This window comes from Microbacterium galbinum, assembly GCF_023101185.1.
GTDB lineage: Bacteria > Actinomycetota > Actinomycetes > Actinomycetales > Microbacteriaceae > Microbacterium > Microbacterium galbinum.
Genome location: NZ_CP078077.1, coordinates 55,525 through 110,228 on the forward strand (window position 1 = coordinate 55,525; position 54,704 = coordinate 110,228).

General features: G+C 67.1%; 63 protein-coding genes, 1 tRNA gene and 3 rRNA genes (2 of these 67 only partly in view). 12 read left to right on the forward strand and 55 right to left on the reverse strand.

The window, feature by feature from the left end; genetic code table 11:
• The 4 genes from KV396_RS00300 to KV396_RS00315 form a co-directional block, all read right to left on the reverse strand.
• Positions 1-1,102, reverse strand: partial view of a hypothetical protein gene (locus KV396_RS00300; RefSeq protein ID WP_247956465.1) — the 5' portion only. It extends 491 nt beyond the left edge of the window; only the first 1,102 of its 1,593 coding nucleotides appear in the window; the start codon lies at positions 1,100-1,102; its stop codon lies beyond the left edge, outside the window.
• Positions 1,032-1,457, reverse strand: a complete 426-nt coding sequence (locus KV396_RS00305) for a hypothetical protein (RefSeq protein WP_247956466.1) — start codon at positions 1,455-1,457, stop codon at positions 1,032-1,034. The genes KV396_RS00300 and KV396_RS00305 overlap by 71 nt, the downstream gene beginning before the upstream one ends.
• Positions 1,458-1,716: 259 nt before the next feature.
• Positions 1,717-2,085, reverse strand: a complete 369-nt coding sequence (locus KV396_RS00310) for a hypothetical protein (protein WP_247956467.1) — start codon at positions 2,083-2,085, stop codon at positions 1,717-1,719.
• 14 nt (positions 2,086-2,099) lie between these two features.
• Positions 2,100-2,405 (reverse strand): HNH endonuclease, encoded by a 306-nt coding sequence (locus tag KV396_RS00315; RefSeq protein ID WP_247956468.1) that lies wholly within the window; start codon positions 2,403-2,405, stop codon positions 2,100-2,102.
• Between the two features lie 219 nt (positions 2,406-2,624).
• Between KV396_RS00315 and KV396_RS00320 the strand changes: the two genes are divergently transcribed.
• The gene (locus tag KV396_RS00320) at positions 2,625-3,014 is read left to right on the forward strand and encodes a hypothetical protein (protein WP_247956469.1); all 390 of its coding nucleotides are present in this window, start codon (positions 2,625-2,627) and stop codon (positions 3,012-3,014) included.
• A 91-nt stretch (positions 3,015-3,105) separates the two neighbouring features.
• Here the strand turns inward: KV396_RS00320 and KV396_RS00325 are convergent, their stop codons facing one another.
• The 9 genes from KV396_RS00325 to KV396_RS00365 form a co-directional block, all read right to left on the reverse strand.
• Positions 3,106-3,537 carry a hypothetical protein gene (locus KV396_RS00325; RefSeq protein ID WP_247956470.1) on the reverse strand — a complete coding sequence of 144 codons (432 nt, stop codon included), beginning with the start codon at positions 3,535-3,537 and terminating at the stop codon, positions 3,106-3,108.
• Between the two features lie 13 nt (positions 3,538-3,550).
• Complete coding sequence (locus tag KV396_RS00330; RefSeq protein ID WP_247956471.1) at positions 3,551-3,715, reverse strand: hypothetical protein; 165 nt, start codon at positions 3,713-3,715, stop codon at positions 3,551-3,553.
• Between the two features lie 32 nt (positions 3,716-3,747).
• Positions 3,748-4,689, reverse strand: a complete 942-nt coding sequence (locus tag KV396_RS00335) for a hypothetical protein (RefSeq protein WP_247956472.1) — start codon at positions 4,687-4,689, stop codon at positions 3,748-3,750.
• Positions 4,682-5,074: a hypothetical protein gene (locus KV396_RS00340; RefSeq protein ID WP_247956473.1), complete on the reverse strand. Its 393-nt coding sequence runs from the start codon at positions 5,072-5,074 to the stop codon at positions 4,682-4,684. The genes KV396_RS00335 and KV396_RS00340 overlap by 8 nt, the downstream gene beginning before the upstream one ends.
• A gap of 29 nt (positions 5,075-5,103) precedes the next feature.
• Positions 5,104-5,499 carry a hypothetical protein gene (locus tag KV396_RS00345; RefSeq protein WP_247956474.1) on the reverse strand — a complete coding sequence of 132 codons (396 nt, stop codon included), beginning with the start codon at positions 5,497-5,499 and terminating at the stop codon, positions 5,104-5,106.
• Positions 5,496-5,933 carry a hypothetical protein gene (locus KV396_RS00350; protein ID WP_247956475.1) on the reverse strand — a complete coding sequence of 146 codons (438 nt, stop codon included), beginning with the start codon at positions 5,931-5,933 and terminating at the stop codon, positions 5,496-5,498. Before KV396_RS00350 ends, KV396_RS00345 begins: the two co-directional genes overlap by 4 nt.
• Entirely contained in the window at positions 5,911-6,384 is a 474-nt protein-coding gene (locus tag KV396_RS00355) for a single-stranded DNA-binding protein (protein WP_247956476.1), read from the reverse strand. Before KV396_RS00355 ends, KV396_RS00350 begins: the two co-directional genes overlap by 23 nt.
• Positions 6,384-7,022 carry a hypothetical protein gene (locus KV396_RS00360; protein ID WP_247956477.1) on the reverse strand — a complete coding sequence of 213 codons (639 nt, stop codon included), beginning with the start codon at positions 7,020-7,022 and terminating at the stop codon, positions 6,384-6,386. Before KV396_RS00360 ends, KV396_RS00355 begins: the two co-directional genes overlap by 1 nt.
• Positions 7,023-7,148: 126 nt before the next feature.
• The gene (locus KV396_RS00365) at positions 7,149-7,775 is read right to left on the reverse strand and encodes a hypothetical protein (protein WP_247956478.1); all 627 of its coding nucleotides are present in this window, start codon (positions 7,773-7,775) and stop codon (positions 7,149-7,151) included.
• A gap of 95 nt (positions 7,776-7,870) precedes the next feature.
• On the opposite strand from KV396_RS00365, the gene KV396_RS00370 reads away from it, so the two are divergent.
• On the forward strand, positions 7,871-8,074 hold the full coding sequence (locus KV396_RS00370; RefSeq protein ID WP_247956479.1) for a hypothetical protein: 204 nt from the start codon (positions 7,871-7,873) through the stop codon (positions 8,072-8,074).
• 22 nt (positions 8,075-8,096) lie between these two features.
• On the opposite strand, the gene KV396_RS00375 is transcribed toward KV396_RS00370, so the two are convergent.
• Genes KV396_RS00375 through KV396_RS00395 form a run of 5 tightly spaced genes read right to left on the reverse strand, consistent with a single transcriptional unit; the run spans position 8,097 to position 10,398 of the window.
• The gene (locus KV396_RS00375; RefSeq protein WP_247956480.1) at positions 8,097-8,357 is read right to left on the reverse strand and encodes a hypothetical protein; all 261 of its coding nucleotides are present in this window, start codon (positions 8,355-8,357) and stop codon (positions 8,097-8,099) included.
• Positions 8,354-8,593, reverse strand: a complete 240-nt coding sequence (locus KV396_RS00380) for a hypothetical protein (protein ID WP_247956481.1) — start codon at positions 8,591-8,593, stop codon at positions 8,354-8,356. The genes KV396_RS00375 and KV396_RS00380 overlap by 4 nt, the downstream gene beginning before the upstream one ends.
• Complete coding sequence (locus KV396_RS00385) at positions 8,590-8,892, reverse strand: hypothetical protein (protein WP_247956482.1); 303 nt, start codon at positions 8,890-8,892, stop codon at positions 8,590-8,592. The genes KV396_RS00380 and KV396_RS00385 overlap by 4 nt, the downstream gene beginning before the upstream one ends.
• The gene (locus KV396_RS00390) at positions 8,876-10,003 is read right to left on the reverse strand and encodes a DNA cytosine methyltransferase (RefSeq protein WP_247956483.1); all 1,128 of its coding nucleotides are present in this window, start codon (positions 10,001-10,003) and stop codon (positions 8,876-8,878) included. The genes KV396_RS00385 and KV396_RS00390 overlap by 17 nt, the downstream gene beginning before the upstream one ends.
• Entirely contained in the window at positions 10,000-10,398 is a 399-nt protein-coding gene (locus KV396_RS00395) for a hypothetical protein (protein WP_247956484.1), read from the reverse strand. The genes KV396_RS00390 and KV396_RS00395 overlap by 4 nt, the downstream gene beginning before the upstream one ends.
• 26 nt (positions 10,399-10,424) lie before the next feature.
• On the opposite strand from KV396_RS00395, the gene KV396_RS00400 reads away from it, so the two are divergent.
• Positions 10,425-10,712, forward strand: coding sequence for a hypothetical protein (locus KV396_RS00400; protein ID WP_247956485.1), 288 nt, complete (start codon positions 10,425-10,427; stop codon positions 10,710-10,712).
• A 5-nt stretch (positions 10,713-10,717) separates the two neighbouring features.
• Here the strand turns inward: KV396_RS00400 and KV396_RS00405 are convergent, their stop codons facing one another.
• The 5 genes from KV396_RS00405 to KV396_RS00425 all read right to left on the reverse strand — a co-directional run bounded on the left by KV396_RS00405 (position 10,718) and on the right by KV396_RS00425 (position 13,966).
• Positions 10,718-11,152, reverse strand: a complete 435-nt coding sequence (locus tag KV396_RS00405; RefSeq protein WP_247956486.1) for an MUN domain-containing protein — start codon at positions 11,150-11,152, stop codon at positions 10,718-10,720.
• The gene (locus KV396_RS00410; protein ID WP_247956487.1) at positions 11,152-11,898 is read right to left on the reverse strand and encodes a hypothetical protein; all 747 of its coding nucleotides are present in this window, start codon (positions 11,896-11,898) and stop codon (positions 11,152-11,154) included. The genes KV396_RS00405 and KV396_RS00410 overlap by 1 nt, the downstream gene beginning before the upstream one ends.
• Positions 11,891-12,865, reverse strand: a complete 975-nt coding sequence (locus tag KV396_RS00415; RefSeq protein ID WP_247956488.1) for a PDDEXK family nuclease — start codon at positions 12,863-12,865, stop codon at positions 11,891-11,893. Before KV396_RS00415 ends, KV396_RS00410 begins: the two co-directional genes overlap by 8 nt.
• Positions 12,866-12,867: 2 nt before the next feature.
• On the reverse strand, positions 12,868-13,155 hold the full coding sequence (locus KV396_RS00420; protein ID WP_247956489.1) for a hypothetical protein: 288 nt from the start codon (positions 13,153-13,155) through the stop codon (positions 12,868-12,870).
• Positions 13,156-13,219: 64 nt separating this feature from the next.
• On the reverse strand, positions 13,220-13,966 hold the full coding sequence (locus KV396_RS00425; protein WP_247956490.1) for a phage antirepressor KilAC domain-containing protein: 747 nt from the start codon (positions 13,964-13,966) through the stop codon (positions 13,220-13,222).
• A 24-nt stretch (positions 13,967-13,990) separates the two neighbouring features.
• Here KV396_RS00425 and KV396_RS00430 point away from each other — a divergent pair, with 24 nt between their 5' ends.
• The gene (locus tag KV396_RS00430) at positions 13,991-14,551 is read left to right on the forward strand and encodes a hypothetical protein (RefSeq protein ID WP_247956491.1); all 561 of its coding nucleotides are present in this window, start codon (positions 13,991-13,993) and stop codon (positions 14,549-14,551) included.
• A gap of 57 nt (positions 14,552-14,608) precedes the next feature.
• Here KV396_RS00430 and KV396_RS00435 read toward each other — a convergent pair whose 3' ends face one another.
• Both KV396_RS00435 and KV396_RS00440 read right to left on the reverse strand, forming a co-directional pair.
• Complete coding sequence (locus KV396_RS00435) at positions 14,609-14,884, reverse strand: helix-turn-helix domain-containing protein (protein ID WP_247956492.1); 276 nt, start codon at positions 14,882-14,884, stop codon at positions 14,609-14,611.
• Positions 14,881-15,162 (reverse strand): hypothetical protein, encoded by a 282-nt coding sequence (locus KV396_RS00440; RefSeq protein ID WP_247956493.1) that lies wholly within the window; start codon positions 15,160-15,162, stop codon positions 14,881-14,883. Before KV396_RS00440 ends, KV396_RS00435 begins: the two co-directional genes overlap by 4 nt.
• A gap of 68 nt (positions 15,163-15,230) precedes the next feature.
• On the opposite strand from KV396_RS00440, the gene KV396_RS00445 reads away from it, so the two are divergent.
• The 3 genes from KV396_RS00445 to KV396_RS00455 all read left to right on the forward strand — a co-directional run bounded on the left by KV396_RS00445 (position 15,231) and on the right by KV396_RS00455 (position 17,369).
• A complete protein-coding gene (locus KV396_RS00445) occupies positions 15,231-15,554 on the forward strand; it encodes a hypothetical protein (RefSeq protein ID WP_247956494.1) in 324 nt (107 codons plus the stop codon).
• A 178-nt stretch (positions 15,555-15,732) separates the two neighbouring features.
• Complete coding sequence (locus tag KV396_RS00450) at positions 15,733-16,059, forward strand: ImmA/IrrE family metallo-endopeptidase (RefSeq protein ID WP_247956495.1); 327 nt, start codon at positions 15,733-15,735, stop codon at positions 16,057-16,059.
• A gap of 29 nt (positions 16,060-16,088) precedes the next feature.
• Positions 16,089-17,369 carry a tyrosine-type recombinase/integrase gene (locus KV396_RS00455; protein ID WP_247956496.1) on the forward strand — a complete coding sequence of 427 codons (1,281 nt, stop codon included), beginning with the start codon at positions 16,089-16,091 and terminating at the stop codon, positions 17,367-17,369.
• Between the two features lie 114 nt (positions 17,370-17,483).
• Here the strand turns inward: KV396_RS00455 and KV396_RS00460 are convergent.
• Positions 17,484-17,560: transfer RNA gene (locus KV396_RS00460), tRNA-Pro, on the reverse strand.
• A 107-nt stretch (positions 17,561-17,667) separates the two neighbouring features.
• Here KV396_RS00460 and KV396_RS00465 point away from each other — a divergent pair.
• The 4 genes from KV396_RS00465 (at position 17,668) to KV396_RS00480 (ending at position 19,867) form a co-directional block, all read left to right on the forward strand.
• Positions 17,668-18,252: a GNAT family N-acetyltransferase gene (locus KV396_RS00465; RefSeq protein ID WP_247956497.1), complete on the forward strand. Its 585-nt coding sequence runs from the start codon at positions 17,668-17,670 to the stop codon at positions 18,250-18,252.
• Between the two features lie 37 nt (positions 18,253-18,289).
• A complete protein-coding gene (locus KV396_RS00470) occupies positions 18,290-18,745 on the forward strand; it encodes a hypothetical protein (protein WP_247956498.1) in 456 nt (151 codons plus the stop codon).
• Positions 18,746-18,812: 67 nt separating this feature from the next.
• The gene (locus KV396_RS00475; RefSeq protein ID WP_247956499.1) at positions 18,813-19,484 is read left to right on the forward strand and encodes a lysoplasmalogenase; all 672 of its coding nucleotides are present in this window, start codon (positions 18,813-18,815) and stop codon (positions 19,482-19,484) included.
• Positions 19,481-19,867 carry an RNA-binding S4 domain-containing protein gene (locus KV396_RS00480; RefSeq protein ID WP_247622045.1) on the forward strand — a complete coding sequence of 129 codons (387 nt, stop codon included), beginning with the start codon at positions 19,481-19,483 and terminating at the stop codon, positions 19,865-19,867. Before KV396_RS00475 ends, KV396_RS00480 begins: the two co-directional genes overlap by 4 nt.
• 35 nt (positions 19,868-19,902) lie before the next feature.
• Here the strand turns inward: KV396_RS00480 and KV396_RS00485 are convergent, their stop codons facing one another.
• The 29 genes from KV396_RS00485 to KV396_RS00625 all read right to left on the reverse strand — a co-directional run bounded on the left by KV396_RS00485 (position 19,903) and on the right by KV396_RS00625 (position 53,398).
• Positions 19,903-20,796, reverse strand: coding sequence for an NUDIX domain-containing protein (locus KV396_RS00485; protein WP_247631918.1), 894 nt, complete (start codon positions 20,794-20,796; stop codon positions 19,903-19,905).
• Positions 20,797-20,947: 151 nt separating this feature from the next.
• Complete coding sequence (der, locus tag KV396_RS00490) at positions 20,948-22,420, reverse strand: ribosome biogenesis GTPase Der (RefSeq protein WP_247624674.1); 1,473 nt, start codon at positions 22,418-22,420, stop codon at positions 20,948-20,950.
• A gap of 40 nt (positions 22,421-22,460) precedes the next feature.
• Positions 22,461-23,177, reverse strand: a complete 717-nt coding sequence (cmk, locus tag KV396_RS00495; protein ID WP_247956500.1) for a (d)CMP kinase — start codon at positions 23,175-23,177, stop codon at positions 22,461-22,463.
• Positions 23,170-24,315: a prephenate dehydrogenase gene (locus KV396_RS00500; protein ID WP_372491576.1), complete on the reverse strand. Its 1,146-nt coding sequence runs from the start codon at positions 24,313-24,315 to the stop codon at positions 23,170-23,172. Before KV396_RS00500 ends, cmk begins: the two co-directional genes overlap by 8 nt.
• A 23-nt stretch (positions 24,316-24,338) precedes the next feature.
• Positions 24,339-25,127, reverse strand: a complete 789-nt coding sequence (locus KV396_RS00505; protein ID WP_247956501.1) for a pseudouridine synthase — start codon at positions 25,125-25,127, stop codon at positions 24,339-24,341.
• Complete coding sequence (gene scpB / locus KV396_RS00510) at positions 25,124-25,741, reverse strand: SMC-Scp complex subunit ScpB (protein ID WP_247956502.1); 618 nt, start codon at positions 25,739-25,741, stop codon at positions 25,124-25,126. The genes KV396_RS00505 and scpB overlap by 4 nt, the downstream gene beginning before the upstream one ends.
• Positions 25,731-26,639, reverse strand: a complete 909-nt coding sequence (locus KV396_RS00515; RefSeq protein ID WP_404596154.1) for a segregation and condensation protein A — start codon at positions 26,637-26,639, stop codon at positions 25,731-25,733. The genes scpB and KV396_RS00515 overlap by 11 nt, the downstream gene beginning before the upstream one ends.
• On the reverse strand, positions 26,623-27,456 hold the full coding sequence (locus KV396_RS00520; RefSeq protein ID WP_247957615.1) for a ParA family protein: 834 nt from the start codon (positions 27,454-27,456) through the stop codon (positions 26,623-26,625). Before KV396_RS00520 ends, KV396_RS00515 begins: the two co-directional genes overlap by 17 nt.
• A gap of 108 nt (positions 27,457-27,564) precedes the next feature.
• The gene (locus KV396_RS00525; RefSeq protein ID WP_407665551.1) at positions 27,565-28,941 is read right to left on the reverse strand and encodes an ABC transporter permease; all 1,377 of its coding nucleotides are present in this window, start codon (positions 28,939-28,941) and stop codon (positions 27,565-27,567) included.
• Positions 28,938-29,618 (reverse strand): ABC transporter ATP-binding protein, encoded by a 681-nt coding sequence (locus KV396_RS00530; RefSeq protein ID WP_247622039.1) that lies wholly within the window; start codon positions 29,616-29,618, stop codon positions 28,938-28,940. The genes KV396_RS00525 and KV396_RS00530 overlap by 4 nt, the downstream gene beginning before the upstream one ends.
• Positions 29,615-31,270 carry an efflux RND transporter periplasmic adaptor subunit gene (locus KV396_RS00535; protein ID WP_247956504.1) on the reverse strand — a complete coding sequence of 552 codons (1,656 nt, stop codon included), beginning with the start codon at positions 31,268-31,270 and terminating at the stop codon, positions 29,615-29,617. The genes KV396_RS00530 and KV396_RS00535 overlap by 4 nt, the downstream gene beginning before the upstream one ends.
• Entirely contained in the window at positions 31,270-32,286 is a 1,017-nt protein-coding gene (locus tag KV396_RS00540) for a hypothetical protein (protein ID WP_247631913.1), read from the reverse strand. The genes KV396_RS00535 and KV396_RS00540 overlap by 1 nt, the downstream gene beginning before the upstream one ends.
• 113 nt (positions 32,287-32,399) lie before the next feature.
• The gene (locus KV396_RS00545; RefSeq protein WP_247956505.1) at positions 32,400-33,728 is read right to left on the reverse strand and encodes an ABC transporter permease; all 1,329 of its coding nucleotides are present in this window, start codon (positions 33,726-33,728) and stop codon (positions 32,400-32,402) included.
• A 50-nt stretch (positions 33,729-33,778) separates the two neighbouring features.
• Positions 33,779-34,453: an ABC transporter ATP-binding protein gene (locus tag KV396_RS00550; protein WP_247956506.1), complete on the reverse strand. Its 675-nt coding sequence runs from the start codon at positions 34,451-34,453 to the stop codon at positions 33,779-33,781.
• Positions 34,450-36,165 (reverse strand): efflux RND transporter periplasmic adaptor subunit, encoded by a 1,716-nt coding sequence (locus KV396_RS00555; protein ID WP_247956507.1) that lies wholly within the window; start codon positions 36,163-36,165, stop codon positions 34,450-34,452. The genes KV396_RS00550 and KV396_RS00555 overlap by 4 nt, the downstream gene beginning before the upstream one ends.
• 2 nt (positions 36,166-36,167) lie before the next feature.
• Entirely contained in the window at positions 36,168-37,172 is a 1,005-nt protein-coding gene (locus KV396_RS00560; protein ID WP_247956508.1) for a hypothetical protein, read from the reverse strand.
• A 32-nt stretch (positions 37,173-37,204) separates the two neighbouring features.
• Positions 37,205-38,116 (reverse strand): hypothetical protein, encoded by a 912-nt coding sequence (locus KV396_RS00565; protein ID WP_247956509.1) that lies wholly within the window; start codon positions 38,114-38,116, stop codon positions 37,205-37,207.
• A 309-nt stretch (positions 38,117-38,425) separates the two neighbouring features.
• On the reverse strand, positions 38,426-39,328 hold the full coding sequence (xerD, locus tag KV396_RS00570) for a site-specific tyrosine recombinase XerD (RefSeq protein ID WP_247956510.1): 903 nt from the start codon (positions 39,326-39,328) through the stop codon (positions 38,426-38,428).
• 2 nt (positions 39,329-39,330) lie between these two features.
• Positions 39,331-39,921, reverse strand: a complete 591-nt coding sequence (locus KV396_RS00575; protein WP_247956511.1) for an NUDIX domain-containing protein — start codon at positions 39,919-39,921, stop codon at positions 39,331-39,333.
• Positions 39,914-41,614, reverse strand: a complete 1,701-nt coding sequence (locus KV396_RS00580; protein WP_247956512.1) for a CTP synthase — start codon at positions 41,612-41,614, stop codon at positions 39,914-39,916. The genes KV396_RS00575 and KV396_RS00580 overlap by 8 nt, the downstream gene beginning before the upstream one ends.
• A 26-nt stretch (positions 41,615-41,640) precedes the next feature.
• Positions 41,641-43,323: a DNA repair protein RecN gene (gene recN, locus KV396_RS00585; protein WP_247956513.1), complete on the reverse strand. Its 1,683-nt coding sequence runs from the start codon at positions 43,321-43,323 to the stop codon at positions 41,641-41,643.
• Complete coding sequence (locus KV396_RS00590) at positions 43,320-44,234, reverse strand: NAD kinase (RefSeq protein WP_247956514.1); 915 nt, start codon at positions 44,232-44,234, stop codon at positions 43,320-43,322. Before KV396_RS00590 ends, recN begins: the two co-directional genes overlap by 4 nt.
• Positions 44,231-45,028, reverse strand: a complete 798-nt coding sequence (locus KV396_RS00595; protein WP_247956515.1) for a TlyA family RNA methyltransferase — start codon at positions 45,026-45,028, stop codon at positions 44,231-44,233. The genes KV396_RS00590 and KV396_RS00595 overlap by 4 nt, the downstream gene beginning before the upstream one ends.
• Complete coding sequence (locus KV396_RS00600) at positions 45,025-45,198, reverse strand: hypothetical protein (protein WP_247622030.1); 174 nt, start codon at positions 45,196-45,198, stop codon at positions 45,025-45,027. Before KV396_RS00600 ends, KV396_RS00595 begins: the two co-directional genes overlap by 4 nt.
• Positions 45,199-45,273: 75 nt before the next feature.
• Entirely contained in the window at positions 45,274-46,311 is a 1,038-nt protein-coding gene (locus KV396_RS00605; protein WP_247956516.1) for an HAD-IIA family hydrolase, read from the reverse strand.
• On the reverse strand, positions 46,312-47,208 hold the full coding sequence (locus KV396_RS00610; RefSeq protein ID WP_247956517.1) for a hypothetical protein: 897 nt from the start codon (positions 47,206-47,208) through the stop codon (positions 46,312-46,314).
• A 928-nt stretch (positions 47,209-48,136) separates the two neighbouring features.
• A 5S ribosomal RNA gene (gene rrf, locus KV396_RS00615) occupies positions 48,137-48,253 on the reverse strand.
• Positions 48,254-48,361: 108 nt separating this feature from the next.
• Positions 48,362-51,465 (reverse strand): 23S ribosomal RNA (locus KV396_RS00620).
• Positions 51,466-51,876: 411 nt separating this feature from the next.
• Positions 51,877-53,398 (reverse strand): 16S ribosomal RNA (locus KV396_RS00625).
• The 16S, 23S and 5S rRNA genes sit together here, the layout of an rRNA operon.
• 593 nt (positions 53,399-53,991) lie before the next feature.
• On the opposite strand from KV396_RS00625, the gene KV396_RS00630 reads away from it, so the two are divergent.
• Positions 53,992-54,704 carry the 5' portion of a CoA transferase gene (locus KV396_RS00630; protein ID WP_247956518.1) on the forward strand. It continues 592 nt past the right edge of the window, so only the first 713 of its 1,305 coding nucleotides appear in the window; it begins with the start codon at positions 53,992-53,994; its stop codon lies off the right edge, out of view.

Genomic DNA, 54,704 nt, shown 5'->3' on the forward strand with positions numbered 1-54,704 from the left:
TGTCGCTGTCGGCGCGGACGGCCGCGCCGATGGTGCCGAAACCACCACCGCGCCCGAGCGCGAGGGACAGCACTACGCCGTCACCGGCGACCGCTGCCTCTTCGTCCTCGTGCCGCTTCCACACTTCGAGGTCGAGAGCCGAGAGCTTCTCGGCGACGACGACGCGGCGTGCGGGCCAGATCGACAGGCGCTGGCGTGCGAACGCGTCAGGGCTGGTCTGCCCCATGCGATCCCAGTCGTCTTGGATCGTCTTCCACGCGAGGCGTATGCCCAGGCCCGGGTTGGCCTCGCGCCACGCGTCCGCGCTACCGAGGTCGATGTTCTTCATCGCGTCCGGGTGGTCGGAGCCGACCGGCGTGTGCTCGATCCAGCCGGTGCGCTCGAGGCCACCCTTGCGGCCGCGGTCGCGCAGGCCCTCGAAATATTCGCCATCCTGGTCCTCTTTCGGGACCGTGCCGGTGAACAGCACCTGCTTGTTCGGGCTGGCATCCGTCGCGGGCAGGAGCGCTTCGAGGATCGTCAGCGGCGTGTGCTGCGCCTCATCGACGATGAGCACGTCGTAGGAGACACCGACACCGGCAGCACCCGTGCGGGTGAAGTAGACGATGCGGTTGCCGTTCTTCAGCTCGATTGCCATGTTGCCGTTGCCGGTCGAGATCCCGGTCACGCCCTGCGCGGTCTGCTTGCCACCGCCGACGAGCTCGGCACGCAGGATCGGCGACGCGAGAATGATGCGGCGAGCGCGGCGGAACGCCTCACGGGCGGTGGGGCCCTCGTGCGCGGTGTGGCCGATGAGCTTCGGGGCGCCGTCCTCGCGAGGCCAGAGGAACAGGTGGGCGAGCTCGTAGGGCAGGAGGATGTTGCCCTTGCCCTGCTGGCGGGAGACGAGGATCCCGAACTCGGTCGCCGCCCACTGGCCTTCCATGTCGATGGAGGCGACGGCTTCGAGCGCGCCCTCCTGCCACGGGTCGCAGCGGATATTGGCGAGGTCGCAGATGTCGAGAATGTCGTCGAGGAGCGTGTCGACCCGGCTAGCCGGTAGCGCCCGAACCCGCGGCTCTTGCAGCCCGAGCAGCACGGGCTTGGGCGAGTTGGTCGGCAAGGCTGAGCTCCTTCGGCGCATCCGCGGGACCGCGTACGGCCTCGACGGCGGCGCGGAACTCACGGGAGATCGGAGCGAGCCGGGTCGGATCTGATTCGGCGATCGTCGTGAACGCGGTGCGCAGCGTGTCGACGATGAGCTTCATGTCGTCCGGCTGCTCGGCGTCGTCGCTCGGGTGCGGATCAGCGGGCGGCGCGAACGTGGGCGTGCGCGGTGCGCGCGGCTTCGAACGCTTCGACGGCTTCCGGCCGGCGTCCGCGTGAGCACGGCGGCAGGCATCGTCGACCTCGACGCCCTCGCGGAGGTGTCGGCGGTACGCGGCATCCGTGCCGCAGGGGGCCTTGGGGCGTCCCATCGCTCTCCCCCTCCTCCGAATTCCCCCATGCGCCGTTTTTACCTGCGGAGAGAGCCGCCAGGACCGCGCGGGAGGCTGGCAGCCCCGGGCCGACCCTGGATTTTTTGACGATCCGCGGGTCGACCCGGGTGGGGTGATTGGTCAGGGGGTCAGAGCAGCCGCGCGAGCCTGATCGGTGCCCAGGCGAACGCGACACCGAACCCGAGGATGACGAGCGACGCAGCGGCAGCCAGCGCCCAGACGATGAGGTCCCACGGGGTCATGACGCAACCTCGGGCGAGGTGGCGAGCGACGGCGCCACGGCGAGCGTGAGCGACTCGCTCTCCTCGACGGTCAGCCCGTCGGCCACCACCACCTCGTCGGCCTCGACTCCGCGTGCGCCGTCCGGTGTGCGCGGGGTGACGACGGCGACGGGCTCGATGCCCAGGCGCTCCGCCTCGATGAGCCCGCGCTTCTTCGTCGGCGCGAGCACGATGATGCGACGGGACGGGTCAGGGGCGATGTCGGCGCCGTCGATGAACGTGAGCCCGAGATCCACGACACTCTGCAGGGTGGGGGTGGTCGCGTGCTCGCCACCGGCGGGCTGTGCCTCGGCGAGCACGACGTCAACGCGGCTACTCGTGTTCATGGTGACCTCCTGGTCTACGTGGCCGCCCAGATCTCTGTGGCGGCGTGGTTCGACTTCCGGCTATTGCAACTGCGGTGCATCGGAACGAGCACCTGGCCGACAAGTGAGCCGCCGTTGTCGATCGCCTCGTCGTGGTCAGCGGTGAACGACATGCGGTGAGTGTCGGGCAGGTCGGTGTCGATGTGCTTCCCGCATCCCCACCCCGAAGGTGAGCCGTAACCGCAGGGCAGGTCCTCGACGCGCGTGCGGCGCTTCAGCGCGGCCTGCTTGCGTCGGTAGGCCCTGTGGCCCTTGCCGTTGCGGATCGACGCGTTGCCCATCGTCAGCCTCCCGCAGTGAAGGTGCCCGGCTCGCTCAGCCTGCGCGCGTGAACGATGTGCGCCACAGCGAAGGCGAGCCGGAAGACGGTCGGACGTGGGCGGCGGCTTACTCGTGCCAGGGGCGTCTCTGCGGGCACTGGGGATGCCGCACGCCCGGGCCTTTCCAGACCCCGCCGCCCACGCCCAGATTGTGGGGTCGCTCTTGGATACGCTCAACCTGTGCTGTCATTCTTCGCCGCTGCCGTACCGATCCTCGGCGCCCTGTACGTCGCGTTCTCCATGCTGATCGAGTACGGCCGTGCGGCGCATATCGCACGTGCATACGACCGTGTCGACGACTGGTACACACCGCAAGTCGATTCGCTGGACATCGCGACACTGGGCGGAGTCGAGTACGACCGTCGGAGGGAAGCTCTCAACGATCAGCGGGCGCGACTCCTTGAGGCCAACGGGCTCGATCCCTCGCTCGGTACCGCAGGAGCGTTCAATCGTTCACAACGACCTCAGCACCCGCGACGCGTGGACTCGCGACGGCAATGGGTGCTCTTGTGGTCGTCGGCTGCAGGCATCGTGCTCGTCGCCGTAGACCTCGGCCTCCGGAGCCTGTAACGCCGAAAGCCCCGCCGGTATCGGCAGGGCTTCGGTCATAGTTCAGGTGCAAGCACAGCTTAACATAGCGGCCGGAAACATTTGAAGAGTTTCACTCCAAGAACTGCACGGTACCGATTCCGGCGCTGTCGACCTCTTCCATCGGCAGATACCCATCGCAGTAGTAGTGCGCCGTCGGCGGCGAGTATCGCCACCCGTCGTGCACCTGACAGGTCAGACCGGAATCGAACGTCACTCGAATGTCGGGATCTCGATAGGGCCGCCCCACACCGTTGAGCGTGATTACGAGCTTGGTGGTCTCGTACCGCGCGTCGATGTCGAGCACCGCGGAGCTGATCTGCCATTCCTCGGTCTGCAGGGTTCCCCCGAGTTGCACTGGCGCGCTACCCGATCGGGCCTCCCAGTCGGCGCGCTGATTGTTGGACCAGACGACACCTCCGATCACTAACGCGATCAGGAGCACGACGACTGCGGTCAGCGTACTGCACCCCGTGGACTTGGCGGGCACTCGCTTTGTCGTCATGCTCCCGATCATGTCACCGATCCCGGGGCTTCCGGTTCTTGCGCGGCCGGCCGATACGCCGACGCATGGCCCGCTCGGCGGCGAGCACGGCATCCCGGTCGAAGCGGCCAGGCACAGGACTCTTGAGCACGCCAGCATCGACCCAGTTGCGGATCGTGCGCTCAGTGCGTCCCGCCACTTCAGCAGCCTCTGCGAGCGTGAGCCATATTTTCATGCCGCCTCTCCCCTCTTCCGGGCCGCAGTGGCGAGCACGTCAGCCTCGCGGTACCGGCCGAGATGCACCTCGAGGTCTCCGGCCTTCACCCAGCCGCGCACGGTGCCAGGCTCGCGGTGCACGAGGCGCGCGGCAGCGACAAGGGTGAGCAGGCTCGGATCGTGCGGGCGGACCTCCGGCGGGGCGGGCTCAGCGAACACGGCCGCCCAGAGTCCGCCGTCGTCCTGCGAGTTCGCTTCCCAGTCGCACTCCGAGGTCGTGCACCGGTAGCGCGAGGGGCGACCGCTGCGGCCCGGCTGGACGCGCACGGCCATCAGGTCGCACTCCGGGCACGCGGCCTGCGCCCACCGGGGCGAGTCCTCGAGCGGCCAACGCACCGCGGCATCCGCGACCGTCCACACGTCCGGCGCAGCCCCGTTGACGACCATCACGCCCTCACAGAGTGCCTCGATCTGATGCGAGTCGTTCGCCAGGTGATCGAGGTCGTCGAGGATGACATCGGCGGCGAGACGGACGACGTCGTGCGCGGCATCCGCCATCGCACCGGCGGCGAGGCCAGCGCCGGGGCGGTCCTCCCCCGCGACGTGGTTCGCCCACATGTTCATCGTCGTCGTGATGTCGTTCGACGCATCGATCAGGTCGGCGGCGACAGGAGCCGGGATCTCGATCGACGACGACTGCACCCGGATACGGTCGTACGCTGCGGCCTTCGTCGGGTCAGCGATCGAACGCAGATGCCCGACGACGTCGGCGGCGTCCTCGAGGTGGCGTCGAAGTGTGCGGTAGCAGCGCTCGCACAGCAGCACGCCCTCGCGGGCGTCGACCGGCGCGCACCCTCGGCAAGGGTTCGGACCGTCGTAGTCGTTCCCGCTGCGCTCGCACGCCGCGAGGTGAGAGTCCCTGGCCGTGCACCCACGGATGCAGTAGCGGTCAGACATCGGTCTCCTCCTCAGGCTGCGGCTCCGGTTCGATCGACGCGCACGCGCCCGTGCACGTCGTGAGCGGGAGCGCATCGGCGGTCCAGTTGCTCGGGTAGTAGAGCGGGCACGGCCAGGTGTGGCCGGTCTCGCTGTGCGGCTCGTCGGGTGTGTCGTGCTCGGTGGGCTGGTCACAGTTGCCGAAGTCCGCGGGGCATTCGTGCGTGTGGACAGGCGCGGCACAGTCGGCGGTGTCGGTGCAGTCGCCGAGCACCGGCTCCGGTTCCGCCGGCGGGAGCACGCGCACGTCGAGCTCGGTGAACTCGAGCACCTCGTCCTCGGGGTAGAAGATCGCCCCGTTTTGCCAACCGCCGCGCACCTGCTCGGCGAGCGGGTACTCGGTCATGTCGCCTCGCTGGACGGTCAGCCGAGCAATCATGATCCCGCTCCGTTCAGGTCCACCTGAACCCACGGCCCAGCCTTCTGACGACGGATCAACTCGGGGCGCAGACGGGGCATGCCTGCTTCCTCGTGGAACTCGTTCTCCTCGGCCGCGCGCATCTTTCCCCGCGCGGCGGGCTCCTCCGGGTTGTCGTACGCGAAGCCCGTCTTGTAGACATTCCCGTCGTCTCCGACGAGGCGATACCCCCACTCCCATTCCGGTTCCCCGACGACGACGCTCGCGCGCACCTCGGCATCGCGAGCAGCCAGCCAGCGATCGAATGCCTCGACAGCATCGGGTGCGTCCGCGGAGAACATGTGCGCGGTGACTCGGTCCGCTGCACGGATGTAGTCCCGGATCTCTTCCGTGGTCGGCGCGTGAGTGCTCATCGCACACCCCCAGCAGCACGCAAGTCGTGACGGATGCTCTCGATCGCGTGCCCGTCGAGGTAGTAGGCCAGCGCGCCGCGGAACTTCTCCCAGGCGGCCTCGGCGTCGGACGGTTCGCCCTGCGGCTCCGCGGCATCAGCAAGCGCCTCGGCGACTGTTTCAACCTCGGAACGACGGAAGCCAGCAGCGAGGATGCGGTCGGCAAGGGCGAGCGTCCCGCGCACCGGTTCACCAAGGATGGTTGCCAGCGCTTCCCGCTCGTCGTCGGTCGGGGTGTGCACCTCGGTGACGACGGCCGCAGCGGTCGTCGCGAGCGTGCGCACGAGCTTCGCGAACTGCTCCTCGCTCAGCGCGCCGTTCCCGCCGTCGTACGCCTCGTCGGTGAGCGCCTTCTCGAGCTGCTCGACCAGATCAGAACGGTGTGTCGTCGCCATAGGTCCATCCCCCATCTGCGGGCGGCTCCGAGGTCGCCCACTGCTGTTCCTGTTCGGCCGGGGCGGATGCCGCCGGTCGCTGTCCATCGGTGCGCGCGGCGCGGGTGACCTGCGCCGTCGCGTAGCGGAGGCTCGGGCCGATCTCGTCGACCTCGAGCTCGATCGCCGTGCGCTGGTTGCCCTCACGGTCCTGGTACGAGCGCTGCCGGAGACGACCCTGCGCGATCACGCGCATGCCCTTCGCCAGGGTGCCGGCGACGTGCTCGGCGAACTCGCGCCAGACGCTCGCGCGTAGGAACAGCGGGTCGCCGTCCTTCCACTCGCCGTCCTTCATCGAACGGGGCGTGCTCGCGATGGTGAAGTTCGCCACCGGGAGGCCGTTCTGCGTGTAGCGCAGCTCGGGGTCGGCCGTCAGATTGCCGACGACGGTGATCACGGTCTCGCCGGCCATCAGCGCACCTCCTCGTAGCGCACGCGCTCGGCCCGCGCCCATGTGTAGTTCCGGTAACGGTGCGTGTCGTGCTTGCCCCGGACCTCGCAATGCCAGTGGGAGTACCCTCCGCTACCCATCGGGGGCACCGCGTTGCACGCGAATGGCCTCTTCAGATAGACCGCGGCGTGCAGGCCCTTGAAGTAGAGCCACCGGCGCAGACCGAACCACTCACCCCGCGCCCGGCACTCCCAGAGGTCCCAGCGACGGAACAGCGCGAGCTCGCGACGACTCAGGCCGTAGTGCGTAATGCGCTCGCCCCAGAAACCGAGCTTGACGGTGCCGCCCTCGTCCTGCACGTCGAAGATGCGCCACGACACGTCCTGCCCGTCAGTCGCGCGGACGTCAGCGTAGTCGTGCGTGGTGATGATCTGACCGTGCGCCTCGTTCTCGTCGGCGAAGCGATACCAGAGGTCTCGGCCGCGGGGCGCGTCGAAGCTGCCGGTCCGGTGCTCGCCGACGAGGATCATCAGGCGGTGGCCCCAGTCGTACCAGGGGTGGCGATCGCCGATGATGGTCAGCGCTCGATAGGCGATGCCGCCCTCGCGAGTCTTCCGCCGGAGACGCATCGCCTTGGTGCGGGTCTTCTCGATGTTCATGCTGCGGTTCTCCTCGCTGCTCGTGTGGTCTTCGGTTTGTCCAGCTCTCGGCGGAGCTTTGCTCGGTAGGACGGCTCTTTCGCGTACCGTCCGCAGCACAGGTCCAGGAACTCGGCGAGAGCCATCTCAGAACGGTTCTTCATCCCAGGCCCCCTCCCCCTGGCGCATCTCCCAGCGGCGAATGTCGAGGAAGTGCTTGTTGCGTAGGCGGGCGTTCTGGCAGGCGATGCAGGGTTCCAGCACTCCGCCGGGATGGTCCTCGCAGAACGGGTTCGGTGGGAGCACTTCTCGCGACATGCGGGCTGACGGAGTCTCGCCCGCGCCCGCACTCGCGCTCTCGCTCGCTCCCCCGCTCTCGCGCTCCCGCTCGCCCTCTCTCTCCCCCGCCAGGCGTGACTCGCGAGGCTCTCGCGAGCGCCTCGCGAATGGTGGCGGCTCCGGGAGTTCCGAGCGGGTCGGCCGGTCGATGCGCCCCCAGTGCGTGAACGCGTACAGCGAGACACCCCGCTCCTCGTACAGCACCAGGACGTCCGCCTCGGCGAGCTCGAGCAGGTGATCCACCAGCACGGACTCCGTCACGTCGGACTGCTCCGGATACACGTCGGCGAGGATCTGCCTCAACTCGACGCGGCCGCGGCCGTGGTCGTCGGCATGCATCCGCAACCCCTCGGCCGTCGCTCTCAGCGCCGGCGGAAGACGACGAATCTGCCGGAACGCCGCGACCGTGATCGTGCGTGGTCTGCTCAGCGTCATGGCGGATCGTGCCCCTCAGGATTGCGTCTACTGCTGCCGGGAGTTCGCCCTGCGGAACCCGGTAGCACTCGGTGTACCCGCGCCCTCGGCGCAGGATGATCTCGGAGTCGTCGGCGGAGGCGAACGCGCGGCGCCAGGTCTTCGCGAGCTCGCGGAGCGCGTACGGTTCCCACCCGGCGGGGCTGTCGCGCATCATCATGAGCACCTCGCCGCCGGTGGCGACCATGTGCCGGATGCGGGAGTCGCGCCACATGATGCCGACCTTCAGCACCTGCTCGGCGGGCCAGTACACGGCGTAGACCGTGCCGATCGTCGGGCGCTTCATTGCTTGCCCTCCGCCCGCTCGCGCTCACAGTGCAGGACCGACAGCGCGTGACGGTGCATGGCGTGCGCGATGCAGGACTGCGCCGACCACACCGCGACTCCGAGGTCGGACACGACGTCCATGCCGTCCTGCGCGAGCGGTTCGCCGGTGAACGACTTCTCGAGCTTCGTCGCCGCCTCGCGCAGGCGCAGGGCGGCATGGTGAGCGAGCTGGCGCGCCTCGCGTTGGAACTGCTCGGACATCTTCTCGGCGCTCATCGCGTCCTCGCTTTCTTGCTGGGCACGACGTCGCCGCGCCACTCTCGATGTGTGGGCGAGACCTTCGAGCACAGGCCGAACCGGTCGAGTCCGTTCGTGATCTGCCCGCAGAGCCGGCAGGCCGGCTTGCTCTCGTGGACCATGTCGACGATGCGGAGCTGCTCGAGCGTGATCTCACGGTTCGCCTTCCACTCCGGTGCCTCGACGGGCTCGGCCGCGGCCGCCGGGGCGCTCACGCCGCGTCCTCGAGGCGCTCGGCGTCGCGCTGCGCCTGCCACTGCCGTTCAAACTTCGCGAATGTGATCCGCGGATGCTCAGCCCAGTGCTCGACGAGCTCCTCAGACGCGTACGCGAGAGCACGGGTCTCGTTCCCCATGAACAGGGAGAACGGGTCGATGCCCTTCTCGCGGCCGCGGGCGTTCAGCATCGCGCCGTTCGTCGCCGCCTCGGCGGCCTCGTACTGCGTGTAGAGGGTCTCGTCGTACTCGGCGCGACACTCGCGCCACGCGGAGAACGCCTCACTGATGATGCTCATCGTGCACCTCCTCGAGCTGGGGAGCCGTCAGTCGCGAGATGATCGCGGCGGCGAGCAGCGGCGGGACCGCGTTGCCGATCTGCAGGAATTGCTTTCCCTTGCCGCCCTGGAAGGGGAACCCAATCGGGTAGGACTGCAGCGCGGCAGCCTCCTCGGGGACGAGGCGGCGCGTGTCTCCCTCCCAAGACGGCAGGCTCGTGTATCGAGCGAGCTTCGCGATCGGCTCGGCTCCTCCGGTGTCGGTCCCGCCGCCGGTGATCGTCGGCGACGGTCGATCGGTGAGTCCGCGGCGACGGAATCGGAATCCGCCCGGCTCCATGCCCCCTGCTGAGGCACGGATCGTGAATGCGGGGTCTTCGGCCGCTCGGCCGGGCCGATCACCATGCCGGGCGACCATGCCGCGCCCCATTGCCTTCTCTGCCGCGAACCCTTCCCACCCGAGAGCGTCGGCCATCGACACCCACTTCTGTACGTCGGTGTCGAGCCGCTGCGGATCGTGAGAGTGATAGCGCGAGTGCGTCGGCGTCGGCGGCGCAACGTCACCGCTGAGAGACGCCATGAGGATCGCGCGCTTGCGCGTCTGGGGTACGCCGTACTGCTCAGCCTGCAGGTTGCCTACCCAGACCGAATAGCCGAGCTCGCGCAGCACCCGAGACATCGCCTCCCACACCGGCAAGACGGTCGGCACCTGCTCGAGCGCGATGAGGCGAGGACGGTGCACCCAGATGTGCGCGAGCGGAGTGAGCACGAGCGAGGTTCGGTCGTCGCCGAGGCTGCTCCCTGCGGCACGCAGGGCCGCCGCGTCCTTCCAGACGGCGTGCTCGATGAGCTCGCGCACCTGGTCGAGGGCGAGCCGCCCGGTCCCGCGCCCGGCGACCGAGAACGTCTGACACGGAGGCGACGCGATGAAGAGATCGTGCTCGGGCACGATGCGGCGATCGGCCAAGCCGTCCCAGACATCTCGATAGACCGTGTCGAACCCCGCAGCTTCGCGGGTCGCCACAGCCTCATCCATGAGCTCGACGCCGTGCTCGCGGATGCCGAGCGAACGAAGCGCCACGCCCCATCCGGTGCCCGCGAAGTGGTCGAGTGCGACGATCTGCCCGGTCATGCGATCGCCTCGTGCCAGTAGAGCCACTCGGCGCCGTATACGCTGCAGCCCATCTCCATCGCGACCGAGTGCGAGATCCGGACGCGGGCGGTGCCCTCGAGGCGGAACCACGACATCTCGAGCGGGTAGAACACGGGGACGCGCTCGGGGTGCGTCACCCAGCGGCGGACCTTCCAGCCGTAGCGGAGCGCCTGCGCCTGCATCGCGCCCTCGCAGCCCGCGTTGCAGGTGCCGCAGAGCGACAGGCCGTCGACCGGCGAGGGGACGTTCTTCGATCCGCCCATGCCGACCGCGCGACGGTGCTGGAACGTGAGCACCATGACGCCGCAGGCGGCGCAGCGTCGAGCATCGCGACGATATACCGCGTCTCGTGTTGCTGCGGTGGGTGCACTCATCGTGTCACCCCCGATAGGGTGCTCGCATGGCAGCAGAGATCATCCAAGACTTCGGCCCTGAGCATGCACTCCAAGAAGTCGACCGACTCATCGACGACGTGGAGTCCAGCATCGGAGTGCTGAACACCTCCCAGGGACCGGTTCCGCGAGACCAGAACCTCGCCAAGATCCTTCGAGCGCTCCGCATCCTGCGGCAACAGGTCGGCAAAGCTCTCGAGACTCCCCAGCAGGATTCCGAAGAGGTCGACTTCAGCATCTACGGTGGGGACGCTGGCGAGGGGCCGTTCGTCGACAACGAGGGTCGCGAGCTCTAGAGCCATCATCGGTGCGCTCCGAACTGCGCAGCGATGGCGCGGTTGATGTTCAGCATCGAGTTGACCTTCGTGCGCAGCGCGCGCTCCGTGCCCTCGGCGTAGTGGTACTCGGCCTTGACGTTGTGCCACGCCTCGAGTTCGGGCTGCGCATCGACGTCGGCCATCGCACGGGCGAAGGTCGCGGGCACGTTGTTGCGGCCGTAGTGCGCGAGCTGGGTCTGCTTCTTGGCGATGTAGGCGCGCTCGGCGTCGTAGCGGCGGCTGTTGATCTCGAGCAGCACGTCGGGCAGCTTCTCCATCAGGCCGACCGTCTCGCGGATGAAGTACTCCATCTCGGTCGGGTTCGTGGGGTGGTAGTCGAGGAGCTGCGCGCCGGCCTTGATCGCGAACGTCGCGCCCTCTGCGGTCATCACCTCGCCGGTATTGGGGTTGGTGAACATCAGCGGCGTCCCTTCTTGCGGCGTGCGGCGCGGCGGTCGGCACGGTTCTGCGGCGGGAGGTAGTCGCGCGGCGCGGGCCGCTCGACCGGCTTCTCGCGCTCGGACGCGGGCGCGGGCTCCGGTGCGCTGGCGTGGTCGAGAGCCCAGGCGGCCTCGACGAGGGCTTTGCGCTGGTTGCGGGCGGCGCGGTGCAGGGCGGTCCCGGCGGCGTTCGGGGTGAAGATCCGGGCAGCGCGGGCCTCGGTCTCGAGGGCGTCGATCTCCTCGATCGTCTTCGTGCCGAGGAACGCCGCCTCCCAGTCCCGCTCGGGAGCGGGCGGCGGCGCGGCGGCTGGGTCGGTCATGCCGTGCGCGCGGTCGTCTGCTTCGTCCTCGATGACGATGTTGCCGAGGATCTCGCGGAAGGTCTGCCGGTAGCCGACCATGCGGGCCGTGCGGCCGAAGTGCCGCATCGGCGAGCGGAGCCACTTGCCCGACCACTCCTCTGACGCCTGCGGGAACTGCTCGACCCAACGGATCGTCACCGTCGTCGGGATGCGCACCTCCTTGCGGTAGACCGAGACGCGCGCGAACTGCGGGTGCGCGCCGTCGGTGTCCGGAGTCCAGGCGGCGGACCAGTGCTTGCCGTCGTCGGAGAACTCGACCTCGCCAGTGCCGTCCCAGAGGCCGGAGCCGTGGACGATGCGTTCGACCTCGGCGATCGTCTTGACCTCGACGAACGTGGTTGCTTCGGGCTGCTCAGACACTCTCGACCTCCTGGAATCGCAGCGTCGGCGACTTGCGCGTGACGCGGCGGAAGTACTTGAGCGCGGACGCCTCGAGGGTTGCGAGCTCGACGCGCAGCGCCTCGACGTGCGCGTGCACCTCGGGTGCCGCGGCCCTCCATGCGGCCTCGTCGATCGCGATGGATTCGGACACGCTGACCTGGAATCCGCCGTGCTCGGTCATGCCGACGGAGCCGAAGCGGTCCGCGCCTGGCAGCTTCGCGGTCGCGGCCTTGACCTTCGCGTTCGCGACCTTCTCGGCTGCGGCGGCCTTGTCGAGCGCTCGCTTCAGCGGAGCCCATCCGGCGACCGCGTCGTTGACGGCCTCGGGGAGCTCGTCGAAGTCGGGGCATCCGGCGTCGCGCCAGGCGATGAAGTTGTCGGCGCGGTCGATGAGCCACGCGATCATCTCGTCGTCGCGCGGGACCGTGATCCAGGTCGCGCCGTCGATCGGCGGCATGTCGTCCTCGTCGCGGACCTCGAAGCCGTAGAGCGCATACTCCGCGCCGAGCACGTGGATCTGCCACTGCATCTGCGCAAGGTGCTCGACGGGGATCTCGTCGGACTTCCAGCCGTTCTCGTGCGACTTCACCTCGACGACGACGAGCGCGCCGTCCGTATCGATGCCGATCGCGTCGGGCGTCGCGCGGTGCAGGTCGTTCTCGACGGACGCCCAGAGGGCGCCGTTCGGGGTGAGGCTGGCGAGGCGCTCGGCGGCCTCGTCGAGCAGTGCGGCCTCGCGCGCCTGGCCTGCCTTCGTGGCCTTGTTGCCGCGGAAGGTCGAGCCGTTCATCTTCTGCTCGACGATCGTGCGGCGGGCCTTGATGCCGGCGCGCGCGATCCGCCAGGCGTCCGACGCGGTGACGCCCTCGCCGCGCTCGAGCATCCACACGGTGCGGGGTGCGTCGTCGGCGACGACGATGCGCGCCTCGGTGATCTGCGGGGTCATGGTCAGTCCCTCCCGGGGGTGAATGCGGCGACGAAGACGCCGAGGCTGATGAAGACGAGGAGATCCGCGGCGTTCACCGCGGGGTCGGCGGCGGGCGGGCCGCATGTGGCCGCGAGGAAGATCGCGACGGCGAGGAGCACCCAGCGCCACGGGGCGAGCGGCCAGATGCCGCGGCGCGCAGGAACGACAGAGTCGGTGCGGACGAGGCCGCTGACGTGCATGTCCGCGGTGATGGGATCGAAGCCGCTCACCGAAGCGGGCGTCTCGTCGGTATCCTGTGTCTGAGGCATGTGCTTGCCTTTCGTTTTTGGTGGGGCGTCCGGTGCAACGGGCGCCCCGCTTTCGTGTCTGGGGTCAGTGGGTGAGCACGCCGGCGCCGAGCCGGATGCGGAGGCGTTCGATGCCCTTCGGGGTGACGCGCACCTGAGGGGCGGACGGGACGAGGTCGCCGGTGTCGCGGTCGCGACGCGGCGGCATCGCGCGGACCGTGAGGAGTCCGGCGTCGACCGCCCGCGCGTACGGGGTCCAGCGGTGCTTCTCGCCGCGGTAGATCCAGCCGAGTTCGGCGAGCTTGTCGAACAGGCGCTGCGGTCCGGTCTCGATTCCGGCGCGGTTCAGCATCGGGGCGACGTCGCGCACCGCGTAGTCGGTGCCAGCGTCCGCGATCTCGTCCCACGCCTCAGCGCGGGGCTCGAGTTCGGCGATCTGCTGGTCGCGGGTCGCGATGATCTCCTGCGCCTGCAGCACCGCGCGCGCCATGAGCTGCTCGGGCGTCTCGACCGAATATGTGCCGGTGCGGCGGATCGCGGGGATCACCTCGTGCGTGACCCACCAGCGGAACTGCTTCGCCTCGGGCTTGTCAGACCGGATGACGACCTCGTACATGCCGGACTCGGAGACGATCGAGACAGTGCGTCGCTGGCCGCCGGAGCTGATGTCCGTCTGACGGATATCAGCCTCATCGAGACGAGCGGCGACGTTGCCCGCGTTCAAGATCCCAAGCACGCCGCAGACGTCGGCGAGCACGAACCACACTTCGCCGCCGACCGAGACTGTGCGGATCTGACGGTCGGCGTACTGGAAGACCTCGAGCGCGCTCATCGGGCGCCTCCTAGAGTGATGGGCATGGACTGGTTCACAGTGATCGGCGTAGTCGCCTCCGTGCTCGCCGCAATCGGGGTCGGCGTGCAGCTCGCCTGGTCCTGGCGAACGCGACCCACCGTGGAGTTACAGGCGCAGCCCGCGCGGCAAGCACTCGGGCGCGAGATGTTGTACGCGCGAAACGTCGGTTCCTCCCCTGCCCGGGGCGTGGTGGCGAAAGGCTTCAACTGTGAGGTCGGGTCTGTGACCCCTGCCACCGGGCACCTGGACAGTGGCGAGATGATGTCGCTTGTCATCGAGGACGCGACCGACGACGCCTGGGTGCTTTTCATCTGGCACCATCCGAACGGTCACTCGACCGAGCAGACGTGGTTCCCTGTTCGCGCCGGAACAGCGATGGAGGAAGAGCACCGCGTACAGACGATGCTCTCGTGGTGGAAACGCCGAGCAATGCGACGATCACGGCGAATGATTGCCGCTCCCGGTGCATCCCTGCGAGCCTCGCTGCCACGATCGCCGCGGAAGCTAGAGCGATTGAACCGCCGAGCATCCCGCCAAGCTGAACGGCTCCAATCCCGTTCGTGACACTGACGAGAACGATCGTCAGGTAGTCGCCTGCGGTTGAACGGCGAATATAGAACTTCACGATGCCGCCTCCGATTCACGGCATGCGGCGAACCACTCGATGACGTCTGCGCGCGAGTAGCGAATCAGGCTCGAGCCCGGGAGCTTGTGCCAGACCGGGCCGACTTCGTCGCCCCGCGACCGAGCATCGCGCCAACGCTCTAGCGTCTTCGTGCTCACCTCGAGGATCTCGGCCAGAGCCTTCGGCGACATGATCATCGGCATCTGCTCGAAGCCTTCTGGCGCCTCTAGCGGGGCATCGGCCGTCGCGACCGGAAAAGCGATCGTGCTCACGACGCCACCGCCTCAGCGGACTCAATCGCGCGCTCGGCCCGGGCAATGATGCTCGACGCGGACGTGCCGAGCTCCGCGGCTACCGCTGCGAGAAGCGACGGGGTGAACGGCGCGTGCCCGTTGACGCGAGACGACAGTGTCGCGCGACGGATGCCGAGGTTCTCGGCGATCCCCTTCACCGAAGCCGTCCGGCTCCGGGCGATCTCTGACCGCACCTCGGCGGCAACACCGGCATCAAGACCGGTGAACCCAATTCGGTTCATCTCCATGCCGTCCACTGTGAACCGAACTCGGTTCAAAGTCAAGTTGCTTGCAACAAGTGAACCGAAATGGGTACACTCGGGGCGTGGCCAAGAACCTGCTCCCTATGGATGCCCTCATTGCCGGATACCTTCACGAGGCGGTCCAGGACGCAGGTATCACGTACCGCAAGCTCGCCGCAGTCACGGGAATGTCCATCAATCGGATCGGCATCATCCTTCGACAGGAGTCGCCGCCCGCGACGCTAGGCGAGATCGGCATGATCGGCTCCGCAGTCGGCCTCACAGCATCGGAACTCGTTGAGCGTGCCGAGAATGTCGCACGCACCAGACAGGATTACGACCTGGTCGCTAACGACTCGATCAACGAGTTCCCCGAAGGCAACGACGCGGATTACGACCACGCGTGACGGGACGCCCGCAGGCTGCGCCCCGCTGTTCGAGAAGCACCACCATGCCCGATCGAGGGGGTTACGCATGGATATCTGGAATCTAGCTGCTGACATGGGGCTGACCGTCCGGGAGCGGCGAGGCGCGCATCGAAGCGGCTACGCTCCCGACGCGAACCACATCGATTTGACTCCTGGAATGCGTGGGCGCGTTCTCCGCGGCGTCATGTGCCACGAGATCGCGCATCACGTTCTCGGGCACCGCCCGACCGATTTCGGTCTCATGCGCAAGCGCCAGGAAGCCGCCGCGAACGCATGGGCGGCGCAGACACTCATCACGCCGACGGCATACGCGGAGGCCGAGCAGCACCACGGTGGACACGTGACATCGATGGCGATCGCGCTCAACGTACCCGACGAGCTCGTGGTCGTCTTCCGAAGCCTGCTACTCCGGACGGACGATGCCGTGTACGTCGATCCGCGCATGGGCGCCGGACAGTTCGCACACCGCATCGAGGTCGGATAGTGGCGAAGGCCTGGATCTCGGATCGCTGGGTGAAGGACGCGACGGTCACGATGCCCGACGGCACCGCCACGAAGATCAGCCCCACGAGCGCGCAGATGAAGTCGCTCAAGACGCTCCCCGAGCACTTCCGCACTGCAAAGTTCGGAAAGGGCTCGCGCTGGGAGGCCGGCTGGTATGACCCCGACGGCGTCCAGAAGAAGCGCCTGTTCGCGCGACGCACGGATGCTGAGTCCTTCATCGCGGGCATCGAGGACGACATACGCTCCGACCGATACATCGACCCCTCCGCGCGCGAGCGTACCTTCGCCGCTGCCGCCGAGGCGTGGCTCTCATCGAAGAACCGGATCAAAGACTCGAGCTGGCGCCGCTATCGCCGCGAGCTCGACAACTACGTTCTTCCCCGCTGGGGAACGCGCGCCGTCGGTAGCATCACTCGACCGCAGATCGACGAATGGATCTCGCAACTGCGAACCGGGACAGCCGTCTTCGAGTTCGACAAGAACAACCATCTCACCGACGTCGGCCGGAAGCCTGTCGCGATGAGCGCTGCGTACCTCCGCCACGTGGTCGGGTCAACGTTCGGCGGCGCGCTGCGCTACGCCGTCGCCGAGCAGTGGATCGGACGCAACCCGCTCGCCAAAGTCGAGTTCCCACGGGACGAGGGCGATATCGAGAACGACCTGCCGTCGCTGTCGTACATGCAGCTCGATGTCCTCTCGGCGGCCGTAGCCTCCATCTCAGGGCGCGCGAGCGACGGCGTGCTCTTCGACATACTCGCCCACAGCGGCCCGCGCATCGGAGAAGCGACAGCCCTCAAGATCAAAGATCTCGATCTCGAGCACAAGCGCGCACGCATTCACCGGACGTGGACGACCGATCGCGCCGGCCTCCGGAAACTCGGCCCCGTGAAGACCTGGGAGAAGCGCTGGCTCCCTCTCGCCGACTTCGTCGTCGACGGACTTCGGGAGATCGTCGCCGGTCGCGACCCCGAAGACTTCGTCTTCGTCACCGTTCGCGGAGCGGCGGTCGACGGCAAGAACTGGTACAACCGCGTCTGGCTCAAGGCGCGTCGAGCGGTGCAGGCCGCCATCGGCTACTCCGTGCACGACCTGCGCCACGTGGCGGCGACGAACGCGATCGCCGCCGGCGCGGACGTGAAGCTTGTGCAGCTCATGCTCGGACACAAGGACGCTACCGAGACCCTGAACACCTACTCGCACCTCTGGCCGAACCGCGTCGACGAGGTGATCGGGGCTGTCGAGCGTCGCCGCGCCGCGGCTCTCGGCCTTGGCCAGCTCCGCGCCGTCTAGCCGCCTCGCGGTTTCCCATGTGAGACGCATGTGAGACGGGCTGTCACCAGTCGTCCGGCGGGCATGAAAAAAGCCCCGGAGTTCCGCGTTTTTCCGCGGTTCTCCGGGGCTTATTGGTCGGGCTGACAGGATTTGAACCTGCGACCCCTTGACCCCCAGTCAAGTGCGCTACCAAGCTGCGCCACAGCCCGTTGTTCTGCACTCTCGCGCAGGCAACTCATCCATCTTAGCCTGACGCCGGGGCCTCCGCGAACCACAGGCGTTGCGAGTGTCGGATGCCCGGCGTAGCGTGCCGCCCATGACCACGATCACGACCGAGCTGGCCACGAGCACCCGGTGGGACGACGTGCAGCACGCGCTGACCGGAGGCGGTGACGGCGCCAGCTGTCAGTGCATCTGGCCGATGCTGCGAAACAAGGACTGGAACGAGACGACGACGCCCGAGCGCACGACGATGCTCCGCGAAGAGATCGACGCGGGGCCGCCACCGGGACTGATCGCCTACGTCGACGGCGAGGCCGCCGGATGGATCCGCATCGGCCCGCGAACGGTGCAGCGCCGCCTGGAGCACACCCGCGCGATCGCCGCCGCCACCGAAGAGCCGTTCGACGACGACTCGGTCTGGGCCGTGACCTGCTTCGTCGTGCGACGCGAGCACCGGGGACAGGGCCTCAACGGCGCCCTGCTGCGCGCGGCCGTCGACTATGCCCGTACGGCGGGCGCCCGCCTGATCGAGGGGTACCCGGTCGACACCGGCGGCACGAAGCAGCAGGCGAACGAGCTGTTCCACGGCATGCTCACGACCTTCCTCGCCGAGGGGTTCCGCCCGCGCGGCGAGCTGAAGACCGGGCGTTCACTCGTGACACTCGACCTCTCGAAATGAACCCCGACGTACCTGCGTCGACCGATAGCGTGGAGCCATGAGCGACGAGCATCCGATCATCGACGACGCCGAGCTCGGCACCTTCACCCGCGCGACGACCGAACTCACCGACGGCACGGTGCTCACGCACGACTGGTACGGCGGTTCGCTCGTCCGCGACGACTCCTCAATCGAGCTCATGCTCGAGGGGACGTCGGCCGAGGAATCCCGCGCACGACTCCCCCGCCTCCGCGCCGTCGTCGCCGACCTCGACTCGATTCAGCGCCGCGCATCCGATGCGGTGGTCACGGCCTTCAGCCAGGGCGACCCCGAACCGTTCGAACTCGACGAAGCGGCATCCGACCTGGCGCTCGAAGCGATCGAGGCGTCGGCCGACGGCACGATCGTGCTCCACCTCACCGACACCTGCGGCACGCACTTCCCCGAGGGCTACTGGCCTGCCGCCCATCTCGGCGATGACGACACCATCACGCACGTCACCGTCGAGTCCTGACCCGTCGAGTCCTGACCCGTCGAGTCCTGACCCGACCATCGACCCGCCGCGACTCTACGATGGGGGGATGCACCGACGCGTCCTCTCCCCCGCGCTGGTCTGGGCCTTCACGCCCTACGCCATCGTCTCGGTCGTGCACGTCATCCTTCTGGCCATCGACAGCCCGGCGGCGGGACCGACGAAGATCCTGCTGATGCCGCTGCTGGCCGTCCCGGTGGTCGTCTTCGCGCGGCGGATCGGATCCCCGCAGGCCACGTGCCTCCTGGCCGCGGCGCTCGTCTTCTCGTGGCTGGGCGACAGCGCGGGCGCCTTCTTTCCCGCGCTTCCCGAACTGCCGCTGATGCTCGGCTTCTTCGGTCTTGCTCACCTGGCCTACATCGCCCTCTTCGTCGGTTTCCTGACCCGGAGAAGGATGCCGTGGTGGACGCTGGTCTACGCCCTCTGGTGGATCGCGATGCTGGTGATCCTCGGACCGCACACCGATGGGCTCCTCCTCGCCCTGGCGATCTACGGGCTCGTCCTCGCGGGGACAGCGGCCAGTTCGGCACGCAGCACCTCGATCATTGCGATCGGCGGCGCATTCTTCCTCGCGAGCGACACGATCCTCGCCTTCCACCTCTTCCTCCCCGAGGTCGTCTCCCCCTGGGGCAGCCCCGTCGTGATGCTGACCTACACGCTCGGCCAGGGCCTTCTCATCGCCGGCGCGATCGCCGCTCTCACCCTCAGGAGCACTCCATGAGCACCACCGCACGTGTCGACAGCTGGCTCTGGGCGGTACGCGTCTACAAGACCCGCTCCGCTGCGACCACGGCATGCCGCGCGGGGCATGTGCGCGTCAACGGCGACAAGGTCAAGGCGGCGCAGGCTCTCAAGATCGGCGATGAAGTGCGCATCCGCATCGCCGGATTCGACCGCATCCTCTTCGTGCGGCAACTCCTCGTCAAGCGCGTCGGAGCACCCCTCGCCGCCGTCGCCTACGACGACCGAACCCCCGAGCGCGAGCCCCAGGCGGCGCTCGGCCTCCGCGACCGCGGGGCCGGACGCCCCACCAAACGCGAACGCCGGGAGATCGATCGCCTGCACGCGCGGTCCGAGCGCGGATCGGACGATTTCCTCCGCTGACGTCCGCTCCGGGAACACCGCAGCGGCGGACTCGTTCAGAGCCGCTCGAGCAGCCATCCCGCCGAGCGCACCTGCGCCGGCTCGGTCCGCCGGATGCGGTCGGCGAGCTCGCGGTCGCTCGTGACCCCGAAGACGTTCGCTCCGGAACCGACGCGCTTCTCGACCTCGGCGACGATGGCGTCGTCACCGGCGGCATCCGCGCGCACGATCGAGACTCCGTGCGGATGCGCGTCGAGCGCCCGCGCCTGGCCCTCGACCACGAGCGACACCTCCGGGAACCACTCGGTTCCGCCGATGCCCAGCTCGGGCGCTGCGATTGCGACGCCGTCCAGCCGCCCGGCAAGTCGCTCGGCGGCGCCGGCACGATCCTTCCACCAACCGTCGGGAACCGACCCGACCACGTTGGCCGCATCGACGACGAGGGCCACGCGCTCTTCGAGAAGGCGGCGCAGCTCCGGCCAGGCGCGGGCGAAGCCGGGATGCAGCGGCCGGGACTCCACGTCGTCGATGGCCACCCACTCGAGCGCGACGCTCTCCGGGTCGCTGATCACAGGCTCGAAGGGTGTCTGCACATCGGCGACGACGGTCGTGTACGACCAGATCTCGAGATCGAGCACGCTGGTGAATCGCGGGCGGACGGCGCCATCGGGCACTCCCGCTTCTTCCCGTGCCTCGCGCAACGCGCCGACGATCGAGCTCTCGCCCTCGTGCAGCGCGCCGCCCGGCAGGCCCCAGGTGCCGCCGAAATGGCTCCAGGCGACGCGGTGCTGCAGCAGCACCCCGCGTTCGGCATCCACGGCCAACAGCCCGGCAGCGCCGAAACGCCCCCAGTACCGCTCCCCCGAGTCGGCAACGACCCAGGCATCCCCGGGGTCGCGCGGCCCCTCCGGGCGGCGCGGCTCATCGAAAGCGGGGGGAACGATCGTCACCCCTCCACCCTGTCACAGCCGCCGCGTCCGGGCATCGAATCGGTCACAGAGAGAAAACAGCGCTCACCCGATGGAGCTGCTGCAGAAGCCCCTGACATGCGAAAGCGGGCGCACCCAGGAGAGGATGCGCCCGCTGTCACGAGTACGAGGATCAGCGCTGGCGCTTCTCTCGCACACGCATGTTGATGACGATCGGCGTTCCCTCGAACGAGTACAGCTCGCGCAGACGACGCTGGATGAAGCGGCGGTAGCCCGGGTCGAGGAATCCCGTCGTGAACAGCACGAACGTCGGCGGACGCGTCGACGCCTGCGTCCCGAAGAGGATGCGCGGCTGCTTGCCACCGCGCAGCGGGTGCGGGTGCTCGGCCACGAGCTCGGCGAGGAAGGCGTTGAACTTACCGGTGGGGATTCGGCGATCCCAGTTCTCCAGCGACGTCTCGAGCGCGGGCACGAGCTTGTCGAGGTGACGGCCGGTCTTCGCCGAGATGTTCACGCGCGGCGCCCAGGCGACGTGCGCGAGGTCCTGCTCGATCTCGCGCTCGAGGTAACGACGACGATCGGCGTTCTCGAGGTCGTCGTCATTGAGACGGTCCCACTTGTTGAACGCCAGTACGAGCGCGCGGCCCGACTCGAGCACGAGATCGATGATGCGCACGTCCTGCTCGCTGATCGTCTCCGAGACGTCGAGCACGACCACGGCGACCTCGGCCTTCTCGAGAGCGGCCGAAGTACGCAGCGACGCGTAGAAGTCGGCGCCCTGCGCCATGTGCACACGACGACGGATGCCGGCGGTGTCGACCAGCGTCCACAGCTTTCCGCCCAGCTCGACGATCTCGTCGACCGGGTCGCGGGTGGTGCCGGCGAGGTCGTTGACCACGACGCGCTCTTCACCCGCGGCCTTGTTGAGCAGCGACGACTTGCCGACGTTCGGGCGGCCGAGGATCGCGACGCGACGCGGTCCGCCGATCTCGGCCTTCGCGACCGCGGAGACCTCGGGCAGCTTCTTGAGCACCTCGTCGAGCAGATCCGCGACGCCACGTCCATGGATGGCCGAGACCGGGTGCGGCTCGCCGAGACCGAGGTTCCAGAGGGCTGCGGCCTCGGGCTCCTGGCGCGCGTCGTCGATCTTGTTGGCGACGAGGAAGACCGGCTTGCCGCTCTTGCGCAGCAGCTTCACGACGTGCTCATCGGTCGACGTGGCACCGACCATCGCGTCGACGACGAACAGCACGACGTCGGACAGATCGATCGCGACCTCGGCCTGCGCGGCGACGGAGCGATCGATGCCGCGGGCATCCGGCTCCCACCCACCGGTGTCGACGAGGGTGAAGCGGCGGTCCGCCCACTCCGCCTTGTAGGTGACGCGGTCGCGGGTGACGCCGGGGGTGTCCTCGACGACGGCCTCGCGGCGGCCGAGGATGCGGTTCACGAGCTGCGACTTGCCGACGTTCGGGCGCCCGACGATCGCGACGACGGGCAGGGCGGGCAGGAACTGGATCCCGTCCTCGCCGAGCTCGACACCGGCGAGGAGCGCGGCATCCTCGTCGTCGAGCTCGTAGTCGGCGAGGCCGGCACGCAGCGTCTCGGCGCGCTGCTCGGCGAGGTGCTCGTCGAGCTCCTCCATCTTCTCGGCGAGACGGTCAGGGCCGCCTTCGTATTCTTCGTCAGCCACGGTGTGCTCCTCGGAGTCGTTCGATCACCGTGAGGACGGCATCGATGGTCTGGGGGAAATCGAGCTCCGTCGAGTCGACGATCTCGACGCCGTCCGCGGCGTTAAGGAAGTCGACGACGGCGCTGTCGGAGGCGTCGCGCTTGTGCAGGGCAGCGGCGACGGCATCCGCGTTCTCGCCGGAGAGTTCACCGGCTCGGCGTGCGGCCCGCACTTCGGGGGCCGCGGTCAGCAGGATGCGGACGGGGGCGTCGGGGGCGACGACCGTCGTGATGTCGCGGCCCTCGACGACGACGGCCGGATACGGCGCCTCGGCGACGAGGGAGCGGAAGAGATCGTTGACCTGGGCCCGCACGGCGGGCACGCGGGCGACACCGCTCACGGCACCCGACACCCGCGGTTCGCGGATCTCATCGGTGATGTCGACGTCGCCGACGCGCACGGTGCGGTCGTCGGGGTCGAGCCCGAGACGCACGGGGAAGTCGGATGCCGCGGCGAGCACCGCGTCGGCATCCGCCGTGTCAGCGCCCCGGTCGAGCACGTGCCACGCGAGCGCCCGGTACGCGGATCCGGTGTCGAGGTACCCGAAGCCGAGGCGCCGCGCGACCGCCTTCGACACGCTCGACTTTCCGGAACCTGCGGGACCGTCGATCGCGATGAAGTCCACAGCCGAGGTGTCGGCGGCGGACCGGTCGAGAGAGGTGTCAGTCATTGGTGTTTCCCGCAATCCGCCATCCACGTTCCTGAAGCCCCGAGATCGCGCCGTGCAGCGAGGCCGGTTCGACGCTGATCTCGGCGAGGCCGAACTGCGCGCCCGGCGAGTGCTCGAGACGCAGGTCCTCGACGTTCACGCCGAGCTCTCCGAGCTCACCGAACAGACGGCCGAGCTGACCGGGGGTGTCATCGATCATCACGACGAGCGATTCGAAACGCCGGTTCTGGCCGTGCTTGCCAGGAAGCCGGTCGACGCCGTCGTTGCCGTGACGGATCGTCTCCGCGACGACACGACGGGCACCCGCGGCGCCCGGGTCGCGCAGCGCGTCCGACACCTCACGCAGGTCGGCGGCCAGAGAATCGAGGATCTCGACGACGGGCCCGGCGTTCGCTCCGAGGATCTGCACCCACAGCTCCGGAGCGGATGCCGCGATGCGCGTCGTGTCGCGCACGCCCTGGCCCGACAGCCGAAGGGAGCCCTCGTCGGCCTCGGCCAGGCGCCCGGCGAGCAGGCTCGCGACGACCTGCGGAACGTGCGAGGTGAGAGCGACCGACCGATCGTGCTCCTCGGGCGTCATCTCCAACGGCATGGCGCCGACGTCGAGGGCGAGCGCCTCCACGAGAGCGAGGTCGGCGGCGGCGGTGTCACCGTCACGGCACACGACCCAGGGGCGCCCGATGAACAGGTCGGCGCGCGCGGAGATCGCTCCCCCGCGCTCGCGCCCGGCGAGCGGATGCGAACCGATGTAGCGAGCGAGATCGACACCGCGTTCCTGCAGCTCGCGGAACGGCTCGAGCTTCACGCTCGCGACGTCGGTGACGACGGCATCCGGGTACTGCGCGAGCTCGGCCTGGACGACGTCGGCCGTCACGTCCGGCGGCACGGCGACCACGATGAGGCGGGGACGATCGTCTTCTGCGGCGAGGCGGCCGGCGCCGTAGTCGACGGCGAGGCGCAGCTGCGCGGGCGACGAGTCCGTCAGGACGACATCGATGCCCTTCGCGCGGAGCGCATGTCCGACGCTCGCGCCGAGGAGCCCGGCGCCCACGACACGAACGGTCCCCGACAGTCGCGGGGCGACCGCCGATCGTTCGGATCCCGGACGACGAGCAGCGTCGACGGACGTCGATCGCACGCTGGACGCACTGGACGTGTCGGTCACTCGTTCTCCTGTTGCTCGCCTGGCGCCGAGGCGACACCGGAATCACGGCGCGACAGAGTGAGCAGCGCGCCGAGTTCGATTTTACCCAGTTCGCGCGACTTTCCTGCCGGGAGCGTTCCCAGGTGGAGCGGCCCGAACTGACGACGCACCAGTTCGGTGACCGGGTGGCCCACCGCGGCCATCATGCGACGCACGATGCGGTTACGACCGGAGTGCAGCGTGAGCTCGACGAGACTCGATCCGCGCGAGGTGTCGAGGAGTCGGGCCTTGTCGGCGCGGATGTAGCCGTCCTCGAGGTCGAACCCGGCGGTCAGCTTCGCGATGGTCTGCGCCGTGACGGCCCCCTCGACCTTGGCGATGTACACCTTGGTGACACCGAACGACGGGTGGGCGAGCACGTGCGCGAGCTCCCCGTCGTTCGTGAGGATCAGCAGACCGCTGGTCTCCGCGTCCAGGCGACCGACGTTGTAGAGGCGCTCCTCGTACTGGTCGGTGAACCTGCGCAGGTCGGGACGACCGCTCTCGTCGCGCATGCTGCTGACGACGCCGGTGGGCTTGTTGAGCATGACGTAGCGCTTCGAGACGTCGAGCTGGATCGCCGTGCCGTCGACGTCGACCAGATCTGTCTCGGGGTCGATGCGGCGTCCGAGCTCGCTCACGACCTCGCCGTTCACGCGGATGCGACCCGCGACGATGTACTCCTCGACGACACGACGGGAGGCCACACCGGCCGCGGCCAGCACCTTCTGCAGGCGGACGCCCTGCGGCGCTTCGGAATCGGTCATCGGATGGTCCCTTCGTCGAACCCATCGGCACCGTCGTCGAGCAGCGGAGAGATGGGGGGCAACTCGTCGAGCGAGTTGATTCCGAGATGCTGGAGCAGCGCCTCGGTCGTGCCGTAGTTGATGGCGCCGGTCTCTGAATCGGCGAACAGTTCGGTGATCAGGCCACGAGCGAGCAGGGTGCGCACGACGGAGTCGACGTTCACTGCGCGGATCGATGCGACCTGGCTGCGAGTGACGGGCTGCTTGTAGGCGATCACGGCGAGGGTCTCGAGCGCGGCCTGCGACAGTCGCGCCGGCGCCTGCCCGCCGACGAACTCGGCGATCAGATCGTCATGGTCCTCGCGCACGTAGAGGCGCCAGCCCCCACCGACCTCGCGCAACTCGAAGCCGCGGCGGGGCCCCTGTCCGCGGCCGTCGTAGTCGTCGACCAGTGTCTCGAGCGACTGCCGAACGGCCGGCACGGGCGACCCGACCGCGGCGGCGAGGGCCACGAGTCCGATCGGCTCGTCGATGATGAGCAGGATCGCCTCGATGCGCTCCGACAGGGGCGTCGACGGCGTCTGCTCGGTCTCGGTGCCGCTCGCGGTCTCGGCGGCGGTCACGTCATCGGTCATAGTCGGCCCCCAGGCTCGCGAGTGTCTCGTCCGACCAGGAGTCGGCGGCCCAGCGCAGCGTCAGCTCGCCGAGCGGTTCCAGTTGTTCGAAGGAGAGTGCCGCGTGCCGATACAGCTCGAGCACCGAGATGAACCGGGCGACCACGATGCCGGGTTCGCTGACGCCCGCCACGAGCTCGCGGAAGCTCAGCGACTCGGTGCCGCGGAGGAGCGTCACGACGATCGCCGCCTGCTCGCGGATGCTCACCAGCGGCGCATGCAGATGATCGAGGCCGACGTGCGGGATCTCCTTCGGCGCGAACGCGAGGAGCGCGAGCGCGGCGAAGTCGTCGGCGGTGAGCGACCACACGAGCTCGGGCGTCTTGCGACGGTGCTTCTCGTCGAGCCGCACCGCGCGCACGTGCCGACGGTCCTCCCGCTGGAGGCAGCGCGAGAACCAGGCCGACACCTCCTTGAACGCGCGGTACTGCAGCAGACGTGCGAAGAGCAGGTCGCGTGCCTCGAGCAACGCCACGGCCTCGGCATCCACCAGTTCGCCCTGCGGCAGCAGCCCCGCCACCTTCATGTCGAGGAGCGTCGCCGCGACCACGAGGAACTCGGAGGCCTGGTCGAGTTCCTCATCGCCGTCGAGGTCGCGCAGGTAGGCGATGAACTCGTTCGTCACCGCGCTCAGCGAGACCTCGGTGATGTCCATCTCGTGCTTGGAGATGAGGTTCAGAAGCAGGTCGAACGGTCCATCGAAGTTCGACAGCGAGACGCGGAATCCGGGATCCGATGCCGACGGCTGCTCGATGAGAGCGGCGTCGGTTTCGGGCGCGAGTGAAGCGCCTTCCGGCGCAGGGGCGGTGCCGTCGGGCGCGAGGGTGGCGTCGTACTCGGAATCAGGCGACGGCGCCACGGGCGACCAGCTCCCGCGCCAGTCGCAGATACGCCTGTGCGGCGGCGTGCTCCGGCGCGAACTCGGTGATGGGGACACCCGACACCGATGCATCGGGGAACTTCACGGTGCGACCGATCACGGTCTCGAGCACGTCGTCGCCGAACGCCTCGACGACGCGTTCGAGCACCTCGCGCGAGTGCAGCGTGCGCGGGTCGTACATCGTCGCGAGCAGGCCGTCCATCGTGATCGAGGGGTTGAGCCGATCGCGCACCTTGTCGATCGTCTCGATCAGGAGCGCGACACCGCGCAGCGCGAAGAACTCGCACTCGAGCGGGATGATCACGCCATGCGCCGCGGTGAGGGCATTCACCGTCAGCAGGCCGAGCGACGGCTGGCAGTCGATGAGGATGACGTCGTACTCCCCCGCGACCTGGCGGAGCACCCGGGCGAGGATCGTCTCGCGGGCGACCTCGTTCACGAGGTGCACCTCGGCGGCGGACAGATCGATGTTCGCGGGCAGGACGTCGAGGTTCTCGACGCTGGAGTGGACGATCGCGTCGTTCGCGTCGCGCTTGGTGTCGAGCAGCAGGTCGTAGATCGTCGGCACGTCGTGCGTCTGGATGCCCAGGCCTGCAGAGAGGGCGCCCTGCGGGTCGAAGTCGACCGCGAGCACCTTGCGCCCGTACTCGGCGAAGGCTGCGGCCAGGTTGATGGTCGTCGTCGTCTTACCGACGCCACCCTTCTGGTTGCACAGCGCGATGATCCTCGCGGGACCGTGGGAGCTCAACGGTTCGGGTGTGTCGAACCCGTGATAGGGCCGTCCGGTGGGTCCCATGGGTGTCTCGTCGACCTTCTTGGCCGTCGCCCTGGACTTCGCCGCTTTCTCCGCCACCGGTTCTCCTGCTCCTTCGTGCTTGCTCGATTCTAGCGGTCGCCCTCTCCCTCACACGCCGCGCAACGCGGCGACCGGCTCGATGCGCGCGGCGCGCCGTGCCGGATACCAGCCCGATCCCCATCCCACCAGCGCCCCCAGGAAGATCCCGGCGACGGCGATCAGCGGGTCGGTGACCGGCGACCACCCCTGCACGGCCGCGACCACGATCACCGCGACGACCCCGAGGGCGGAGCCGATGATCCCCCCGATGAAGCCGATCACGATCGACTCGACCATGAACTGCCCGCCGATCTGGCGACGCGTCGCGCCCAGCGCCCGACGGAGACCGATCTCACCGATGCGCTCCATGACCGAGAGCAGGGTGACGTTCGCGATCCCGAGCCCACCGGCGAGGAGCGCGATGACCCCGAGGATGAGGAAGACGACGTTCACATCGGCCTGCACGTTCTGGCTGAGGTCGGAGGATGCCGCCGGCGCGCGCGCGTCCAGTGATTCCGGGTCGTCGGGCTGGAGCGCGAGCACCGACTGTTCGGCGACCTGAGGCCCCGCACCGACGACGATGTGGATCGCCAGTTCCGACGGCGCGGCCAATCCGAAGTCCGCGCGTGCCGCTCCCTGCGGGATGATCACCCCGTCGACGAACTCGGAGCGCCTCTCCATCCCGTCGATGATGCCGATGACGGAATACGACACGCCGGCGATGAAGATCGACGGCTGGGAATCGACGCGATTGATCCCCATCCGCTCCGCGGCGCGCTGGCCGAGGACCGCCACGCGATCACCCCGCTCGTCGTGACCGTCGTCGAAGAAGCGTCCCGTCACGAGTTCCCCGTCGACGGCATCCGGCAGGTCCTGGGTCGTCGCGAACAGCTTCGGCGAGGCGGTGATCGGGGCCGAGGGGTCGTTCACCGGCACGGCCGTGATCGTCTCGCCGTCGGCGAGTTCGACGTCGGCGATGAGAGCCGCGCTGTCGACACCGGCGAGGAGTTTCACGCGCTCCGGGGCGTCCCAGGGCAGCCGTCCGGCAGCGACGGTCGTGTTCTCCCGGCCGGACTGCGCCTTCGCCGGCGTGACGACGACCTGGGTCGCTGCGACTCCGTCGAACTGCGCGGCGATCTGCGCCGCCGCCGTCTGGGCGAACCCGAGTGTCGCGACCAGCGAGGCGATGCCGAGCACGGTTCCGAGGATCGTCATCACCAGGCGGGCGGGCCTCGATCCGATATCGGCCGTCGCCTCGGCGACCAGGTCCTGGAACGTGAACCGATCGGCATGCTTCACCGACGGCAGGAGCGCCGTCGCCGCATTCTCGGGCGCCGCGTTCTCGGGGGCTGCACTCTCGGATGCGGAGTTCTCGGCTGTGGTGCCCTCCGCCGGATCGTTCGTCGACCCGGCATCCTTGCGTCGACGCCGGAGCAGGCGCATCACAGCTCGCTCAATCGGCCGTCGGAGATGCGGATGCTCCGCCCGGCGCGGCGTGCGACCGCATCGTCATGCGTGATGACGATGAGAGTGAGCCCGTCCGCGTTGAGCTCCTCGAAGAGTTCCATGACCTCGCCGGAGGTGCGCTGGTCGAGGTTGCCCGTCGGCTCATCAGCCAGAAGCAGCTGGGGTCCGCTGACGACCGCGCGCGCAACGGCGACGCGCTGCCGCTCGCCGCCGGACAGCGAGTTCGGGAAGAAATCGATGCGGTGTCCGAGGCCCACCCGGGAGAGCGCCTCGCGTGCCCGCTCCTCGCGTTCGCGCCGAGGCACACCGCTGTAGAGCATGGGCATGAGCACGTTGTCGAGCACGCTGCGTCGGGGAAGCAGATGGAACGATTGGAAGACGAAGCCGATGAATCGGGCGCGCACCGCGGCACGCTCGTCGTCCGACAGGTCTCCCGTGAGGGATCCTGCCAGCCGATACTCCCCGACGCTGGGCCGGTCGAGCAGCCCGAGCAGGTTGAGCATGGTCGACTTGCCGGATCCGCTGGGTCCGACGATCGAGATGTAGTCCCCCGCCGCGACGCTCAGCGTGGCCGCTTTCAACGCCTGGACCTCGGGCGGCCCGGGGAACGAACGCGTCACGTCGCGGAGCTCGACCAGCGGCGGCGCGGCCGTCACCGGCCCACCACCACGAGATCGCCCTCGTCGAGTTCACCGTCGACCGGGGTCACCTCGACGGCGCCCTTGGCCGCCAGACCCGGCTCGACGACGACGAGGCGCGTCGTGGCGTCCTCGCCCTCTCGGGGATCGGACTCGACCACTTCGACGCGCGACTCACCCCCGGGGCCGGCGGTGAGTGCCGCGAGCGGTACCGAGAGCACGTCGCCGTCCGTCGCTCCGACCGCGATCTTCACCCGGACGTTGCTCCCCTGGAGCTGGCTGATCTGCTCGGGCGTGAGCGGGTCCGGTTCGAGGATCACCGACCACCGAGCATTGCTGTCCTTGCCCTCCTTGAGCGTCGCGATCACCGCACGGTGCTCGGTGCCGTCCGGCAGCTCGAACGTCGCCTCGGCTCCCGACTCGAGCAGGCGGGCATCGGCCTCGGCCGCAGCCCCGGTGAGACGAACGGTCGCGCCCGACACGGTCATCGCTGCGCCCTCGACGATCGAGCCGCGCTGCACGTTCACCGCGTCCACACGACGGGGAAGTTCGGTGAGGTACAGCACCTCGCTGGCAGGCAGGAAGGGAAGCGCCTTCTGACGCGCCTCCTCGAGCGCCTCGTTCGCCGAGGCCACGGCGGCGCGCGCGCTCTCCAGGGCGGATGCTTCGCTGCTCGTGTCCCGCGGCGCCCAGATCGCATCCCTTTCGAGATTCGCCGTGTGCAGGGCGCGCTCCGCGGCAGGGACTCCTTCGCCGGCGGCGCGCGCGGCGTCGAGCGCCTCCACGGCCGTCTGCACGGCGACATCCGCCTGGAAGGCTTCGACCGGGGTCGGGCCCGCTCCCGCGGCGGTCAGCGCCTTCTCGGCGTCGGCGACTCCGGACTGCGCGGAACGGACGGCTTCTTCGGCGGACCGCACGCCATCGGCGGTCCCCTCCTCGGACTCCGGCACCGGGTACCCGGCCTGCGCGTAGAGCTGCGCGATCCCCTCGGCGGTGGCCTGGTCGAACATGTTGGAATTCACGTCGCCGGCGCCGATGCCGACACTCGCGAGCGCCTGCTTCAGCTGCAGCACGTCCGGACCCGAGACGCCGAAACGCAGGGTGCGATACGCGGGAAGTTCTCCGGGCAGGACGATCACCGGGCGTCCGACGATCTCGAGCGCGACCGAGAGCGGTTCGAGCGTGGCACCCACCTCCGGCGTCTTCCCGGTGACGACGGCGCCGCCGGTGAGCGTCGAGGTATCGATCTTGACGTCGACGGCATCCGCGTATCCAACGTCCGCCCGCAGGGTGACGTCGTTGCTCAACGGACCGAACTCCACCGGAGCGGTCACGAGACCGGGCTCGGGCGCATCCGCACTCGACGCATCGGGCGAGAGCAGGAAACGCCCGACCAGCAGCCCGGCCACCAGGCAGACCACCGCGCCGAGCGCCACGATCCAGAGGGTGCGGTTGCCGCGGAGCACGCGGCCCCACCCGCTCACCCGCGAAGTGTCCGTCGTTCCCGCGGCGTCGTCGGCGGTGCCGTCCGCGGAATCCGCGCTCGCACCGTCGGGGCCGTCGATCAGGTCGGTGAACGTCGTCGTCTCCGCCGTGGCAGAGTTCTCCCCTGCCCCGGCGTCAATTCCCTCTGCGGGGATCTGGGTCGTCGGGGTCTCGTCGTCGCGCATCACTTGCTCTGCTCGGCGGCGGCCTTGAAGGCGTCGAGGTCGGCCTTGTTGGCGGCGATGAACTTCTCCTCCAGTGCGAACTGGATCTCCATCGACTTCTTCGTGAACGACGTCTTCTCGCGGCACTCGAGATCGACGAGGGCGAGGGCGATCTCCCGCTCACCCAGTTCCTTCATCTCCGGGCTCTCGCTCGGGTCGACGAAATCGGGCGAATCGAGGTCGACCTGCTCGGAGCCGTCACCGTAGGCCGCGTCGTACAGCGCGTTCTGGTCGTCGATGATCGACTGACCGGCATCCATCTGCTTCTCGAATCCGGGCTCGCCCTTGTCGGCCATGCAGGAGGCCCACTCCGCGTTCAGATCGGCGAGCTCGGGTGCGTCCTGCGACGTCGTCCACAGCTCTTCCATGTTGGCGCGCAGCTCGGCGAACTCCTCGGCCTGCCACGGGTCATCGCCCTCGAGCTCGTGCTGCGCCCAGCCCTGGCATCCGGCCGTCTCCCAGTTGTACTCGTAGCTGCCGTCCTCCGACATCTCGGACTCCTCCTGCGGCGGGCCGTACAGCACCTCGTAGAACGCCGTCTGCTCGGACTCCGAGAGCGACGAGACGTAGTCCGCGTTCGGATCGACGTACTCCTGGTCGGTGGGGCCCTCGTCCTGCTGCTCGGCGAACGGGCTGTTGACGTAGCCGTAGCCGTACTTCTCGACCCATTCCCGCTTGTCCGGCTCCCACTCGCCGCCGTCGCTGGTCATCACGCCGCCGCTGCTGGTGTTCGGGACGTACTCGAATCCCTCCTCCGACATGCACTCCGAGATCAGTTCCTCGACCTTGACCTGCTGCTCGTCGAATTTCTTCTGCTGCTCCTCGGGCGAGAGGTCGCTGCCCCAGGCCGCGGCGAGGTACTCGTTCAGGGGCGAGTCCTCGTAGGACAGCTCGTCGGAGGACGCGCCTCCGCAGCCCGAGAGGACGAGCACCATGGCGGTCGCCGCGAGCGCGGCGAGAGGAACGGTGGAACGCATGTGGGGACTCCTTTGTGCATCCGGCGAGTACCGGAATATCCCACACTAGAGATTCGGATCCGTTCCGCGCGTCCGCCGAAAGGATGACATGGCGGGCGCGCGGAACGGACGGATCAGGCGCCCCGCAGTGCGGCGACCGGTTCGATGCGCGCAGCCCGGCGCGCCGGATACCACCCCGACGCCCACCCGACGAGAGCCCCGAGAAGAGCGCCGGCGCCGGCGATCACGGGGTCGGTCACGGGAGCCCAGCCCTGCACCATCGCGACGACGATGACGCCGATCACCCCGAGCGCCGAGCCGATCAGTCCTCCGACGAATCCGATGACGATGGACTCCACCATGAACTGCCGCCCGATCTGGCGACGGGTGGCCCCCAGTGCGCGGCGGAGGCCGATCTCTCCCACCCTCTCCATGACCGACAGCAGAGTGACGTTCGCGATGCCGAGTCCGCCGGCGAGCAACGCGATCACGCCGAGGATGAGGAACACGATGTTCACATCGGCCTGCACGTTCTGGCTGAGTTCGGATGCGGCCGCAGGGGCTCGCGCCTTGAGCGTGTCGGGCGCGTCGGGCTCGAGCGCGAGCACCGATTGCTTCGCGACCTGCGGCCCCGCACCGAGGGCGATGTGGATCGTGAGTTCCGAGGGTGCTTCGAGGCCGAAGTCGGCGCGCGCGGCGCCCTGCGGAACGATCACGCCGTCGAGGAACTCCCCTCGACGATCCATTCCGTCGATGATCCCGATCACCGAGTACGGCACGCCCGCGATGAAGATCGAGGGCTGCGAGTCGACGCGATTGATACCCATGCGCTCCGCGGCGGTGCGGCCGAGCACGGCGACCCGATCTCCGCGCGCGTCGTGCCCGTCGTCGAAGAACCGACCGGTGACCATGCGTCCGTCGACGGCGTCGGGAAGGTCCTGCGTGGTGGCGAAGAGCTTCGGCGGGGCCACGGCGGGGGCCGAGGGGTCGTTCACCGGGACCGCGGTGATCGTCTCTCCCTCGGGCAACTCCAGTTGGGCGGTGAGGGCCGCGCTCTCGACGCCGGCGAGCAGCTTCACGCGCTCCGGCGAGTCCCAGGGCAGTCGCCCGGCCGCGACCGTCGTGTTCTCCTGCCCCGTCTCCGCTTCGAGCGGGGCCACCACGACCTGCCGCGACGCGACGCCGTCGAACTGGCGTGCGACCTGCGCGGCGGCCGTCTGGGCGAATCCGAGCGTGGCGACGAGAGAGGCGATGCCGAGCACCGTGCCGAGGATCGTCATGACCAGTCGTGCGGGGCGCGATCCGATATCGGCCGTGGCCTCGGTGACCAGATCCTGAAACGTGAATCGGTCGGCATGCGCGACGTCCGAGAGCAATGCGGTCGCGGAGGTCGCGACGTCCGGAGCATCGGAGTCTGCGGTCGCGTCAGCGTCGTTCTCGGCATCCGTCGTCCCGATCTCCATCGACGCGGTTCTCTCCGCGCGCCGATACCGGCGGCGCGGCGAGTCCGGCGTCACAGTTCGCTCAATCGGCCGTCGGCGATGCGGATGCTGCGGCGAGCGCGGCGCGCCACCACCGGGTCGTGCGTGATGACGATGAGCGTGAGGCCATCGTCGTTGAGTTCTTCGAAGAGTTCCATGACCTCACCCGACGTCGTCTGATCGAGGTTGCCCGTGGGCTCGTCGGCGAGCAACAGCTTCGGGCCGCTGACGACGGCGCGCGCGATCGCGACGCGTTGGCGCTCTCCGCCCGAGAGCGAGTTCGGGAAGAACTCGATCCGGTGCCCGAGTCCGACACGCTTCAGCGCGTCTCGGGCTCGCGCCTCCCGCTCCTTGCGGGGGACCCCGCTGTAGAGCATCGGCATCAACACGTTGTCGAGCACGCTGCGGCGCGGCATCAGGTGGAACGCCTGGAAGACGAATCCAATGAAGCGCGCCCGCACGGCCGCGCGCTCGTCGTCGGTCAGATCGCCGGTCAGCGATCCGGCGAGCCGGTACTCCCCCACGCTCGGCCGATCGAGCAACCCCAGGAGGTTGAGCATCGTCGACTTTCCGGAGCCGCTGGGCCCGACGATCGAGATGTAGTCACCGGCATCGGCCTTCAGGTTCACGGCCTTCAGCGCCTGTACCTCGGGCGGTCCGGGGAACGAGCGGGTGACGTCTCGCAGTTCGACCAGCGCGGTGTTCACTCTCCGATCACCACCAGGTCGCCCTTGTCGAGTTCGCCTTCGACGGGTGTGACCTCGACGGCCCCCTTCGCCGCGAGACCGGTCTCCACGACGACGACGTGGGTCTTCGCCTCGTCGCCCTCGCGAGGATCCGAGTCGACGACCTCGACGCGCGATTCGCCACCCGGGCCCGCCGTCACTGCGGCAAGCGGCACCGAGAGCACCTCACCCTCGGTCTTGCCGACGGGTACCTTCACACGGACGTTCTGTCCCTTGAGCGCTTCGATCTGCTCCGGCTTCAGGGGATCGGGCTCGAGGATCACGGTCCAGCGAGAGGACTCTCCCTCGCCCTTCGCCACCGCGGCGATCACGGCGTGGAACTCCGTGCCATCGCCGCCGGTGAGTTCGAAGGTCGCCTCGCTGCCCTTCTTGATGAGGGCCCCGTCTGCTTCCGCAGCGGCGCCGGTCAGGCGGATCGTTGCCCCGGAGATGGTCATGGCCGCGTCCGTCAGCACGGCGCCGCGCTTGACCTTCACCTCGTCGACGCGACGGGGCAGCTCGGTCAGGAACAGTACTTCGCTGGCCGGGAGGAATGGGAGGGCGTTCTGTCGCGCCTCTTCCAGGTCCTTCTCCGCGGCCGTCACGTCTTCCTTCGCCGAGGCGAGCGCCGCCTGCTCGGCACTCGTGTTCTTCGGCGCGAGCGCCTCCTCGCGGGCGACGCGCGCCTTCTGGAGATCCCATTCCGCCTGTTGGACTCCCTCCCCTGTCTTCTTCGCTTCGGCGAGCCCTGCCTCCGCAGCCGCGACGTTGACGTCGAGATCGAGGAGCTCGGAGCGGCCCGGTCCGGCTCCCGCCTCGGCGAGCGCCTCTTCCGCTGACGTCACGCCGTCGTTCGCCGTGCGCACCGCCTTCTCCGCCTCGGCGACAGCGTCTTCGGCGCCTTCCTCTTCCGACTCGGGCACCGGATAGCCGGCTTTCGCGTACAGCGCCCCGACGGCCTCGGCAGTCGCCTGATCGTAGAGGTTCGACTTCACGTCGCCGACGCCGAACCCGAGCCCTGCGAGCGCCTGCTTCAGTTGGAGCACATCTTGACCTGAGGCCCCGAACTTCATGGTGCGGTACGCGGGCAGCTCCCCGGGAAGCACGATGACCGGGCGATCCGCCACCTCGAGAGCGACGGAGAGCGGATTGAGCACCGTGCCGACGGCAGGCGGAGCCATCGTCACCACGGCCGCACCTCCGGACAGCCCGGAGGTGTCGATCTTCACGTCGACGGCATCCGCGTAGCCGACGTCCGCGCGCAGCGTGACGTCGTTCGTCAGCTCGCCGAACTCGACCGGCGCGGTCACCAACCCGGGATCCGGCGCATCAGCGGACGCGTCTTCGGGCGTCAGCACGAACCGCCCGACCAGCAGTCCAGCGACGAGGCACACGACCGCGCTGGCCGCGACGATCCACAGGGTGCGGTTGCCGCGGAGCACGCGCCCCCAGCCCGACACACGGGAGGAGTCGGTCGGTTCCGATTCCTCATCGGACGTGTCAACGTCGTCCGCAAGGTCGAGATTCTCGAGTCGGATGTCGTCATCCGGCGCGGCGTAGAGCAGTTCCGAGAAGGTGGTCGTCGGGGTCGCGTCCTGGATCCTCGCCAGCTCGGTGCGTGAGGTGATCGGCTCGGTGCGACCGTTCTCGTGGCCGTCGTTCGCGGGTTCGTTGTTCTCATCAGGTGCGTTCATGGTCATCCGTCCGCCTGTTCGGCAGCGAGCTTGAACTCGTCGAGCTCGGCCTTGTTGTCTTCGATGAACTGGCGCTCGGCCGCGTACTGGAGCTCCTGCGACTTCTTCGCGTACTCGGTCTTCTCACGGCAGTCGAGGTCGATCAGAGCGAGCTCGATCTCGCGCTCGCGCAGCGCTTTCATCTCCGGGGAGTCCTCCGACGGACTCTCTACGTCGTCGGGGTCCTCGCCGGGAGCAGGCTTGATGTTCCCCGGATCCGCTTCGCTGACCGACGCGCGTGCGTCGAACGGCATCCCGAAGCCGGACTCGCCAGCCTCCGACATGCAGGCAGACCACTCGCCGTTGAGCTCCGCCATCTCCGGGCGGTCCATGTCCCAGCCCCGCTGCACCTCGTCAATGCGAGCCTGCAGATCGGCGTAGGGATCGGGTTCTCCTGCATCGAAGACCTCGTGATTCGCGAGCCCGTTGCATCCCTCCTGCTTCCAGTCGTAGTCGACGAGCGGTTGCCCGTTCTCGTCGACGGGATTGTCGGGACCGGAGTAGGCCAGATCGTATGCGGCCCGCGCCGATTCGGGAAGCGAGTCCCGGTAGGCGAAGTTGGGGTCGGGTTCGGTTTGCTCAACCTCGGCCTCGCCAAAAGCGGGGTTCTCGAAAGTGCCATAGCCGTACTTCTCGACCCAGTCCCGGTCGTCAGGACGCCAGTCGATCTCGGCCTCAGCGATATCTTCAGTCTCGACGGTGTAGTACTCGAACCCCTGCTCCTTCATGCACTTCACCAGAACCTCCCCGAACTTCGCGTCCAGCGCCTTCCGCTCCTTCTCCTGCGCTTCCTCGCTCAGGCTGCTGTCGTACACCGACGCCAGGTACTCCTCGAGCGGTGACTTCGTCTCCGCGGCGGTCTGCGAACCGCTGCCCTCCTCCTCGTTCGCGGCGTCGGCTGTGCACCCGGCGAGGCCGACGACGAGCGCGACGCCCGCGATGGCGATCATCTTCTTCGTGATGTCCATTCGAATGTCCTCCGATCGTTTCGGCACCTGGCTCAGCCGACCTGCTCCAACGCGAGCTTCATCGCGTCGAGCTCGGCCCTGTTCTCGTCAACGAACTGTTGCTCGAAGTCGATGGAGAGCTTCTGGTAGCGGTCGCCATACGACGTCTTCTCCCGGCACTCGAGGTCGGTCAAGGCCAGGTCGATCTCACGCTTCTTCAGCGCGGCGAGCTCCGGATCCGTCTCGGGAGATAGGTCGAGTTCCTCGGCAGCTTCCCCATCGACCTCGGGTTCTTCTGGCCCCGGATCGACAATCGTCGGGTTGAGTTCCTGATACTCGGTATTGATCGATTCCGCCGCGTCGTACTGCGTGTTGAATCCCGCTTCCCCTGCCTCGCTCATGCAGGTTGACCATTCGCCTTCGAGGGCGACGATCTTCGGGTCTTTCAACTGCTCCTCCCACAGCGAGTCCATCCGCGTGATCAGGTCTTCGTACTTGCTCAGGTCAGCCTCTTCGACGTCGTTCTCGCTCTCGACCTCGACCTCGTGCGACGCCTTCCCGTAGCATCCGCCTTCCTCCCAGTTGTATTCGTAGTCGGGGTCGGCGTATTCCTCGTCCGTCAGAACCGGGCCGGAGAGGGCCTCGTCATACGCAACCTTCGCGCTTTCCGGAAGGGACTCGTAGTACGCGTAGTTCGGATCATCGGAAGCCTCCTCCTCGTACTGCTCCTGCTCCTGGTCCTCGTCCTCGCGTCCCGGCCAGTCGGTGATGCCATACCCCCACTTGGCCACCCACTTCTCGTCATCGGGATCCCAGACGTCATCATCGGAGCCCGACATGTCGGTGTCATTCTGAAAGTCGGGGACGAAGGCCGTGTATTCGAACCCCTGCTCGGTCATGCACTCGGCGACCTTCTTCTGGATCTTCGCCTCCACCTCCTGCTGCTCCTTCATCTGCTCGTCCATATCGGCACCCCCTCCGTAGAGCGCCTCCCAATAGGGGGTCAGCGGTGTCTCAACAGACTCGTCGCTGTCGGACGGCGCCTCGGCGCACGCGGAAAGGGTGAGGATGACAGCCGCTGCCGCGCAGGCAGCGAGGGGGCGCGAGAATCGCATGAAGACTCCAATGTCGCGGGGACGGAAGATCTCACCGTACGAAAAGGCGCGCCGGACTCTGGAGCATTTGCCCCTGTTTGGAGGTGGACTCGGAGGCTTCCGGCATACCAATCCGCCGGGCCGGAACCTCGGATGCCGGCGCGAAAGAAGCGCTCCGCGTCAGCGGGCGCGCGGGTGCGAGGTCGCGTAGATGTCGCGGAGAGTGTCGACCGAGACGTGCGTGTAGATCTGGGTGGTGGCCACCGAGGCATGCCCGAGGAGCTCCTGCACTACGCGCACATCCGCTCCGCCCTGGAGGAGGTGCGTGGCGAACGAGTGGCGCAGCGTGTGCGGCGAGACCTCGGCCGTGATCTGCGCACGCTCGGCGGCCGAACGGATCACCAGCCAGGCGCTCTGCCGCGAGAGCGGCGCCCCCCGCGCTCCGAGAAAAAGGCGTGCCGATGCCCGCCCCTTCGCGGCGAGACCCGGACGCACCCGAGTGAGATACGCGTCGACGGCGTCGCGGGCGAACGACCCGATGGGAACGATGCGCTCCTTCGACCCCTTGCCGCGCAGACGCAGCACATCGCCGTGGGCCAGATCGTCGACGTCGAGTCCGACCGCCTCCGACACGCGCGCACCAGTCGCGTAGAGCAGCTCGAGAAGCGCACGGTCGCGAATGCCGATCGGTTCCTCCGACGAGGGCGCCTGGAGCAACCTCTCGACCTGGTCGATCGTCAGCGCTTTCGGCAGTCTCCGGGGGGCTTTCGGCGGTCGCAGGCGCCCGCTCGGATCGTCCTGTTCGATGCCCTCGCGGGCAAGGTACCGGTGCCATCCGCGCACCGACGACTGCAGTCGCGCGAGGCTGGTCGCGGCCGGCGGCGGCACCTCCGAGGAGCGCTCCTCGATGAACCGGCCGATCACCTGGGCCGTGACCTCGGAGGTATCCGTGACACCTTGCTCCGACAACCAGGCGATATAGCCGTCGAGGTCCCGCCGGTACGCGGAGACCGTGTGGTCGCTCAGGCCGCGCTCGATCGTGACGTGACGCAGATACGAGTCGAGGGCGCGCGCGAGCAGCATCCTCAGCCCCGGTCGCGCAGCCTCAGCGTCGCCGCCATCACGCCCAGGCTCAGGATGCCGTTGCGCATGCGCCCGGCGAGCACCGCGTCGACGGCATCCGCCAGGGGAACCCACTCGACGCGAATGTCGGCCTCTTCGTCTTCTCTCGCATGCGGAGTCTCGGCATCCGAGAGTCCCGTAGCGAGGAAGATATGGATGAGCTCGTCGTTTCCGCCCGGAGTCGTCCACGAGGCGACGAGCGGCTCCCACTGGGAAGCGGTGAGGTCGGCCTCTTCGGCGAGCTCTCGGCGAGCCGCTTCCAGCGGCTCCTCCCCCGGCACGTCGAGGAGCCCGGCGGGCAGCTCCCAGTCACGGTGACGGATCGGATGCCGGTACTGCTGGATGAGCAGCACGCGCCCGTCGTCGTCGAGCGCGAGGATTGCCACCGCACCGGTGTGGGCGACGTACTGGCGACGGATCTCACCGTCGCCGTAACGCACCCGGTCGTCACGGACGTCCCACACGGCCCCCTCGAACGCGAGGTCGCTCTGCAGGACCTCGGGTTCGAAGGGCTCGTCGTGGAGATCGCCCGCGCCGACGTGAGTCTCAGGCATCGGCGGCCGCGTCGACATCGAAAAGCTCGCTCGCGCGGTGGCGCTCGATGGCTGCGCCGACGAGACCGCGGAACAGCGGGTGCGGGTCGGTCGGGCGCGAACGCAGCTCGGGGTGAGCCTGGGTGGCGATGTAGTACGGGTGCACGTCGCGCGGCAGCTCGACGTACTCGACCAGGTCGAGCTCGGGGTTCAGGCCCGAGAAGACCAGGCCGGCGTCGGACAGACGACCGCGGTAGGCGTTGTTCACTTCGTAGCGGTGACGGTGACGCTCGGAGGCCTGCGGCGCGCCGTACACCTCGCGTGCGAGAGATCCCTCGGCGAGAGCCGCCTGGTAGAGGCCCAGACGCATCGTGCCGCCCAGGTCGCCGCCGTCGAGGATCTCGACCTGCTCCGCCATGGTCGCGATGACCGGCTCGGAGGTCTCGGGGTCGAACTCGCTCGACGATGCGCCCTCGATCCCGGCGACGTGACGAGCGTACTCGATGACCATGCACTGCAGTCCGAGGCACAGGCCCAGGGTCGGAATGCCCTGCTCACGGGCGAAACGCAGGGCGCCGAGCTTGCCCTCGATGCCGCGGATGCCGAAGCCGCCGGGAACGCAGATACCGTCCAGCTGCGACAGCTGCTCCTGCGCACCCTCGGGCGTCTCGCAGAGATCGGAGGGGATCCAGCGGATGTTGACTTTCGTCTCCTGCGCGAAGCCGCCCGCCTTCAGCGCCTCGGTGACCGAGAGGTACGCGTCGGGCAGGTCGATGTACTTGCCGACGAGCCCGATCGTGACCTCATGCTTGGGATTGTGGACCGCGTGCAGCACCTTGTTCCAGCGCGTCCAGTCGACATCGGCCGCCTTGGCGTCGAGTCCGAGGCGGCGCACGATGTAGGAGTCGAGGCCCTGATCGTTGAGCGTGGACGGGATGTCGTAGATGCTCGGCAGGTCGACGGTGTTGATGACACCCTCGACGTCGACGTCGCACATGAGGGCGATCTTGTTGCGGTTGCTCTCGCTCACCGGGCGGTCGCTGCGGAGCACGAGCGCGTCGGGCTGGATGCCGACCTGGCGGAGGGCCGCGACCGAGTGCTGGGTCGGCTTGGTCTTCTGCTCACCCGAGGCTCCCATGAACGGGACCAGGGAGACGTGCACGAAGAAGACGCTGTCGCGACCGAGTTCGTGGCGCAGCTGGCGGGCCGCCTCGAGGAAGGGCTGCGACTCGATGTCGCCCACGGTGCCGCCGACCTCGGTGATGATGACGTCGGGGCGCGGGTCCTCCGACGCCTGCAGGCGCATGCGGCGCTTGATCTCGTCGGTGATGTGCGGGATGACCTGGACGGTGTCGCCGAGGTACTCCCCCCGGCGCTCACGGGCGATGACCTGCGAGTAGATCTGGCCGGTCGTGACGTTCGCGGCCTGCGACAGGTTGATGTCGAGGAAACGCTCGTAGTGGCCGATGTCGAGGTCGGTCTCGGCGCCGTCGTCGGTGACGAAGACCTCGCCGTGCTGGAACGGGTTCATCGTTCCCGGATCGACATTGAGATACGGGTCGAGCTTCTGCATCACGACGCGCATTCCGCGAGCCGTGAGCAGGTTTCCCAGGCTCGCTGCGGTGAGCCCCTTACCCAAAGACGAAACGACACCGCCCGTCACAAAAATGTGCTTGGTGGTGTCGTTGTTGGGTCCCGCAGAAGAAGAGTTCATCACGGGCTTCTATCCTAACAGTTCGTTCAGCGACCGAGGCTGAGTAGTTCACGGGCGTGGGTCAGTGCGGCGTCGGAATCGGCGAGTCCGGAGAGCAGACGAGCCATCTCCGCCTCTCGATCCGCACCGTCGAGCCGCCTCACATTCGAGGCGGTGACTGCTCCGTCGTTGGACTTCACGACGGACAGGTGGTTCGTGGCGAATGCGGCGACCTGGGCGAGGTGCGTCACGGCGATCACCTGCGACTTCTCTGCAAGCCGGGCGAGTCGCCGCCCGACCTCGATCGCCGCTGCGCCGCCGATGCCGGCGTCGACCTCGTCGAAGACGAAGGTCGGCACGGGATCGGTCGCGGCGATGACGACCTCGATCGCCAGCATCACACGGGAGAGCTCTCCTCCCGAGGCGCCCTTGGCGACGGAGCGCGGTTCGGCGCCGGGATGCGGGGCGAGCAGGATGGCGATGTCGTCACGACCATGGGTGCTCTCGGACCCCGTCGATACCGCAACGGCGAGACGCGCATCCGGCATCGCCAGCGCATGCAACTCGTCGGTCACGGCGGCACCCAGACGTTCGGCTGCCTCGGTGCGCGCCGCGGTGAGACGATCCGCTGCGGCATCGAGCTCCTCACGGGCGGCGTCGCGTTCGGCCAGCAGTCGCTCGAGGCGGTCGTCATCGTCGTCGAGCTCGGCGAGCCGGGCCGAGCCCGTCTGCCACACCTCGAGCGCCTCATCGAGGGAGCCGTGCGCACGGATCAGGGTGCCGAGGGCGGCACGCCGCTCTTCGACGGCCGCGAGCTCGTGCGGACCGGACTCGTCGAGGTCGGCCAGGTACGCGGAGAGCAGACCGGCGACATCGGTCAGGCGGTAACCGATGTCGGCGAGGCTCTCGGAGATCGCCGCCAGCTTGGCATCGGTCACCCGCTCAAGCACGCGTCTTGCCTCGGCCACCAGAGCAGAGGCGTCGGGCTCCCCCTCTTCGTTCGAGAGCGCCCCATGGGCGACGGATGCCGCGAGCCGGAGCTCTTCGGAATTCGCGAGGCGCTCCGCCCGTTCGGCGAGTTCCTCGTCTTCCCCCGCCTCGGGCGCCGTCGCCTCGATCAGGGCGAGCGCCTCCCGCAACCGGGTCGCCTCGTCGGCGCGGCGGTCGCGATTCTCGCTGATGTCGGAGATCTCGGCATCCAAGGCCCGCCAACGCTCGAACGCAATGACGTAGGTCTGGAGTGCGGATGCGATCGGCGCTCCACCGAAGCGGTCGAGCGCGTCGCGTTGAGCGGCCGCGGATCGCAGCCGCAGCTGCTCGGACTGGCCGTGGACCACGACGAGCTCGTCGGCGAGCGCCGAGAGCACGCCCGCCGGGGCCGCTCGTCCGCCGACGCTCGCGCGACTGCGCCCTTCGGCGCTCAGCGTGCGCGACACGTAGAGCTCGGAACGACCTGCGCCGGCCGGCTCGAGTTCGCCACCGGCATCCGACACGATCTCCGAGACCGGTCCGGTCTCGGGCACGATCCATACGCCGGCGACGGATGCCTGGGCGGCCCCCGCCCGCACCGCGCCGGAATCAGCGCGCTGACCGAGCAGCAGCCCGAGGCCGGTGACGACCATGGTCTTCCCCGCACCGGTCTCGCCGGTGATCGCCGTGAACCCGGGACCCAGCGGCAGCACGGCATCATCGATGACGCCGAGTCCCTGCATCCGCATCTCTTCGATCACGACGGCACCTCCTGCCCTCTCCATCCTTCGACCGGGAGCTGGAACTTGCGCACCAGGCGGTCCGTGAACGCGGTCGGGTGAAGACGAGCGAGTCGCACGGGCCGCGACGAGCGGCGCGCGACCACTCGCGCACCCGGCGGAAGTTCATGGGATCGGCGTCCGTCGCACCAGAGGATGCCGGAGCCGTCCGTACGCTCGAGCATCTCGATCGCGACGGCGGCGTCGGGGCTGACGACGAGAGGCTTGGCGAACAGCGCGTGCGCCGAGAGCGGCACGACGGCGATCGCTTCCACACTCGGCCAGATCACGGGACCGCCGGCCGAGAAGTTGTACGCGGTCGAGCCCGTGGGGGTCGAGATCACCATGCCGTCGCAGCCGAAGCTCGACAGGGGCCGCCCGTCGATCTCGAGCACGACCTCGATCATGCGCTCCCGGCTCGCCTTCTCGACCGTCGCCTCGTTGAGCGCCCAGGTCTCGTAGACGACCGCGCCCGCCGCATCCTTGACGCGCACCGACAGGGCCAGACGCTCTTCGACCTCGTAGTCGCGAGCGATCACGCGCCGCACGGCGTCGTCCATATCGTCACGGTCGATCTCGGCGAGGAAGCCGACGTGGCCCATGTTGATGCCGAGGACCGGCGCCCCGGTCTCTCGCACGAGCTCGGCCGCCCGCAGGATCGTGCCGTCCCCGCCGAGCACGATCGCGAGCTCGAGTGTTCCGGGATCGACGGTGGTGCCCAGCTCGGCGACGTCGGCGAAGAACGCGTCGACCGCGGCGAGCTCGGAGCGGTCGTCCGACGCCAGCACAGGTCGCGCGCCCGCACCGCGCAGGGATTCGATCACCCGCCGTGCAGCCGCGACCGTGTCGGCGCGACCGGCGTGGGCGACGACCAGGATGCTGCGCTCGTTCATCGTCCTCCTGCCAAAGCGTTGATGCGATCCAACCATTCTGTCGGATTGCTACCGCGCCCCGGCGCGAGATGGACGAGGTATTCGGAGTTGCCGTGTGTTCCGAGAATCGGGGAGGGAAGGATGCCCAGCATCGCGAGCCCCGCGTCCCACGCGCTCCACACGGTTCGCGCCACGGCATCGGCGCGAGTCGCCGGGTCGGTGACGAGTCCACCGCGCACCGCGGTGCGACCCACTTCGAACTGCGGCTTCACCAGGAGGACGATGTCTGCCGTCGGGGCTGCGACTCCCGAGACGGCCGGGAGCACGAGCTCGAGGGAGATGAACGAGAGATCACCGACGATGACATCGGGCAGCGCCTGTTCCCCGGTCGCCTCCGCGAGATTCTCAGGAGTCATGTGGCGGACGTTGTACCCCTCGACCGAGACGACACCGGGGTCAGCCTCGATCGAAGGCGCGAGCTGGCCGTGCCCGACGTCGACCGCGAGGACTCGACGAGCACCGCGTTCACGGAGCACCTGGGTGAAGCCGCCGGTGGATGCCCCCATGTCGAGGGCGAGACGCCCATCGACGCCGACATCGAAGCCGTCGAGCGCGGCGATCAGCTTGTGCGCGGCTCTACCGACATAGTGATCGGCGCCTGCGATCGAGATCTCGGAGGAGTCCGTCACCGCGGTGGACGCTTTGACGACGGGCGTGCCGTCGACCGACACGAGTCCTTCGGCGATCAGAGTGGCGGCGTGCGTGCGCGAACGAGCGAGTCCCCGCGCGGCGAGGGTGGCATCGAGGCGCGTCATCGTGTCGGCGTCTCCCGGGGGTCGAGTTTCGCCCCGCTCTCGAGGCGTCGGGCGAGGTCGTCGTGCAGCGCCGAGTAAGCGTCGGCGCGCGCAGGCAACGGCTGTCCTTCGATCAGACGCAGCCGGCTCCACAGACCGTCGGTCGGGGTGCTCGTCTTATCTTCGCTCACGGATTCCACTGTACGCGGCGCCTCGGACAGCGGCGGTCGCCACGGCGCAGGCGACGAACCGGGCACCGGTTGCGATCAGGGACGGTGGAACGGATCGTCGTAGAGGTGCTCGGGCACCCGGAGCACGAACACCGGGGTTCCCGACGCCCAGATCGCTGCTGCTCCCGCCCGAAGCAGATCGATCTGCTCCCCGCCGTCGGCGACGATCTCGACATCGGCGCCGCGCACGCGCACCGCGGCCCCGTTCACGTGGAAGACGCCATCGCGCTCGACGGTCGCAGGGTACGGCTGGTGCAGCTCCCGAAGGTCGCTCACGATGAACGTCGGGCGCGATCCCTCTGGGGCCGCCAGAACATGCTTCGGGCGGTCAATGCCGGTCAGCACGAGCACGGAGTCGATGCCGACGCGATTGGCTCCCATGATGTCGGTGTCGAGCCGATCACCGATGAAGAGCGCCCTCTTCGCGTCGAAGCGCGCGATGGCCTCGTCGAAGATCGGCGTCTCGGGCTTTCCGGCCACGGTCGCGAGCCGACCGACCGCCGTGTGCACTGCCGAGACGAGCGTGCCGTTGCCCGGGGCGACGCCCCTCTCACGCGGGATCGTCCAGTCGGTGTTGGTGGCGATCCAGGGGATGCCACCCTCGTCCTCCGGCAGCTGCAAGGCGAAGGATGCTTCGGCGAGATCCGTCCAGGCCACCTCGGGTGCGAAGCCCTGCACGACGGCCTGCGGAGAGTCCTGCGCGCTGCGGGTGACGGTGTATCCGGCTTTCTGCAGCTCGTCGACGAGGCCGTCTCCCCCGACGACCAGAATCGTGGCGGGAGCGGGGACGATATCGGCCAGAAGCCGCATCGCCGCCTGAGGGCTGGTGACCACGTCGTGCGGCGCGACCTCGAGACCGAGGCTGGTCAAGTGGGCAGCGACCGACGCATCCGTGCGGGACGCGTTGTTGGTGATGTACCCGAGACGCACACGACGTGCCGCTTCGTTCAAACTGTCGACGGCGTACGGAAGGGCCCCGGGACCGGCGTAGACCACACCGTCGAGGTCGGCCAGGACGGTGTCGACCCCGTCGAGCGGGGTCACTGCCGCGCGCTTCTTGGAGAACAGCGCCACTCAGGCCCCCGGCGTCTCGGCGTCGTCGTCGGACTCGCCGAGGAGCTCGCGCACCTCATCCTCGACGGACGGCTCGGCGTCCACGGCATCCGACTCGGGAACCGAGTCTTCTGACGCTTCGGACTCCGAAGTCGCTTCGGCGGCGGTCTCGTCCTCCGTATCGGCGTCCGCGGCGTCGTCATCGAAGTCGCCCTCGATGAGGCCGTCCTCGATGAAGATCTCCTCGTCGCCTGCCTCGTCGATACCGAGTGCTTCGGCGGCGACCTCCGCGCGGTGCGCCCAGAACGCCGCCTCGTCGTCACGACCGAGATCCTCGAGCACGGCGGCGCGGGCGGCGAAGAGTGCCGGGCTCCACTCGAAGGCGCGATCGGGGTCGAGTTCGGGAATCTCGAGTTCACCGAGAGCGAGTTCGAGGTCGCCCTGGTCGAGACGAGCACCCGACATCGCGATCGCCAGCGCGACCCGCACGGGAGTCGCCAGCGTGGAACGGTCGACGGAGCGTCCGGTCTCGAGCGCACGGTCAGGACGACCGATGCCGCGCTCGCTGTCGACCATGAGCGCGATCTGGTCGTCCTTTCCGGAGATACGACGGAAGGTACGAAGCTCGCGCAGCGCCAGGGCGAAGTCCTCGGTCGCGTAGGCCGTGATCCCGAGGGTTTCACGCACGATCGCGATACGTCCGGCGCTCCGCGACGCGGCGAGGGCGTGCTCGTGTGCCAGCGCGGGGTCTTCGTCGATGAGTCGCGACGCCATCGCGAGATGACGAGCGACGTGCTCGGCGTTCTCCTTGCTCAGCGTCTTGAGCTCATTGCGCGCGGCGCCATTGAGATCCCGCGCGGTGACCTCTTCGGGGATCTGCGGCTCATCGAAGCGAGGACGCTCGTTCGTCGCCTGCACAGGACGCTCACGCCCCGCTCCCCCGCGCTGCGGGTAAGAGCGGCCGGCGCCGTTCCCTTCGCGGCGGGGCGCGCGGTCGCGATCGTATCCGCCTTCGCGACGGGGAGCACCACCGTCGCGGTTGTACCCGCCCTCACGGCGCGGGGCACCACCGTCGCGGTTGTAGCCGCCCTCACGACGCGGCGCGGAGCCACCATCACGGTTGTAGCCCCCCTCACGACGCGGAGCACCGCCCTCGCGGTTGTACCCGCCTTCACGACGCGGGGCACCACCATCACGGTTGTACCCACCTTCACGACGAGGGGCACCACCGTCGCGGTTGTAGCCACCTTCACGACGCGGGGCACCACCATCACGGTTGTACCCACCTTCACGACGGGGAGCACCGCCATCGCGGTTGTACCCACCTTCACGACGAGGGGCACCACCATCACGGTTGTACCCACCTTCACGACGAGGGGCACCACCGTCACGGTTGTACCCGCCTTCACGACGCGGGGCACCACCGTCACGACGAGGAGCACCACCGTCACGGTTGTACCCGCCTTCACGACGCGGGGCACCACCCTCACGGTTGTACCCACCCTCACGACGCGGAGCAGAACCACCATCACGGTTGTAGCCGCCCTCACGACGCGGAGCACCACCATCGCGGTTGTAACCGCCCTCGCGACGGGGCGCGGAGCCACCGTCGCGGTTGTAGCCGCCCTCGCGACGCGGAGCAGAACCACCGTCGCGGTTATAGCCGCCCTCGCGGCGCTGCCCCCCTTCGCGATAGTTCGGTCGTCCGCCGGAAGGGCGCTCGTTGCGGGCTCCGCGGTCGTTGTCGCGACGCGGGCGGCGCTGGTCGTCTTCCGGCATGATGATTCCTATCCCTGTAAACGCAAAATGGCCACCCAGCATTGGGTGGCCATTTTACTTAAAAGAAGTCCGGCGGTGTCCTACTCTCCCACAGGGTCCCCCCTGCAGTACCATCGGCGCTGTGAGGCTTAGCTTCCGGGTTCGGAATGTAACCGGGCGTTTCCCTCACGCTATGGCCGCCGAAACACTATTGATGTTTCAATCAAACACATAACAAAGTCATTGTTGTTATGCGGTTCTCGACCGTACATCGAGAACCACTCAGTGGACGCGTAGCACCAACAAACGGTGTGTTATCAAGTCATCGGCTTATTAGTACCAGTCAGCTGCATGCATTACTGCACTTCCACATCTGGCCTATCAACCCAGTAGTCTGGCTGGGAGCCTCTCACCCGAAGGTATGGAAATCTCATCTTGAGGCCGGCTTCCCGCTTAGATGCTTTCAGCGGTTATCCATCCCGAACGTAGCTAATCAGCGGTGCTCCTGGCGGAACAACTGACACACCAGAGGTTCGTCCAACCCGGTCCTCTCGTACTAGGGTCAGATCCTCTCAAATTTCCTACGCGCGCAGCGGATAGGGACCGAACTGTCTCACGACGTTCTAAACCCAGCTCGCGTACCGCTTTAATGGGCGAACAGCCCAACCCTTGGGACCTACTCCAGCCCCAGGATGCGACGAGCCGACATCGAGGTGCCAAACCATGCCGTCGATATGGACTCTTGGGCAAGATCAGCCTGTTATCCCCGAGGTACCTTTTATCCGTTGAGCGACAGCGCTTCCACAAGCCACTGCCGGATCACTAGTCCCGACTTTCGTCCCTGCTCGACCTGTCAGTCTCACAGTCAAGCTCCCTTGTGCACTTACACTCGACACCTGATTACCAACCAGGTTGAGGGAACCTTTGGGCGCCTCCGTTACTTTTTGGGAGGCAACCGCCCCAGTTAAACTACCCACCAGGCACTGTCCCTGAACCGGATTACGGTTCGAAGTTAGATATCCAGAGTGACCAGAGTGGTATTTCAACAATGACTCCACATGAACTGGCGTCCATGCTTCAAAGTCTCCCACCTATCCTACACAAGCCACACCGAACACCAATACCAAGCTGTAGTAAAGGTCACGGGGTCTTTCCGTCCTGCTGCGCGTAACGAGCATCTTTACTCGTAATGCAATTTCGCCGAGTTCGCGGTTGAGACAGTTGGGAAGTCGTTACGCCATTCGTGCAGGTCGGAACTTACCCGACAAGGAATTTCGCTACCTTAGGATGGTTATAGTTACCACCGCCGTTTACTGGGGCTTAAATTCTCAGCTTCGCCTTACGGCTAACCGGTCCTCTTAACCTTCCAGCACCGGGCAGGCGTCAGTCCGTATACATCGTCTTGCGACTTGGCACGGACCTGTGTTTTTAGTAAACAGTCGCTACCCACTAGTCTCTGCGGCCTCCAAACGCTTTCGGAGCAAGTCCTAATACGTCGAAGGCCCCCCTTCTCCCGAAGTTACGGGGGCATTTTGCCGAGTTCCTTAACCACGATTCTCTCGATCTCCTTGGTATTCTCTACCTGACCACCTGAGTCGGTTTGGGGTACGGGCGGCTAGAACCTCGCGTCGATGCTTTTCTTGGCAGCATAGGATCATCCACTTTTTATCCGCATCGTGTCTCAGCCTATGTGAACGGCGGATTTGCCTACCGTTCGGCCTACGCACTTGCACCAGGACAACCATCGCCTGGCTTGGACTACCTTCCTGCGTCACACCTGTTAATACGCTAACCGCACCAGAATGGGGTCGTGCGCTAGGCCCAACGCTTCACCCCGAAGGGATCCGTCAGTGGGATTCAGACACTTAGCACTACTGGATTAGCTTGGGCGGTTCTTCGCCGGTACGGGAATATCAACCCGTTGTCCATCGACTACGCCTGTCGGCCTCGCCTTAGGTCCCGACTTACCCAGGGAAGATTAGCTTGACCCTGGAACCCTTGGTCTTTCGGAGGACGTGTTTCTCACACGTCTTTCGCTACTCATGCCTGCATTCTCACTCGTGTAGCCTCCACGGCTGGTTTACACCGCCGCTTCGCTGGCCACACGACGCTCTCCTACCCATCAACACGGCTGGACCACGAAGGCCTACCAATAATGTCAATGCCACAACTTCGGTGGCGTGCTTGAGCCCCGTTACATTGTCGGCGCGGAATCACTTGACCAGTGAGCTATTACGCACTCTTTCAAGGGTGGCTGCTTCTAAGCCAACCTCCTGGTTGTCAAGGCAACTCCACATCCTTTCCCACTTAGCACGCGCTTTGGGACCTTAGTTGGTGGTCTGGGTTGTTTCCCTCTCGACTATGAAGCTTATCCCCCACAGTCTCACTGCTGCGCTCTCACTTACCGGCATTCGGAGTTTGGCTGACGTCAGTAACCTTGTAGGGCCCATCGGCCATCCAGTAGCTCTACCTCCGGCAAGAAACACGCAACGCTGCACCTAAATGCATTTCGGAGAGAACCAGCTATCACGAAGTTTGATTGGCCTTTCACCCCTATCCACAGCTCATCCCCTCAGTTTTCAACCTAAGTGGGTTCGGTCCTCCACGACGTCTTACCGTCGCTTCAACCTGGCCATGGATAGATCACTTCGCTTCGGGTCTAGGACATGCGACTGAATCGCCCTATTCAGACTCGCTTTCGCTACGGCTACCCCACACGGGTTAACCTCGCCACATATCGCTAACTCGCAGGCTCATTCTTCAAAAGGCACGCTGTCACAGCTACTAAGGCTGCTCCAACGGTTTGTAAGCAAACGGTTTCAGGTACTATTTCACTCCCCTCCCGGGGTACTTTTCACCTTTCCCTCACGGTACTTGTCCGCTATCGGTCATCTGGGAGTATTTAGGCTTATCAGGTGGTCCTGACAGATTCACACGGGATTTCACGGGCCCCGTGCTACTTGGGATACTCTTCGCGCCAAGAGAGGCATTTCGACTACGGGGTTGGCACCCTCTATGACCGGCCTTTCAAGACCGTTCGTCTATACCTTCTTGTAACGCCGCCACCTCGGCAGAGATGACTGAAAAGTCCCACAACCCCCAACGTGCAACGCCTGCCGGCTATCACACACGCTAGGTTTAGCCTGATCCGGTTTCGCTCGCCACTACTAACGGAATCGCGGTTGCTTTCTCTTCCTGTGGGTACTGAGATGTTTCACTTCCCCACGTTCCCTCTACCCGCCCTATATATTCAGGCGGGAGTCACTAGGTCGGCACGCCGCCCAGCGGGGTTTCCCCATTCGGACACCCTCGGATCAAAACTTGCTTATCAGTTCCCCGAGGCTTATCGCAGATTGCTACGTCCTTCTTCGGCTCCAGATGCCAAGGCATCCACCGTTTGCTCTTAAAGACTTGAAATCACATGAGTTTGAATCAGAATCGACACCAGGCCCGAAAGCCTGGCATGAAATTGACTAATGATCTTTAAGATCATCTTGTGCAACCAGCTCGAAAGCCGGCTGCAAGATGCTCGCGTCCACTGTGTAGTTCTCAAAGTACGGGCGGTACCCCATCCAGCAACCCCACACGGGGGAAACCAGAAGAGGCCCAGAGGTACAGAAACGATCCGAAGATCGCATCCGGTCCCTCAGGACCCAACAGCGTGCAGGCACCGGTCCCCTCACCCCACTCTTTCCAACAACCGAAGTTGCGTACTCGACCAGAGATCAGATCTCGATGCCATGTCAAATGTTCCACCCATGAGCTCCCAGCGAAGAACATGTGCCTTCGATCTGGGTTCTGGACTCCGAAGAGTCAGATGCTCCTTAGAAAGGAGGTGATCCAGCCGCACCTTCCGGTACGGCTACCTTGTTACGACTTAGTCCTAATTACCGATCCCACCTTCGACGGCTCCCTCCACAAGGGTTAGGCCACCGGCTTCAGGTGTTACCGACTTTCATGACTTGACGGGCGGTGTGTACAAGACCCGGGAACGTATTCACCGCAGCGTTGCTGATCTGCGATTACTAGCGACTCCGACTTCATGAGGTCGAGTTGCAGACCTCAATCCGAACTGGGACCGGCTTTTTGGGATTCGCTCCACCTCGCGGTATTGCAGCCCTTTGTACCGGCCATTGTAGCATGCGTGAAGCCCAAGACATAAGGGGCATGATGATTTGACGTCATCCCCACCTTCCTCCGAGTTGACCCCGGCAGTATCCCATGAGTTCCCACCATTACGTGCTGGCAACATAGAACGAGGGTTGCGCTCGTTGCGGGACTTAACCCAACATCTCACGACACGAGCTGACGACAACCATGCACCACCTGTTTACGAGTGTCCAAAGAGTTGACCATTTCTGGCCCGTTCTCGTATATGTCAAGCCTTGGTAAGGTTCTTCGCGTTGCATCGAATTAATCCGCATGCTCCGCCGCTTGTGCGGGTCCCCGTCAATTCCTTTGAGTTTTAGCCTTGCGGCCGTACTCCCCAGGCGGGGAACTTAATGCGTTAGCTGCGTCACGGAATCCGTGGAATGGACCCCACAACTAGTTCCCAACGTTTACGGGGTGGACTACCAGGGTATCTAAGCCTGTTTGCTCCCCACCCTTTCGCTCCTCAGCGTCAGTTACGGCCCAGAGATCTGCCTTCGCCATCGGTGTTCCTCCTGATATCTGCGCATTCCACCGCTACACCAGGAATTCCAATCTCCCCTACCGCACTCTAGTCTGCCCGTACCCACTGCAGGCCGGAGGTTGAGCCTCCGGATTTCACAGCAGACGCGACAAACCGCCTACGAGCTCTTTACGCCCAATAATTCCGGATAACGCTTGCGCCCTACGTATTACCGCGGCTGCTGGCACGTAGTTAGCCGGCGCTTTTTCTGCAGGTACCGTCACTTTCGCTTCTTCCCTGCTAAAAGAGGTTTACAACCCGAAGGCCGTCATCCCTCACGCGGCGTTGCTGCATCAGGCTTCCGCCCATTGTGCAATATTCCCCACTGCTGCCTCCCGTAGGAGTCTGGGCCGTGTCTCAGTCCCAGTGTGGCCGGTCACCCTCTCAGGCCGGCTACCCGTCGACGCCTTGGTGAGCCATTACCTCACCAACAAGCTGATAGGCCGCGAGCCCATCCCCAACCGAAATTCTTTCCAGACGCAGACCATGCGGTCACGTCACATATCCAGTATTAGACGCCGTTTCCAGCGCTTATCCCAGAGTCAGGGGCAGGTTGCTCACGTGTTACTCACCCGTTCGCCACTGATCCACAGAGCAAGCTCTGCTTCACCGTTCGACTTGCATGTGTTAAGCACGCCGCCAGCGTTCATCCTGAGCCAGGATCAAACTCTCCGTAAAAAAGAAATGCATACCACCCGGGGAAAAACCGGGAAGCAGCGAGTTTGATGCTGACCAAAGAGACAAATTCATTGCTGACTTCATCCGTTGCCAACCCCACAAGGAGGTTGGTCTTTGATCCAAAGGAATCTCATCCAGCCGAAGCTGAATCGAGGTTATTTGGCATTTGACAAGTGCACGCTGTTGAGTTCTCAAGGATCGGATGCTCCCACGACCCAGTCATCACAACCAGGCCCGAAGGGCAACTTCTCTATCTTACCCATCTCATCCGGCTTGTCAAGTCGGCGTGTCGAGCAGATCAGTGATCCGCTGCACAGCCAGACAAGCTGTAGAAGAGGTGAGTCTCCCATCCTAGACGCAAGCGTCTGTTCTCTCAAGTGAGAGTGGATCGGGATTCGTTCTCCGCTTGAGGGGGGTGAGGCTCTCGGCCTTTCCGCTTCCCTGTGGGGCGAACAAGTAATAAGTTACGGGGATTCCGAGCTTCTGGCAAATCGGGGCGCACCGCTCGGGCGTGTCGCAGGGGCTCCCGGATCGCCTTCGTCCCGGTCACAGGCGTTTTCCGGCCCGCAACGCGCCGGGACTACGCTCGGCGCATGCCCACCTCACTGCTGCGACGCGTCTTCGAGGATCTGGCGATCACTCCCCCGGTGGACGTCGATACCCCCGAACCGCGGGGCACCGTCCCCCTCCCCTCTCGGCTCGCGACGGACGAACTCGCCCGCTCCAGCGTCGCGGCGATCAGCGCCGTAGCGGGACCCGACCTCCGGACGATCGACCTCGAGCGCATCGCCGTGGCGTATCGGAGCGATCGCTTCCTCACGACCGACGGCTCCTCTGGCTCTGTCTGGTCACCGTTCTCCGGGTTCTGGTCCACTGGTGACGGTTGGCTCCGCACCCACGGGAACTACCCGCATCACGCGGCAGCCCTGCGTCGCGGCCTCGGCGTCGCGCCGAACGGTGACGCCACGGACGTGGCGGCCGCTCTCGGCCGTATCACCGCGGTCGACGCCGCCCGTGAGATCGCTTCTGCGGGTGGGCTCGCCGTCGTCGTGGAGCACGAACGTCCCGCGGTCGATCGTGCTCTGCGCACGACAGCACTCGTCGAGGTGTCGCGTGACGGCACCCGCCCGTCGCTCGCAGACCTGTCGAGACCCCGGTCACCCGACGCTCCGCTCGCGGGGTACCGCGTGCTCGATCTCACACGCGTCATCGCCGGACCGGTGTGCACGCGCACGCTCGCCCTCCTCGGTGCCGACGTGCTGCGCATCGATCCTCCGCATCTGCCCGAACCGGAGTGGCAGCACCT

What these genes read in the sequence shown, in the direction of transcription:
- KV396_RS00305 (WP_247956466.1), bottom strand. Translation starts at nt 1,457, where the DNA reads ATGGGACGCCCCAAGGCCCCCTGCGGCACGGATGCCGCGTACCGCCGA.
- KV396_RS00310 (WP_247956467.1), bottom strand. Translation starts at nt 2,085, where the DNA reads ATGAACACGAGTAGCCGCGTTGACGTCGTGCTCGCCGAGGCACAGCCC.
- KV396_RS00315 (WP_247956468.1), bottom strand. Translation starts at nt 2,405, where the DNA reads ATGGGCAACGCGTCGATCCGCAACGGCAAGGGCCACAGGGCCTACCGA.
- KV396_RS00325 (WP_247956470.1), bottom strand. Translation starts at nt 3,537, where the DNA reads ATGACGACAAAGCGAGTGCCCGCCAAGTCCACGGGGTGCAGTACGCTG.
- KV396_RS00335 (WP_247956472.1), bottom strand. Translation starts at nt 4,689, where the DNA reads ATGTCTGACCGCTACTGCATCCGTGGGTGCACGGCCAGGGACTCTCAC.
- KV396_RS00340 (WP_247956473.1), bottom strand. Translation starts at nt 5,074, where the DNA reads ATGACCGAGTACCCGCTCGCCGAGCAGGTGCGCGGCGGTTGGCAAAAC.
- KV396_RS00345 (WP_247956474.1), bottom strand. Translation starts at nt 5,499, where the DNA reads ATGAGCACTCACGCGCCGACCACGGAAGAGATCCGGGACTACATCCGT.
- KV396_RS00350 (WP_247956475.1), bottom strand. Translation starts at nt 5,933, where the DNA reads ATGGCGACGACACACCGTTCTGATCTGGTCGAGCAGCTCGAGAAGGCG.
- KV396_RS00355 (WP_247956476.1), bottom strand. Translation starts at nt 6,384, where the DNA reads ATGGCCGGCGAGACCGTGATCACCGTCGTCGGCAATCTGACGGCCGAC.
- KV396_RS00360 (WP_247956477.1), bottom strand. Translation starts at nt 7,022, where the DNA reads ATGAACATCGAGAAGACCCGCACCAAGGCGATGCGTCTCCGGCGGAAG.
- KV396_RS00365 (WP_247956478.1), bottom strand. Translation starts at nt 7,775, where the DNA reads ATGACGCTGAGCAGACCACGCACGATCACGGTCGCGGCGTTCCGGCAG.
- KV396_RS00370 (WP_247956479.1), top strand. Translation starts at nt 7,871, where the DNA reads ATGATCTCGGAGTCGTCGGCGGAGGCGAACGCGCGGCGCCAGGTCTTC.
- KV396_RS00375 (WP_247956480.1), bottom strand. Translation starts at nt 8,357, where the DNA reads ATGAGCGCCGAGAAGATGTCCGAGCAGTTCCAACGCGAGGCGCGCCAG.
- KV396_RS00385 (WP_247956482.1), bottom strand. Translation starts at nt 8,892, where the DNA reads ATGAGCATCATCAGTGAGGCGTTCTCCGCGTGGCGCGAGTGTCGCGCC.
- KV396_RS00390 (WP_247956483.1), bottom strand. Translation starts at nt 10,003, where the DNA reads ATGACCGGGCAGATCGTCGCACTCGACCACTTCGCGGGCACCGGATGG.
- KV396_RS00395 (WP_247956484.1), bottom strand. Translation starts at nt 10,398, where the DNA reads ATGAGTGCACCCACCGCAGCAACACGAGACGCGGTATATCGTCGCGAT.
- KV396_RS00400 (WP_247956485.1), top strand. Translation starts at nt 10,425, where the DNA reads ATGGCAGCAGAGATCATCCAAGACTTCGGCCCTGAGCATGCACTCCAA.
- KV396_RS00405 (WP_247956486.1), bottom strand. Translation starts at nt 11,152, where the DNA reads ATGTTCACCAACCCCAATACCGGCGAGGTGATGACCGCAGAGGGCGCG.
- KV396_RS00415 (WP_247956488.1), bottom strand. Translation starts at nt 12,865, where the DNA reads ATGACCCCGCAGATCACCGAGGCGCGCATCGTCGTCGCCGACGACGCA.
- KV396_RS00420 (WP_247956489.1), bottom strand. Translation starts at nt 13,155, where the DNA reads ATGCCTCAGACACAGGATACCGACGAGACGCCCGCTTCGGTGAGCGGC.
- KV396_RS00425 (WP_247956490.1), bottom strand. Translation starts at nt 13,966, where the DNA reads ATGAGCGCGCTCGAGGTCTTCCAGTACGCCGACCGTCAGATCCGCACA.
- KV396_RS00430 (WP_247956491.1), top strand. Translation starts at nt 13,991, where the DNA reads ATGGACTGGTTCACAGTGATCGGCGTAGTCGCCTCCGTGCTCGCCGCA.
- KV396_RS00450 (WP_247956495.1), top strand. Translation starts at nt 15,733, where the DNA reads ATGCGTGGGCGCGTTCTCCGCGGCGTCATGTGCCACGAGATCGCGCAT.
- KV396_RS00465 (WP_247956497.1), top strand. Translation starts at nt 17,668, where the DNA reads ATGACCACGATCACGACCGAGCTGGCCACGAGCACCCGGTGGGACGAC.
- KV396_RS00470 (WP_247956498.1), top strand. Translation starts at nt 18,290, where the DNA reads ATGAGCGACGAGCATCCGATCATCGACGACGCCGAGCTCGGCACCTTC.
- KV396_RS00475 (WP_247956499.1), top strand. Translation starts at nt 18,813, where the DNA reads ATGCACCGACGCGTCCTCTCCCCCGCGCTGGTCTGGGCCTTCACGCCC.
- KV396_RS00480 (WP_247622045.1), top strand. Translation starts at nt 19,481, where the DNA reads ATGAGCACCACCGCACGTGTCGACAGCTGGCTCTGGGCGGTACGCGTC.
- der (WP_247624674.1), bottom strand. Translation starts at nt 22,420, where the DNA reads ATGGAGGAGCTCGACGAGCACCTCGCCGAGCAGCGCGCCGAGACGCTG.
- cmk (WP_247956500.1), bottom strand. Translation starts at nt 23,177, where the DNA reads ATGACTGACACCTCTCTCGACCGGTCCGCCGCCGACACCTCGGCTGTG.
- KV396_RS00505 (WP_247956501.1), bottom strand. Translation starts at nt 25,127, where the DNA reads ATGACCGATTCCGAAGCGCCGCAGGGCGTCCGCCTGCAGAAGGTGCTG.
- scpB (WP_247956502.1), bottom strand. Translation starts at nt 25,741, where the DNA reads ATGACCGATGACGTGACCGCCGCCGAGACCGCGAGCGGCACCGAGACC.
- KV396_RS00520 (WP_247957615.1), bottom strand. Translation starts at nt 27,456, where the DNA reads ATGGGACCCACCGGACGGCCCTATCACGGGTTCGACACACCCGAACCG.
- KV396_RS00535 (WP_247956504.1), bottom strand. Translation starts at nt 31,270, where the DNA reads ATGCGCGACGACGAGACCCCGACGACCCAGATCCCCGCAGAGGGAATT.
- KV396_RS00540 (WP_247631913.1), bottom strand. Translation starts at nt 32,286, where the DNA reads ATGCGTTCCACCGTTCCTCTCGCCGCGCTCGCGGCGACCGCCATGGTG.
- KV396_RS00545 (WP_247956505.1), bottom strand. Translation starts at nt 33,728, where the DNA reads ATGGAGATCGGGACGACGGATGCCGAGAACGACGCTGACGCGACCGCA.
- KV396_RS00555 (WP_247956507.1), bottom strand. Translation starts at nt 36,165, where the DNA reads ATGAACGCACCTGATGAGAACAACGAACCCGCGAACGACGGCCACGAG.
- KV396_RS00560 (WP_247956508.1), bottom strand. Translation starts at nt 37,172, where the DNA reads ATGGACATCACGAAGAAGATGATCGCCATCGCGGGCGTCGCGCTCGTC.
- KV396_RS00565 (WP_247956509.1), bottom strand. Translation starts at nt 38,116, where the DNA reads ATGGACGAGCAGATGAAGGAGCAGCAGGAGGTGGAGGCGAAGATCCAG.
- xerD (WP_247956510.1), bottom strand. Translation starts at nt 39,328, where the DNA reads ATGCTGCTCGCGCGCGCCCTCGACTCGTATCTGCGTCACGTCACGATC.
- KV396_RS00575 (WP_247956511.1), bottom strand. Translation starts at nt 39,921, where the DNA reads ATGCCTGAGACTCACGTCGGCGCGGGCGATCTCCACGACGAGCCCTTC.
- KV396_RS00580 (WP_247956512.1), bottom strand. Translation starts at nt 41,614, where the DNA reads ATGAACTCTTCTTCTGCGGGACCCAACAACGACACCACCAAGCACATT.
- KV396_RS00590 (WP_247956514.1), bottom strand. Translation starts at nt 44,234, where the DNA reads ATGAACGAGCGCAGCATCCTGGTCGTCGCCCACGCCGGTCGCGCCGAC.
- KV396_RS00595 (WP_247956515.1), bottom strand. Translation starts at nt 45,028, where the DNA reads ATGACGCGCCTCGATGCCACCCTCGCCGCGCGGGGACTCGCTCGTTCG.